The sequence below is a fragment of the Nitrospirota bacterium genome (genome assembly GCA_004296885.1).
In the GTDB taxonomy this organism is placed as follows: domain Bacteria; phylum Nitrospirota; class Nitrospiria; order Nitrospirales; family Nitrospiraceae; genus SYGV01.
The window spans coordinates 1-50,203 of the sequence record SCVN01000021.1 but is presented as its reverse complement, the minus strand read 5'-3'; the positions used below and the strand labels follow the sequence as shown (position 1 = coordinate 50,203).

The window sequence follows — 50,203 nt, the reverse complement described above, 5'->3', positions numbered from 1 at the left end:
ATGGTCCAGCTCCAACGTCCCAATGACATGACGCAGAAAGGCCGTCTTCTTCTGACTTGGCTCGAGAAGGGTCATGTCCAGTTCCGGATGCATCAGCTTGAGGGGAAGACCTGGGAACCCGGCCCCACTGCCTACATCCATGACTCTAGCCTGTTCGGGATGGTCAAGCGCCTTGCTGCAAACTAGGGAGTCCAGGAAATGCTTAACGGCTATTTCCCGTTCATCGGTGATCGCCGTCAAGTTCGTCTTGTCGTTCCAGGCTTGCAATTCGCGGAAGTAGACCGAACACTGGTCGGCCAATGCCCGAGAGAGAGGAACGCCCAACCAGGTCGCCCCATCAACGAGAGCCTTTAAAAATTTGCCGTCCGGTCCTGTGCGATGTTCCACGTGGAACATCTACGCCAGGCGAAGAAAGAGGTCAAGTATGATGGGACAAATTCCATGGCAAGAGCACCGCCCACGGTGAGCGCAATAAAGCGATAATTAGACTGGAACAGGGCTCTGCCCCTGGCGGCGATGCCGCTCGAGAGCCACAAGGAGCAGGGAGATGGCAGCCGGCGTGACCCCCGAAATGCGAGAAGCCTGGCCGATCGAGGCAGGCCTGACCTGTTTCAATTTTTCGAGGACTTCACGCGAGAAACCAGTGATACTGTCGTAATTGAAGCCCAGAGGAATACGACGCTCCTCCAATTTCCTAAATGAAGTGATTTGATTCAGCTGCCGCTTGACATATCCTTCATATTTAACTGTGATTTCAATAGCTTCAGTTATTTCGTCGCCTCCTGAATGGGACCATCCATAGAGCTCTAGGAGTCCCGCATAACTGACCTCTGGCCGTTTGAGCAGGGTAGCCAGACTAGCATCGGGGGCCACTGCCTCTACATTCCACTCTTCCAGTTTCCGGCGAACCTCCGGCGTCCACTTGAGCCTGGTTTCTCGGAGCCGCCGGACCTCCCAATCGATCGCTTCACGCTTCTTCTCAAACCTGGCATAGACCGGCTCGGACACAAGACCGAGTCGACGCCCGATCTCCGTCAGCCGCAGGTCCGCGTTGTCCTGTCGGAGCAGCAGCCGATACTCGGCCCGCGAGGTAAACATGCGATAGGGTTCCCGGGCATCCTTCGTAATCAGGTCGTCGATCAACACACCGATGTAGGCTTGGGACCGGTCGAGCACCAGCGGCGGTGCACCGCGCAACTTCAGCACCGCATTGATCCCGGCCATGATTCCCTGCGCCGCCGCCTCTTCGTAGCCGGAGGTCCCGTTGATCTGGCCGGCATGGTACAGCCCCTCAACCAGCTTGGCCTCCAGCGTCTGGTGCAACTGCCGCGGAGGAAAGTAATCGTATTCGATGGCATAGCCCGGCTTAAGCATCGTCGCCCGTTCCAACCCGGGGATGGTCCTGAGGATGGCCGCCTGCACGTCCACCGGCAGGCTGGTGGAGATGCCGTTGGGATAGTAGGAGTTGGTTTCCAGTCCCTCCGGCTCGATGAAGATTTGATGCCGCTCCTTGTCGGCAAAGCGGACGACTTTGTCCTCGATCGACGGACAGTAGCGGGGCCCGATCCCCTCGATGACTCCGGTGAACATCGGCGAACGATCCAGGTTCGCGCGGATGATCGCATGGGTCTCCTGGTTCGTGTAGGTCAGGTGACACGGCACTTGGGGCGTCGTGATCCGTTCGGTGCGGCAGGAGAAGGGCGGCGGGGGATCATCCCCCGGCTGAGGAATCGTCGCCGAGAAATCGATCGTGTCGCGATCCAGGCGCGGCGGCGTACCTGTCTTGAGTCGTCCCACCTCGAAGCCCAGGTCACGCATGCAATCCGAGAGGTGCTCGGCCGACGCCTCACCGGCACGCCCGGCCGGAAAATGGTTCAGTCCGATGTGAATAAGTCCCTTCAGGAAAGTCCCCGACGTGAGGATGACCGCTTTCGCGTCGAGCCGCTCTCCCGATTCCGTGATCAGGCCGACGACCCGTCCCACCCGGGTCAGCACACGATCCACAGTCCCGCGGGCGATCGTCAGCCCGGCCTGGGCACGCAAGGTTTCCTGCATGGCCTGCCGGTAGAGACGCTTGTCGCACTGGGCCCTCAGCGCGCGAACCGCCGGGCCCTTGCTGGTATTGATCATCCGGAACTGGATGCCGGCCCGGTCCGTGTTGCGGCCCATCTCGCCGCCCAGCGCGTCGATCTCTTTGACCAGATGCCCCTTGGCGATGCCGCCCACAGCGGGATTGCAGGACATCTGGGCGATCGTGCCCTCATCCATCGTAAGCAGCAGAGTCTGGGCCCCCATGCGCGCCGCGGCCAGCGCCGCCTCGCAGCCCGCATGGCCTCCGCCCACCACGATGATGTCGAATTGAAGAGCCATAATTCCAGGAGCTATCAGCTCTCAGCATTCAGCCTTAGAATCCGGTCCATTTTTCAAGCTGAGGGCTGACGGCTGTGTGCTTCTTTTACTTCCCGATACAAAAATCGCGGAATATCCGGTCCAGGATATCGTCGGTGGTCACGGCGCCGGTAATCTCCCCGAGCGCATCGATCCCCGCGCGCAGATCCATGGCCACAAACTCGCCGGACATGCCGCCTCGTACCGATTCGAGAGCTTTCTCCAATGCCTCCCCGGCCTGCTGTAAAGAGGCCTGGTGCCTGAGCCTGGTCACCACAGCCGAGTCGCCCGGCTCAAAATTCTCGCGCAGGACCGTCTTTCTGATGGCATCACGCAAGCCGTCCATCCCGGCCCCGGTCAAGGCCGAAATGCGGACGACGGGCAGCGGCTCAGCTGGCCGAGACTGCAATAGAGCGGTCACGACCGCCTCGTTCACCTGACAGGGGAGGTCGTGCTTGTTGACCACCAGGAGACGCTTCTTGTCCGGATGCAGCGCCACGAGTTCCCGATCCTCGTCGCTGAGCGGCAACGATCCATCCACGAGAATCAGCAGCAGCTCAGCCTGCTCCATGGCGGCTCGGCTGCGCCGCACCCCCTCTTGCTCGACCGGATCGTCCGTCTGTCTCACGCCGGCCATATCCAGAAGCCGAACCGGCACCCCCCTGATGTTCAGCACTTCCTCCAGGACGTCCCTGGTTGTACCCGGAACCGGCGTGACGATCGCGCGGTCGCTGTGAAGCAACGAATTCAACAGGCTGGACTTGCCGACGTTCGGCCGTCCGACGATGGCGACGGTCATGCCTTCCCGCAAGATACGGCCGTCGCGGCCCCTGTCGACCAGACGGACAATGGCACCCGTAATCTCACTCAGCCGGTCGACGAGCTCTTCCGGCTGGATGAAGGTAATGTCCTCTTCCGTGAAATCGATGGCCGCTTCCACCTGCGCCAGAATGTGAATGAGACTGTCGCGCAGCCGATTGATCTCCTGCGAGAGCCTGCCGCGCAACTGCTCCTGAGCCAGGCGCAGGCTGGCATCCGTTTTTGCCTGGATCGTGTCCAGGACTGCTTCCGCTTGGGCGAGGTCCAGCCGTCCGTTCAGGAATGCGCGCTTCGTGAATTCACCGGGCTCGGCCAGCCTGGCTCCGCCTCGCCGTAACGATTCACACAGGGCTTGAAGGACGTAGAGACCGCCATGACAGTGGATCTCGACGACGTCTTCGGCTGTATAGGAGTGGGGCGCCCGCATGACTGCCACCAGCACTTCATCGATCGGGCGCGAGGAGTCCGCCTGGCCGTTCGGCGCAGCGGCCGCCTCAAGGACGTCGGCGTGATAGAGATGATGGCTGCGGGCGGAAATAAGGGCAAGGCCGGATCGGAGCCGGACAATCCCGGCGACCACATCCAGGGCCTTTTCCCCGCTCAGGCGCAGGATGCCGATCCCGCCCTCTCCCACGGGGGTCGCAATGGCATAGATCGTATCCAGCAGTGCTCTGGCCATGGGCCCAGCTCACGTCTCGATCTGACCGCCGTCTTCGACTTTCTCGGAACCCTTGTCTTTTTTACGTTTGCCCGTCGGCTTCTGGCTCTCGCCGTCGGCGCCGCCGGAGGCCGGCTCGAAGGAGGTCGAGAAGGTGGGTTGCTTGTAGACGTACCGGTCCGTGACGAATTGCTGGGTGATGGTGAGCACGTTGTTGGTCAACCAGTACAGCACCAGACCGGCCGGAAAGGTGACGAACAAAATGGTCATGAAGGCCGGCATCAGCAGCATGATCTTGGCCTGGGTGGGGTCCATCGTGGTCGGCATGATCTTCTGCTGCACCACCATCGAGACGCCCATGATGATCGGGAGCACGTAGTAGGGGTCCTGCACCGAGAGATCGGTGATCCAGAGCAGGAAGGGGGCCTGGCGCAAGTCGATCGTCATATAGAGAATGTTGAACAGCGCCACGAACACCGGCATCTGCAGGACCATGGGCAGGCAGCCGCCTACCGGGTTGACCTTGTGATCGCGGTACAGCTTGATCAGTTCCTGGTTGAGCCGCTCCCGGTCGTCCTTGTACTTGCTTTGGATGGCCACCACCTTGGGCTGGATGAGCTGCATCTCCTTCATGGACTTGTAGCTCTTGTATTGGAGCGGGACGAACAGCAGCTTGATGCCCACGGTCAGGAGAATGATCGTGATCCCATAGTTGTGCGTGATTTCGTTGATCGTGCGCAGGACATAAAAGATCGGTTTGGCCACGGCCTTGACGATGCTCCAACTCCCGAAGATGAACCAACCGAAGTCGATCGTGTCTTCCAAGCCCAGGTTCATGACCTTGAGCGTATCGTATTCCTTGGGCCCCGCATACAGTCGCGCGGACAACTCGGCGACACCCGCCGGCGCAGGAGCGAACCGGACGCCGGCCGAGACCAGCTTGTCCCCCTCCTTCTTGACCAGGGCCGCGGCGGCGCCGGACGGGATCAGGACGCTCAAGAAATACTTATCCTGCAAAGCCACCCAGCGGACGACGCCCTTGCGCTCCACCTCCGTCTCCGGGGTGTCTTTCTCCAACTTGTCGTCCACCCAGGTGGCGGGGCCGATCAACCCGATGAACCCCTCGCCCCATTCGGTCACGCCGAAGTTGGTGCCCAGGCCCAGATCAATGGGGCCCGACAGTCCCTCGGCCTTCACCGCAATGTCCACCAGATAGCTGTTGTGGCGAAAGGTCAACGACTTGGTCACGCGCGCGACCTGGTCGGGCGTCTGGTACGTAAAGGTGAGATGGCCGGTCGGGTGCGCTTCGTCCAGCGTGGTGAAGTCCCGCTCCACCTGATAGAGCCCTTCGCGCAGCTTGGCGTTCAGCCCTGCGTCTCCCGACTGCAGAGTGAGAGGGCCTCGGAACTTGCCCTCCTGGTGGACGAGTTCAACCGGCTTGGCGTTCTTCGGATCGGCCGTCAAATACCGCGTCAGCTCCCAGCTCGTGATCTCGGCGCCACGACTGGTGAACCGGACGTGGAACAGATTCGTCGCAACGTCGACCACTTGCTCGCTGGACTGAGAAGATACGGCAGGAGAACCGGATGGTTCACCGAGCGTGCCTGGAGCGCCCGGTGCAGCAGACGTGGCGGCCGGTGCGGGCCTGGGTCCCGGGTCGACAGGCGAGGAGGCTTGCGTCTTGGCCGGGGCCGAGCGATCTTCGTCGACAGTTTGTTGAGGCGGGGGCGCGAGCCCCAACTCTTTCAACAGAAACTCATAGCCGACGATGATGACCAGCGACACGATCAGGAACAGAATAACCCGCTTTTCCATCAGTATCAGAACTCCTGCAGGGGGATCATCGACATGAACGGTTGAAGGCGGAGCGCCGTGTCCCGGTGACGTCTTTGAGCCTACTTAACCGGGTCATACCCGCCGGGGTGAAACGGATGGCACTTCAGGAGCCGCCAGAGGGCCCACGCAAGGCCGCGCACCAAGCCATGCCGCCGGATCGCATCCTGGGCGTAGTGGGAACAGGTCGGCTCGAACCGGCAGGCCGGCGGCAGCCATGGAGACACCCACTGCCGATACAGCCCGATCAATCCAATCGAGAATCGTTGCACGACTTGTCCTCGGTAGGGGCCAACAGTCCTTCCCGCCGGAGAGCCGACAGCCACGCATTGCGCAACTGTGCGTGCGGAACGGCCAGAGCCTCTCGTCTGGGGAAGACCAGGAGATCGCGGGCCGGCACCAGCCGAGGCCGGACCAACCGAGCCAACTCCCGAAAGATCCGCTTTGCCCGATTCCTCGCCACCGCCTGCCCCAGGCGCTTGCCCACAACGATCCCGATCCGGCTATGCCGGCGGTCTTCCTCATGCGGTCCCGATTGGGTCGTGGCGACAGGGCAGGCAAGCAAGTTGAACAGCGGGGTCTGGAGCCGGCGCCCTTCCTTTTTGACGCGCTCGATCTCAGCGCTGTTCCGCAGGAAGAACCGACGATCTCCCAGCGGACGGACCATGAGCAGCGTCTCGGTCACACAGCAAGCCGGGCGCGTCCCTTGGCCCGCCGACGGGCCAGCACCTTCCGGCCATTCTTGGTGCTCATCCGTTTGCGGAATCCGTGATCCCTTTTTCGCTTCAGATTCGACGGTTGTCTCGACGTGGCGGACATGGTCTGCTCCTTCCAGCAAATTCCTTGAGAAAGCAGGTCATTATAGGGACCACAACTTACCCTGTCAATCACGCAACCGAAGACCTGCCCCAAAGCGGGGGCACCGCTTGATCCGTGGCGACGGAAATCTGTTCCGAAGATCATCGATGTGAGGCGGTTCTGTCGGCAGGCAACCATTTCGCCACAGCACAGAGGAGGACACCAGGGTTGAGAGTAGCTGGGAGACGGCCATAAGCCATTGACGGCTAACGTGATCGGCATTTCCGGCCAGTCTGGCACTGAGCTTGCTCATTTCTTTAAACCCGTCAGTATTGTATCCCTCATGTGCCGGTTCGCCCCTTCCAGGCGGCGAACTTAACCCCTAAGGAGGTCAGTCACTATGAAGACAGCAATGGCGATGTTGGCGCTCATCCTGGGCTTGAGCTTCAGCTCGGCGACCTTTGTGCAGGCCGACGAGATGAAGAAGGACGCCGCTCCTGCGGCTGCCGCTCCCGCTACTCCCACCGCTCCGGCCGGTGAGGTGAAGAAGGAGGAAGGGAAGAAGAAGGGAAAGAAACACGGAAAGAAGAAGGGCGAAGCCAAGAAGGAAGAGGCTGCCAAGCAATAAGGTTGCTTCGTTTTCCGTTCACCGCCTCTTGAGAGGCGAGACTACAAGGGAAAGGAGGTGATTCAAGATGAAGACATTGATGACGATGTTGGCGCTGGCCATCGGGTTGACCTTCGGCATGGGCACGCTCGTCCAGGCTGCTGACGCCCCGAAGGCCGCGGAGAAGAAGGCCGAGAAGAAGGACGAGGGCAAGAAGGCCGAGAAGAAAGACGAGAAGAAGGCCGAGAAGAAGTAACCCGGCCTCTCCGAAGACAAGCGACCGGCTCCCTCCGGCTTGCCGTCAGGCAGCCGGAGGGGCGCCGGTCCTTTTCTACATTGAGTCATCCATGTTCGGAAAACCTCTGTGGCTCGTCGCCTCGCACCGGGTGATGGACAGGCGGCTCCACCGATGGTTAAGGAGGATCGTTCGATGAAGCACTGGATCATGTTCGGACTGGCGCCCCTATTCCTGCTGGCGGTGGCCTGCGCCAAGGCGCCGACGGACAAATTGACGGCCGCGGAACAAGCGGTCAACGATGCGCGGACGGCCGGCGCCCCTGCGTACATGGCCGAAGATTTTGCGAAACTCGAAAGCCTGGTGGCCAACGCCAAAAAGGAGATCGCGGAAGAAGAGGGCAAGTTCGCCTTCCTACGCGACTATGAGAAGGCCGAGCAGCTCCTGGCGTCCGCAAAGGCCGATGCGGCCAAGGTCGTGATCGAGGCGGCCAAGAAAAAGGAAGAAGCCAAGGTGGCGGCCGTGCAGGCGCAGCAAGAGGCGCAGGCTTCGGTCAAGACGACTCAGGCGCTCGTCGCCAAGGCGCCGGTCGGCAAGGATCGGGCGGCGGTGGAAGCGATCAAGGCGGATGCCGAGGGCTTGGCCGCGTCGCTGGCGGAGGTGCAGGCGGCCATGGACGCGGGCGACTATCTGGCGGCGCAGACGAAAGCCAAGGCCATTCAGGACAAGAGCCAGGCCGTGGCCAAGGAAATCCAGGATGCGCTGGCGAAAGTGGGCGGCGCCAAAAGCAAGAAAGGCAAGACCGGCAAGTAGGGTTCCTGCGAATAGCTTATAATATCTCGCATAATCGCAGATTGCCCGATCGAACCATGAGCCACTCACGCCCCATGCCCCGGATCATCAGTCTGGCAGCCCTGGTCCTCGCCCTGGGCATGGCGGCCTGCGTGCAGAAAGCGCCGCCGGAGCTGGTCCAGGCGGTCGAGAGCCTGGATCGCGAACTGACCGCCGCGCAAGGGGCGGAGTTCGCGCCGGAAGAATATGCCAAATTCGTCGAGCACTGGACCGCCGTGCGGGGGCGGATGCTCGCAGAGCCGGACGTGATTCGGTTGCCCTGGGAGCCGAACCGGTTGGTCGCCGATCTGCTCAAGGTGCAGGAGCAGGGCGTTCTGGCCGTCTCGACCGCCACACAGCGCCGGGAGGCCGAGCATCAGCATGCCGAATCGCGGCTGACCCAGTTGGAAGAACGGCTCCAGACGTTCACCGGCAACCTGGATACGATGGGCGGGCGGGTCGTGCTCGGCCGGCGGCCGGTGGAAACGGAACTGCTGGCCAAACAAGCCCGGTCGTTTTTCGAGCAGGGACAATTTGCCCGTTCCCAGCAGGCTTCCCAGCAGGCCGCCAAGCTGTTGGACCATCAGATCGAGCGGCTGGGGACCGAGCTGGGCCGCTATGCCGACGAGCGGCGAGTGACCGCCTGGCGGCATATGGTGGCGCAAACCGTCACCTGGTCCCGTCACCACCATAGTGCCGCCATCGTAGTCAGCAAGGCGGACCGCCGCCTCTTCGTCTACCGCAACGGCAAGGCCGTGGCTTCCTATCCGGTCAGTTTGGGGTACAATGGCATTCTTGAAAAGCGCTATCAGGGCGACGGGGCGACGCCGGAAGGGCAATACCGAATCGTCAGAAAACGGGACCGAGGCGATACCAAGTTCTATCGAGCTCTGCTGTTGGACTACCCGAACAGTCAGGATCGCCGCCGCTTCCAGCAGGCTCGCGCCGTCGGCGCCTTACCGCCGAAGGCTTCGATCGGCGGGCAGATCGAGATTCACGGGGGCGAGTCGCGCGCGCTAAGCGAGACGCTCGGGTGCGTCCAACTGGAGAATCGCCAGATTGACGCTCTGTTCGATCTGATCGAGGAAGGCGCCCCGGTGACGATCGTCGGAGCCCTCGGTTTGAGCAATGCGGTCTCGCTCGCCCTGGCCGAGTTGGAACAGACCGAAGAAGGATAACCACGAGACTGAGGATGGCGCATCTCGCAAGAACCATGGCGGCGGCCATCGCATGCGCCGGCAGTCTGGTGCTGGCGGCCAGCCAAGGCGGAGCGTTGCCGGAGGCGGGGCCCACGCCGGCAAGCCAGGACCTGCCGGTCCGGAGGTCCGGAGAAAGTCTCGACATCCTACGCGCCAGACAAGCCGCCCTCAAGCGGCAACTCGCCCAGCTTGCGCCGGAGGGCCACTACATCGTCGTGGACACGGCGCGCAACAAACTCCAGGTGAAGCGTCGCGACGACACCGTCCTGGACGCCGTGGCCTCGACCGGCAGCGGCACAATCCTGGACGCTCCGGGCAAACCCGGCACCCGATGGGTGTTCGATACCCCGAGGGGGGAATTCAAGGTGCAGTCGAGGCTGACCAATCCGGTGTGGGTCAAACCGGACTGGGCTTTTCTCGAAGAAGGCCTGGGTGTTCCGACCGATCCGGCGCAGCGTCTCGAGCCGGGCACGTTGGGCGACTATGCCCTGGGATTCGGCAAGGGCTATTTCATTCACGGCACGCTCTACCGCCGGTTGTTGGGCAAGAACGTCACCCACGGCTGCATTCGACTCAGCGACGAGGACCTGCGCACCGTCTATCGGCTCTCCAAAATCGGCACGTCCGTCATGATCTTCTGAAAGGAGCCAGGCTGTTTCCACTCGATCCAGAAGCAGGCTCCAACGACCGACGGAGTCGATGATTCGCAGGGCACCGCTCTCCGGTCTGATCTTGTCGGCCTTCCTTACCGTCAGCCTCTTGCTCGGCTTTCCGCTGCAGGCCGCGGAGCCGGCGTCCCAGCCGGCCGGGAACGATGAGCGCTCGCTCGTTCGAGAGGCCAATCGGGTTCTGGAAGAAGAGATCAAGCTGGCGGCAGCCCCCCAGATTTATCTGCTGCTGGACTTGTCCGCCCGCTCCCTCCGGATCAAGGGGCGGGGCATCGAGCTGCACCGCATCGAGCTCTTATCCTGGGACGCGGCCGGCAACGAAGAGAGCTGGGGCGGTGTCTATCGGCTCAGGGCCAGGCCCATCGTCGAGCGCCCGAAAGTCCAACCGGCCTCGGACAAGGACCAGAACCAGGAGCCGGCAGAGCCGATCAACCTGAACGACATGCCGGCCGAATATCTCCTGCAGTTCGATCCAGGCCTCCTCGTGAACGTAGGGCCACCGGCCGCCGAGCATCCCTGGCTCTGGGCCAAGAACCGGCTGCGCGAAGGATGGCGGCGCCTTTCAGCCTGGACCGACCGATCCGGCGACAGGCAGGTTCCTAGCCGCGTGCTCCGCCTCACCCTCTCGCAAGACCAGGCCCGCTCGCTGGCCTGGTCCGTCACCGACGGGATGCCGCTCCTGATCGGCTCCGTCACCGCCCCGTAGGTCGTCGAGACACGGCCCCGCCGGTCATTGCCTTTTCCCCTTCACAGTCCTAAGATGTCCTGCGCATTGCGCAACTTGCACGCAGCTGCCAAGCCGCCGGTTGCGCGCGAACCCACGAGCAAAGAGGTGCCCATGGACGACGGCAGAATCAGCGTCAAGCTCGGAGCGTTGCAGACGGCCGTGGATAAGGCCCTGGAGGACATGGCATCGGCCCACGTCATTCCCAGACTCTGGGCGAAAGACCATCGGCTCTGGAAGGACGACCCGCGGGAAATTTCCAACCGCCTCGGCTGGCTCACCGTGATCGAGGAGATGAAAACCCAGGTCCCCCGCTTGAGCGGCTTCGCCCGGGAGATTCATGCGGAGGGCGTCACCGACGTCGTGCTGCTCGGCATGGGCGGCAGCAGCCTGGGACCGGAGGTGCTCCGCTGCACCTTTGGATCCGCCCGCGGTTTTCCCCGCCTCTATGTATTGGACTCGACGGTGCCCGGCCTCGTCCGGCAAGTCACCCAGGCCATCCGACCGGCGAAGACTCTCTTCATCCTGGCCAGCAAGTCCGGCGGCACGATCGAGGTCATGTCCCTCTATGCCCATTTCCGATCCCTGGTCGCCAAGACCAAAGGCAACCGCGGCGGCGCACAGTTCATCGCGGTGACGGACCCGGGCACAGGGCTGGCTCAGCTGGCGCAGACAGAACAGTTCCGGACCACGTTCATCAATCCTCCGGACATCGGAGGCCGTTATTCCGTGCTCTCGCTCTTCGGCTTGGTGCCGGCCGCCCTGATCGGTCTCGACCTCACCACCTTGTTGGGGCGCGGCGAAGACATGGCCACCGCCTGCGGCATGACCGTCGCCCCGCCGTTCAATCCCGGCGCCATGCTCGGCGCGGTGATGGGCACCCTCGGCCGATCGGGACGGGACAAGGTCACGCTGATCGCGTCGCCGAAGATCAAATCCTTCGGCCTCTGGGCGGAGCAATTGTTGGCCGAGAGCACGGGGAAAGAAGGCAAGGGCCTGATCCCGATCGCGGAAGAACCGCTGGCTTCGCCGGCCGCATACGGCCACGACCGGCTCTTCGTCTACCTCCGGCTTAACGGCGATGCCAACACCCTCACGGACCGTCATGTGAGGGCCTTGGAGAGAGCCGGCCAGCCGGTGGTGCGGCTCACGCTGCGCGATCGCTACGATCTGGCCGCCGAATTTTTCCGCTGGGAGTTCGCCACCGCCGTGGCCGGCAGACTCCTCGGCATCCATCCTTTCGACCAACCCAACGTGCAGGAGAGCAAGGAGAACACGAGCCGGATTCTGGACGAAGTCAAACTCCGTGGTTCTCTGCCGGACGTTCCGGCCGGAGCGACTGTGACGGACTTGCTGGCCAAGGCCGCACCGGGCAAATACTTGGCGATCCTGGCCTATCTCCGATTCTCTTCGAAAGCCGACCAGGCGATCAAAGCGCTCCGTAAGACCCTGCTGGTTCGCCACCACTTGGCCACCACCGCCGGCTACGGTCCCCGTTATCTCCATTCCACCGGCCAGTTGCACAAGGGCGGACCGAACGCGGGCCTCTTCCTGCAACTGGTGGAGTCCATGGTCCCGGACGTCCCGGTGCCCGAGAAACCCTATACGTTCGGGACGCTGGCCCAGGCACAGGCCATCGGCGATTTCCAGTCGCTTCAGGCGCACCAGCGCCCGGTCGTGCAGGTGGCGCTCGGCAAACAGGGCTTGGCCACGATCGGTTCGTTATTGCGCAAGCCGGGCTCCCGCAAACCGGCGCGCACAAAACGGACGGCGAAGAAGCCCGTGAAGCGAACCGTCAAACGATGACCACATCCATACGATGATGAACGCAGGACCGGAGCTGCGTATCCTCGAGAACGGCCGGGAGTTGGCCGCCGAAGCGGCGGATTTGTTCGTCTGGCTGGGCAATCAAGCCATTCCGAACAAGGGACGCTTCCGTGTCGCCCTGTCCGGCGGGTCCACGCCAACAATATTACACAGGGCACTCGCCACGCCAGATCTGGCGAAACAAGTGGATTGGACGAAAGTGGAGTTTTTTTTCGGCGACGAACGTGGCGTGCCGCCGGACCATCCGGAGAGCAACTTCGGCATGGCCGACGCAACGCTCTTTCGCCCGCTCGGAGTGAAGCCAGACCGGATCTTTCGCATGCACGGCGAGGCAAAGGACCAGGAGCAGGCGGCGCGCGAGTACGAGGCGGTGCTGCACAGACAGTTCGGGACGAAGCCGCCGGCCTGGCCACATTTCGACCTGATCCTGTTGGGCTTGGGAGAAGACGGCCATACCGCCTCGCTGTTCCCCGGCTCAGAGGCGCTGCACGAACGGACCCGTCTGGTCGTGCCCAGCCGGTCGCCGAAGAGAGTCCCCCAACGGTTGACCCTCACCGTCCCCATAGTCAACCAGGCCCAGACCGTGGTATTTCTGGTGAGCGGGGCCGGCAAGGCGGCCGTCGTCAGGCAAGTTCTGGAAGGGCGGGAGACGGACCGCGCCCAGCTTCCGGCCCAACTGATCCGGCCCGAGCAAGGACGGTTGATCTGGTTTCTGGATCAGGCCGCCGCATCGGAGTTGGCCTTGTCGAAGCAAGGGCTCGTGTCACATGAGGAGTAAATGATACTTGCAGGGGATATTGGTGGAACAAAAACCATCCTCGCGATCTTCGATTGGAAGAGCGAGCGGGTCGAGTCGGTGCGGGAACGCACCTTCGCCAGCGCCGACTTCAAGTCGCTCGAAGAGGTGATTGCCGAGTTTCTGAAGCCGCCGGCCAAGAGCGAGGCGCCCGCGGAAGAGGAGGCTGAGGCCGACGCACCGGAGCCGGTTGCTGAAGCCCCGGAAGAACCGCCCGTCATCGAAGCCGCCTGTTTCGGCGTCGCGGGCCCGATCATCGAGAACCGCTGCAAGACCACGAATCTCCCCTGGGTCGTGGATGGGACGGCCCTGGCCACACACCTCAAGGTCGGACAAGTCCGGCTCCTGAACGACCTGGAAGCCACGGCCTACGGACTGCTGGTGCTGCGACCGGACGAGTTCGTGGTGTTGAATGCAGGCGCGGCTCGCCCGGTTCAGCCCACAACCGCCATGGCCTTGATCGCCGCAGGCACGGGCCTCGGGGAAGCCATTCTGTATGGCGACGGGACCCGCTACCATCCCATGCCGTCCGAGGGAGGGCATGCGTCCTTCGCGCCAACGAGCGACCTGGAGATCGATTTGCTCCGCCATCTGCGCAGCAGTTACTTGCACGTGAGCTACGAGCGGGTGTTGTCGGGGGCCGGGCTGCATGCGATCTATGAATTTCTGCGCGACACCAAACGCAACGAACCGACGTGGCTCGCGGAGCGGATCAAGGTCGGTGACCCAGCGGCCGTGATCGCCGAGGTGGGGCTGGCCGGGCAGTCGGAAATCTGCCAGCAGGCGCTGGACATGTTCGCCTCCATCTATGGGGCGGAGGCGGGGAACCTGGCCTTGAAGGCGCTGGCCTTGAACGGTCTCTATGTCGGCGGGGGGATTGCGCCCAAACTAATTCCCAAGCTGAAGGACGGGACCTTCATGCGCGCGTTCAGCGCCAAGGGCCGGTACAAGGCGCTGCTCAACTCGATTCCCGTGCGCGTAATCATGAATCCCAAGACCGCGCTGCTGGGCGCCGCCTCGGTGGCGAGCCGGCTGCAACCGATACAAGCCACATGACGACTCCCCAACAGGCAGATCAACTCAAGCGCCAGGCCGCCGAGGCGGCCGTCGGGTATGTCCGCCATGGACAGATCGTCGGGCTGGGCACCGGCTCCACCGCCCGTCATGTCGTCCTGGCCTTGGGCGAAAAAGTCCGGGCCGGTCTGGCCATCAAGGGCGTCCCGACCTCGACCGAGACGGCCGAGCTGGCCAAGAGCCAGGGGATCGCGTTGCTCAACCATGACGAGGCCTGGCAGATCGACGTGGCCATCGACGGAGCGGACCAGGTGGACCCCCAGCTCAACTTGATCAAGGGCGGCGGGGGCGCCTTGCTGCGGGAAAAGATCGTCGCGGCCGCCGCCCGGCAATTTATCGTCGTGGTGGACGCGTCCAAATGCGTGCCGGCCCTGGGCGGCACCTTTCCCCTGCCCATCGAGGTCGCGGTCTTCGGCTGGCGCAGCACCGAACGTCAAATCCAAGCCGTCAGCGATGCGTTCGGGTACGGGGGCACAGTCCTCCTCCGCGAGAAGGGCGGGCAGCCGTTCAAGACCGAAGCGGGCCACTACATCCTGGACTTGCACGTGGCGCGCATCGACGATCCGGCCGGATTCGAGACCAAGCTCAACGAAATCCCCGGCGTGGTCGAGACCGGGCTCTTCGTGGGCCGGACCGACATCTTGATTGCGGGAACCCAACAAGGAATCGAGGTCCGACAAGCCGAGAGACGGTAATCCCGGCCGCCGGAATGTGGGATGCTTGAGCGGATCGCCGGCTTTCTCGGCAAGCTTTCCCTCCTGCACACAGCCGTCACGCGCCGCCATACGCTCGCCTCGATCTCCTCGCTAGCCGGGTCGCTCATCCGGCTGTGGGGCCTCGGCCTGTTGGTGAATCCGTCCGGAGCGGATGCCCGCGCCTGGCTCGTCGGACGGCCCCAGGGAGAGGACGCCGAACTTCTCTATCCACCCATGCCGACAGAAGAGAGGAACCGAGTGGACCAATATCGCTTGCCGCGCCACGTCATACCGACCCGCTACGACCTCCGCCTGGAACCGGACCTTGCGGCCTTCACCTTTGCCGGCAACGAAACGGTGACGGTCACGGTCAAAGAGCCGACGGCCGAACTCCTGCTCAATGCCGTCGAGCTGGAGATCACGGAGGCGCAGATCGCGCAGGACGCAGGCCCGGCACTGGCCGGACGCATCGAGCCGGACGAACGGGCGGAACGGTGCCGGCTCACATTTCCCCAAGCCATTTCCCCGGGCGTCTGGAAGCTGCGCCTCGCGTTCAAGGGCACCCTGAACGACAAGCTGCGCGGGTTCTACCGCAGCACCTACCAGGACCAGGCCGGCCGGACCAAGTCCCTGGCGGCCACGCAGTTCGAGGCCACCGACGCCAGGCGCGCTTTTCCCTGCTGGGACGAACCGGACTTCAAGGCCGTCTTCTCCGCGACCCTCATGATCGATCCGGCTCTGACCGCCGTCTCGAACGCCGGCGTCCTGTCCGAAACGCACGAGGGCGGGAAAAAGGTGCTGCGCTTCGCCGATACGATTTCCATGTCCACCTACCTGGTCGCGTTTGTCGTGGGCGAGCTGGAGGCCTCGGAACCGGTGGCCATCGGCGCCACCCAGCTGCGCGTCTGGTCCGTGCCGGGCAAGCAACACCTCGCGCCCTTCGGCCGTGAAATCGGCTCCTTCTCACTCGGTTTCTTCGAGGACTACTACGGCCTCCCCTATCCGGGCGACAAGCTGGACCTCCTGGCCATCCCGGACTTCGCCTCCGGCGCGATGGAAAACCTGGGGGCCATTACCTTCCGCGAGACGGCCCTGCTGGTCAACGAACAGGCCGCCACGCATACGGAGCTGGAACGGATCGCCGATGTCGTGGCGCACGAGAACGCCCACATGTGGTTCGGCGATCTGGTCACCATGGCCTGGTGGAACGGCCTCTGGCTCAACGAAGCCTTCGCCACCTTCATGGAAGTGCTGGCCGTGGATGCCTGGAAGCCGGAGTGGCAACGGTGGACGACCTTCAGCGTCTCGCGCGCCGCGGCCTTTGCCGTGGACGGGCTGCGCAGTTCGCGGCCCATCGAATATCCGGTCCATGCGCCGAAGGACGCGGACGCCATGTTCGACGTGCTGACCTATGAAAAGGGCGCGTCGGTCCTGCGCATGCTGGAACAGCACATCGGCCCCGACGTCTTCCGCGAGGGCGTCCGCCGGTACCTGCGCGCCCATGCCTACCAAAACGCCGACACGGGCGATCTCTGGATTGCGCTGGGGCAGGCAGCCCAACGACCGATTCCCGACCTCATGGACGGGTGGATCTTCCAGCCGGGCTATCCCTTGATCAGCGTCACGCTCGACGGAACCCGCCTGCGCTTGTCGCAACGGCACTTTACCTATCTCTCCGACCCGGAGCCGGGCGCCGCATCCGCCCCCAGGAGATGGCAGGTACCGCTCCAAGTGCGCCTCGTCGCAAACGGGCAGAGGCGCACGCACCGTCTGTTGTTGACGGACGCGGACACGCACCTCGACCTCCCGCCCGGCTTCGAGTCGGTCCTGGTCAACGAAGGGGGGCACGGATTCTACCGGGTGCGCTACGCGCCGGATCTGCTCGCGCGCCTGCTCCAGGCGCCGGAGACGCTGGCGGCGATCGAACGGTTCAATCTGGTCAACGACGCCTGGGCCGCGACCGTCGCCGGGCTCATGCCCCTCCCCGACTACCTGGACCTGACCGCCCGGTTCCGAGGCGAACGGGACAAAAACGTCTGGGCGGTGCTCATCGACTCGTTTAACTTGTTGAAGCGGATCATCCAACCGGCCGACCGGCCGAAGCTGGAGGCGCTCGTGCGGGACCGGGTCGGCCCGGCGGTGGCCGAACTAGGCTGGACGCCTCAGTCCGGCGAAAGTGAGCTGACCAAGCAACTGCGCGCCGACCTGCTGCGGGCGGTCGGCACCATCGGCAACGATCCGGCGGTGCAGAGCCGGGCCTCGGAACTCTATGCCGCGTCACTCACGCAGCCGACGGTGGTGGACCAAAACCTGCTGCCCAGCCTCATCGCCATCCTGGCTCATGTCGGCGATGCGGCCCGATACGAGGACTTCCTCTCGCGCTTCCACAAGGCCGCCACGCCGCAAGAAGAGCGCCGGTACCTCTACGCCCTGGCTGCGTTCAAACCGGTGCCGTTGTTGGAACAGACTTTGGCCCGCGCGCTCAGCGGCGAAATTCGCACGCAGGACGCGCCCTTCATCATTCGGCTGGTGTTGACGAACGTCTATGGCCGCGAGTTGGCCTGGGACTTCGTCAAAGCGAATTGGGAGCGGATGGATCAGCTCTTCCCGAAACAGGGACTCCGCCGGATGCTGGAAGGGATCGTCGGACTGGCCACACCGGAACTGGAGCAGGACGTCCACCGCTTCATCGCCGACCGAAAAATCGACCTGGGTGGAAAGACACTGGAACAGTACCTCGAACAACTCCGCATCGCGGTGACGCTACATCAGCGAGCGGGAACAGCCCTCTCGCAGCATCTCTAAATCCTCTCACATCAGTAGCCCTATTCATGTCTTAATACAGTGAGCGGCCGCTGGCCGAGGAGCCGGAACGTGCTCAAGAAGCCGACGGCCAACGTCAGCAAGAGGGTCAGGACGAAGCCGGCTGCGAGAATATCCGGCTGGAGGTGCCAGGGCAGGTCGAAGATGAAATAGAGCAGAGCCCAGGAGAGCCCGATGGAGAGGAGCAAGCCGATGGCCCCGGCCACGGAACCGAGCAGGACATATTCGATCGCAAACGCCTGCGCGATCAGCCCGCGGGTCGCTCCCAAGGCTTTCAGGATCACCGACTCGTACAGCCTCCGGTAGCGCGTCGCCGCCAGAGCGGCGCCCATCACAATCCCTCCGGTCAGCACGCAGAACAGCGCCACCGCCCGCATCGCCACCGCCAGCCGTTCGAGGATGCGCGCCAGACTGTCCAACACATCGCCGATGTTGATGGCCGTCACGTTCGGGAAGGCCGACACGACCGCCTGCTGGAGCGGGACTTCCTCCTGCGGCGGGACTTTGATCGTGGCCACGTAGGTCATCGGCGCCGCGTCCAACGAGCCCGGTGAGAGAATCATGTAGAAGTTCGTCGAGAAGTTGCCCCATTCGACCCGCCGGATGCTGCTGACGGTGGCTTCCACCGTCACGCCTTGGATATCGAGCGTCACCGTACCGCCAAGGTCCAGCCCCAGGTGCTTCGCCGCATCCTCTTCCATCGAGACCAACGGTTTGGCCGGACGTTCGCCTGGTTGCCACCAGGTGCCTTTGATCAACCGGTTGTCCTTCGGCAACGCGTCCCCTTGCGTGAGCACATATTCTCGCGTGAAGTACCAGGTCTTCCGCGCCTGTTTTTCTTTTTCGCGCCGGGCCTCGTCCGAGTCGGCGGGCAACCGTTGCTCCATCGCCTCTTCGGTTTCAACCAACCGGCCGTTCACGGCATAGAGCCGGGAACGGACGAGCGGCGTGGCCTCGACTTTCGCCTCCGGCATCCGCTCCTGCATCAGGGCCAGGAACGAGGCTCTCTGGTCCGGCTGGATGTCGATAAAAAAGAAGGAAGGCGATTCCTTGGGCCGCTGCTCACCCACCTGGTCCACCAGGGCCCGCTCCAATAACGAGACCGTCACGATGACCATGACGCCGATCCCGATGGACACCATGACCCCGGCCGCTTGATTGCCCGGGCGGTGCAAATTGCCGACGGCGTAGCGAAGCGTCAACGACTGCACCCGGGCAATCGACCGGAGGCTGCGCACCAGGAGGAATGCCGCCAGTCGCAGAAAACAGATGGCGGCGACCAGGGCGCCGATGAACAACAGCCCCACGTTCCGATTGCCGGCCTGCCAGACGGAGAGGCCGGCGAGACAGAGAAGAATCCCCGCAGCCATCGCGAGACGCAAGGGATCGAGCCGGCTGCGCCACGTAGCGGAGCGCCACAAGGACAGCACGTCGCGGCTCGCCTGACCAGCTACGGAAATTCCGGCCGGCTGTGTCACGTCGCGGCGAAAGATCAGGGCCGGACGGATGTCGCGGATGCCCAGCAACGGCCAGAGCGCGAAGAGCAGCGTGGTCAAGAGCCCCATGGCCAGACCTTTGACCAGGGCCGGAACTGATGCGCCGGACAGGCCGGCGGGCACCGCCATCTCATCGATGGGCAAAAAATTGGACAGGATGGCGGGCAAGGCGCTTTGCGCCGCGACGCCCATGGCCAGGCCAGCCAGGCTTCCGACCAGACTGAGCAGGAAGGCCTGCAGCAGATAGGTTTGCAGAATCGTCCCCGACTCGGCTCCGACTGTCTTCAAAATGGCGATCGTCTGGAGCTTCTCGCGCAAGAAAGCCTGCATCGTGCTGGCGACGCCGATCCCTCCCACAAAGAGCGCGGTCAAGCCGACCAGGCCCAGGTACCGGGTCAGTTGATCGAGAAACCCACGGAGCTGCGGCTGCGCATCTTGAAAGGGGATGACACGGGCCGATTCCGAGGCCAACCGCCCGCGCAGTTCGTGCAGCAGCGGCGTAACCGGCATCGAGGCGGGGACGCGCAGGAGGTACCGTTCGCGGACGCGGCTGCCCAGCTTGATGAGGTCGGTCCCGGCCAAGCCCTCGCGCGAGATGAACACCCTCGGCCCCAAACTGAACGCCCCGGCTGTCCGATCCGGCTCCTTGCGCACCAGTCCGGTGATCGTAAACCGGCCCTCCCCGACCTTGAGCTGATCGCCCACTTTCAGCCCCATGCGGATCAGCAGGCTGTCCTGAACGACCATCCCATGACAGGGAGCCGGCGCAGGCGGCTGGGGCGCGACGGCCTCCGCCGCCTTCTTGCGCGGCCGCTTTTTCTTGGCCGGCGTGGGTTGCGGCGTCGGAGACGGGACGATGGGTTGGACAGAGGGACAGACGCCGGCCGGCGGGTGCAGCAATTCTTGGAGGGGCCGGTCCGGCTCTACCTTGAGCGTCCCATAGAAGGGGTAGCCAGCCCCGATGGCTTTGAGTTCGACGATCTGCGACACGTGCGTGACCGCGCGCATCCCCGGAACGACAGGTAGCGGGGCATGGGGCACAGACGCCATGCCCACCAGCTCGCTGACATGCGTCGTCTCGATGCCGCGCAGGCTCAGCGACTGCAGCAGATCCTCACCGGCCTGGCTCATCTGTCGTGAGACCCGCACTTCGAGATCGCCCGCCATCAAGGCACGGGCTTCCTTGGACACGGCCCGCTCGACGTTCACGCCGAACAGGGCCACGCCGACCAACGCCCCGACGCCCACGGCGATGCAGGCGAAGAAGTAGAGGAAGTGCCGCCAGGCCGCCCGCGTCTCCCGCCAAGCCATGCGCAGGGGAAAGGCGATCACCCTTGCACTCCGGAAGACGGCGAGAAGAGATGTGCGCAACTGTCCGATTCGATGCGGCCGTCGCGAAGGGTGATGATGCGTTCGGCGTGGGAGGCGAGCGTCTGGTCGTGGGTGACGAGAATGAGCGTGCTGCCCTGGTCGCGGTTGAGCGCCAGCAGCAACTCGATGACCTGGCGGCCCGTGGCGCTGTCCAAATTGCCGGTCGGTTCGTCCGCCAGCAGGATGGGCGGGCGGCAGGCGAAGGCGCGGGCCACGGCCACCCGTTGCTGTTCGCCGCCCGAGAGCTGCACCGGATAATGGTCCTGCCGGTCCCGCAAGCCCACGGCGGCCAACAACTCAGCCGCGCGCCCGTTGGCCTGCGGACTGCCGGCCAATTCCAGCGGGATCGCCACGTTCTCCCGCGCGGTCAAGGTGGGAATCAAATGGAAGGACTGAAAGATGTAGCCGATCTTCTGCCGCCGATACCGGGCCATCTCGCTTTCGGCCAAGGCCGTGATGTCGACGCCGTCCAAGAAGATGGAGCCGGAGGTGGGCTTATCCAGGCCGGCCAGCAGTCCAAGCAGCGTGGACTTGCCGCTGCCGGACGGCCCGACGATGGCGACCATCTGCTTGTCGGGAATCTCCAGCGAAATGTTGTTGAGGATGGTGACCGGATGCCCGCCGGCGCTGAGACACATAAACAGATGCGTGATCGCAATCATGCCCGACCCTCGATTCGATGATGCACCAGCGGCCTAAAGGCATTATTATACCCCATGCGGTTTTTCACAACGTTCTTCTTCCAACCAGACGCACGTTCGCTTCAGCACGCTGTCCTCACGCTGGCGATGAGCGTGGCTTGGACGTTCCTTGTCGGCTGCGAACAGCCGTCCGATTCCCGCACAGCCTCAAGCCTTTCGAATACTCCCAGCGAAGGGATCGGCCAACGGCTGGGCACCGACGTCACCGGTCAGCCGGGACGAAGCCGCGCCATCCCGCGCGCCGAGCGTCCGAAGATCGTGGCCTTCGGCGACAGTCTGACGGCCGGGTTCGGAGTATCGGCCGAAGATTCCTATCCCGCTCAACTCCAGCGGAGACTCGATCAAGCCGGGTATCGCTACGAGGTGATCAATGCGGGGGTCAGCGGGGATACGACGGCAGGCGGGGTGCGACGGATCGATTGGGTGCTGAAAAGCCGGCCCCGCATCGTCATCGTGGAACTCGGCGCGAACGACGGGCTGCGCGGCCTGAACCTCGAGGAAACGAGCGCCAACCTTGCGCAGATGCTCCAACGGCTCCAGGAAGCCGGCGTGACGGTGGTCCTGGCCGGAATGAAACTCCCGCCCAACTATGGCGTCGACTATGCGGGACGGTTTACAACGCTCTATGGAAACCTGGCGAAAAAATATCGCGCGACCTATCTGCCGTTTTTCCTGGAAGGGGTGGCGGCCCATCCGGCGCTCAACCAAGCCGACGGCATTCACCCGACGAGAGAGGGCTACCGACTGGTCGTGGATCACCTGATGTCGGTCTTGGAGCCGCTGCTGGAGAAGCCGATGCCAGCCCGTTCGTAGCGGAGTATATAAGGTGACGGGATAAGCACAGCACAGCGCATGGCCGGACGGGTGCCCAACCATGCGCCAACTGCCTGGAGATCGAAAGAGACCTGAATGAATCAGGACTTCTTCAAGAAAGTATCGTAGACGCCGTAGGCGAGGATCAAGCCGATGATCGTGTAATAGAGGCCCGTCACGCCGCTATAATCGGGCGGATGGTCGCCGGACGGCGCATTGGCCATCGCCAGGGACGCACTCAACAGCACCGACCCGCACGCACTCAGAACACCTGCTAATTTTTTGCTCATGGGACCCCTCCTGTGTGACCTACCCCTCCCGCCAGACGGAAGGCGGTAAACGGGGCGAATTCTACAGAATTGTCAGGGGTGGACGCAAGGGGGATGTGCGGACCTGGTTGTAACCCCACAAACCGGCTCTCTTACGCGGCAAATATATACTCCAGCAATCGCTCCTGATCGTGGCTCCCGATGGCCGTGAACTGCATAGAGATCGAAGAGCCTATCTCCGCCTGTCCCTGGACGCGGACAACCTTCGCCCGCGCCGGCACGATTCCGTTCGGCAACCCGATCCGGATCGAAACCGTGTCGCCCACCGCCATGGAACGTTCCGCGACAAACCGCATCCCGCTCCCGGAGATATTCACGGGCATCAGATCGAGCCGAGTCTGGACATGGTCGGTCTCGCGCCAGTATGCCACCGGCAAGGCCATGTTAATCCTGAAATAATCACGTCGCTCCACATCAACTTTGCATGTAGCCATGGTCTCCCCCCTCGTTGACACTGGCTATTCCGCGATCTATCGCCCTCCTGCCTCCATCGCGAGGAGGCCAGCACAAGAAACCCCTCACCTCTCTTCTCTCTTATCGTCCGATTTCCTCGAAACTTTACCTATCCGAAGTTGGTCGTCGGACATGGGCTTCAAGGCCGCTTCTCGAGAACTTCTCCACCTCAAACACGGAACTTATCAGCCTCTCTGCAAGACAAGTCCGGAACCAACTGGAATTCTTGTGGAAATCTCCACATCCACTGCGTACAATCGCCGCTTTGTCGAGCTGAAAGGGGTTTATCCATGTCGCAGTGGGTTGGTATCTGGTTTCAATGGGTCCATGACTGGGGCTACCCGGGTATCATCCTGCTGATGGCCATGGAGAGCTCGATCTTCCCCATTCCCAGCGAAGTGGTGATCCCGCCCGCCGCCTACTGGGCCACACAAGGCCGCTACAGTTTTGTCGGCGTCGTGCTCGCCGGAACCCTGGGAAGTTACCTCGGTGCTACCGCGACCTACTGGGCGGCTCGCTGGCTGGGACGCCCATTATTGGTTCGCTACGGGAAGTATCTGTTCTGCCCGGAAGACAAGCTGCTGCGGGCGGAGCGTTGGCTGGCTCGATATGAAGCAGGCGGAGTGTTCTTTGCCCGTCTCGTACCGGTGGTCCGGCACTTGATCGGCATTCCGGCCGGTCTGGTGCGCATGCCGTTCGGCCTCTACAGTGCAATGACGATCATCGGTGCCGGGCTCTGGTGTTGGGTCCTGGCCTGGTTCGGCGGCGACCTGCTGGGCAGCCAGCCGGACTTGGTGCAGAATCCTTCGCAGCTAGTCGGGGTGCTCCAGCAAAAATCGCGTTTGGTGGGAGGGTTTGCGCTCCTGCTGTGCGTCCTCTATGTCCTGGTGATGCGGCTCACTGCCAAACCCGCCTCCGCTGGTTCGTGACAGGCCCGTCAATCCATCCGCAAGCTCCGCCAGAGATACCAGGAAGCAACCGTCTCGTAGGGATGCCAGGGACGGCCAATCCTCCGGATCGTCCTTGCGGCCGGCAAGGTCTTGAAGCCGTACCAACGCTGAATCGCCTTTCTGATTCCCAAATCATCCACGGGCAACACGTCTAACCGGTTCAGCGAAAAGATCAGGAACATCTCCGCGGTCCAGCGCCCGATGCCATGGACCGATACCAGTGCGTCGACGATCTCTTCGTTCGATTGGCGCGCCAGACGGCCTGGCTGCACGCGCCCATCCTGAAATCCTGCGGCCAGATCCTTGAGATAGCCGGCTTTCTGGCGTGACAGCCCGATCGCCCTGAGGCGCGGGAGCGGCGTTTTCGCCACGGCCGCCGGCGTCGGACGCTGCTTTGGGTAGAGCGCGACGAATCGCGCGAAGATGACCTCGGCCACGCGGGTGGAGAGTTGCTGGGAGATGATGGAATCGCAGAGCGTCGCAAAGTAGGCGCGGCGCGGCCTGAGCGTGCAGGGGCCGATGCGGGCGATGATCCGGCCGAGGCCCGGGTCGGCCCGGCTCAGATGCCGCACGACCGCCCGGTGACGATCGGCCCGGCCGACGCGGCGCCGAGACGGGCGGGGGTTCAGCAGCGCCACGGCTTATCCACCTGATCGGGTTTGAGAAGAGCGGGGGTTACAGGCGGGAATGCGTGCCGTCGCAGAACGGCGGCTTCTTCGTGTGCTTGCATCCGCAGAAGGCGACCCGCTTCTTTTCGGTAAATTCCACTTCCATCGGCGTGAATGACGTGCCCGTATGGGAGCCGTCGCAAAAGGGTTGGTTCTTCGAACGACCGCACCGGCACCAGTAAACCTTGCCCGGGCCAACCTCCATCACATATGGAGTCCGCTGCGCAATGACGACTTCATCGGCCATGTTCTTCTCCTTAACAATGCACGTGAGGTGCGAACGGAGGCATTGTACTCGATAGTTGAAAGAGAAGGGAACGGCAAAATTACCGGCAGCGCTTGGGCGCGCCCTGGGCCCCGATCGGCGTGAGCCACAGATAATCGGCCACGGATTCCTGCATGAGGCTGCGCAGCTCCTCCGCACGGCTGGGCTCGAAAGAAGTAAGATAGATGGTCGCTTGCTTGACCGCTCCCTCGCGCCGCCTGCGGACCCGGTTGGGCACAGGCAACTGATACTGGATATGTCCCCCGCCTGTGTAGCTGACGATCGGGCCGGACTTCGAGTTTGCCTCCGCAACAATGCTCGTGTGCTCCCGGCGCAAGGCTTCCGCGATGACTTTGGCCATCCCCTCGTCGCGGAACATGGAGGCTTCGTACATCCGTTGATAGGCGTCATCGGACAGGCCGCCATGACATTGCCGCAGCGGCTTCACGATCATGTCGTGATAGGCCGGCTCGTCCACCAGGACTTCGCCCTGCATCCCCCAGCGTGTCATCTCCGGATCGGTCAAGGTTTGCGCCAATCCCTGCTTGGCCACCAGCCTCACAAGCGGCTTGGGCGGATTCAGCGCCAGCACCGGAAGCCCTTGCGCGCGGGCAAGGGCCACCAGCGGTTCATAGTCCCCGAAGGAACCACCCCAGCTCTGCGCCCAATGCGACTCCTTGAGGAACGAGTCCTTCCCCCATTCCTTGTCCGTCAGGTACCGGTCCAGTGCCGCCTGCCCGTCCCACCCGAACATTTCCAGCGCCAGGATCGGATGCAGCCCTTGAAGCAATAGCGCCTGGAGAATCTGGCGCGCAGCCTCGACATGCCATTGATTATGGTGCTCCTCGCCGAGATAGATGACGTCGAGTGGGCCCAGGGCCCCGATCAGTTCCTCAAAAGACAGGACCAGGCCGGTTTTGACCTCCCAGATCTGCCATTCCTGAAAGACCGGCGCCGCGACTGCACCGGCTGACGGACCATCGGCAGAGAAGGCACTCGGGCAGACGAGTGCAACGACGAGGACCGGCGCAACAAGGAACGTCCATCTCATGGTCAGCTGCTTACCACAGCAAGCCACCAACAGCAAGCCACGGCCTTGACGGACCGGAAGGGCAAGGCTATGCTGCTCGTGGCTCTCCCCGCAGCACAACGTTAAAGGTTGTTCCCTGCCAGATGACACCCGATCCGCAGCTTGACGCCGCTCTGCTCACCGAGTTCAAAGCCCAGCTCACCCGGTCGCGCATTGAACGACCCGAGGCCTGGGCATCCTCCAGTCGCCTGGTCGGGCAGGCCCATCTGTGCGCCACCTTGCCCCGGCTTGTCTCCGCCATCCAGGCCTCCTCCGCCCCTCCGCCATTGCGGCAGGCATTGCTTGCCGCGCTACAGGGCGGATCGGTCGAGCGGGTTCAGGACCTCTCGGCCGACCGGCTGACACACCTGACCGGGCTGCCAGCCACCAAGGCGGTGCGCTCTCTCTGCGTCCTGTTCAAGATCGCCGACTCGCCATCGGCCGCCATGCCTGTCACTTCGATGACCGAACAGGAGATCGAAGCCTTCGTCCGCGCCAACCGCAATCCCTATGATCTGCTGCTCCAGGCGGAGGCGGCTTCGCTGCTCGATCTGGGAGCCGGCGATCTGACCTTTGCCGACGAAGTCGTGGCCCGTTATCTCCCACCGCTTCAGTCGCAAGGCAACCCGCTGGCGCTGCATTGCGTGGACCGGATTGATCCGAGTTCGAAACTGGCCGGTCCGCTACAGGCCGATCCGGAACGATTGGCCCGGCTGCGTGGCTATGCGCCGGGGACACTCGACTTTCGGTACTGGGGCAACCAGGACTGCTTCGATCTGCGCCAACTCAAGAAACTCCTGCCTTACTATACGATCGTCACCTGCAATGCCCCGCCAACGCCGGCGGTGGCCTATGAGCCTTCGCGCCTCTCTGCCTCGGTCATCGAGGCCCACCTTCGAAAGACCAAGGGCCATTTTCGAAAAATCCGCGTCCAGGGCGAAGAAGCCTTGGAGGTGCTCGACGGGGACAAGGCCCTGTTGTTTCCGCCCTGGAAGTTCGACATCAAGGGCCCGCTGGCCTTGTTGGAATTGATGGCCGGCAAGGGTCAACTCTGTGTCCTGGGGGCGGTGGACAATGAGGTGTTTTGGGAAATCCTGGCGCAACTTCCGGCGGATGAACGGTGCCGGCCGGCAGACGTGATCTTCACCCAGGCCAACTTGCCGAAGGTATTCGGCTCTCTCTATGCGCGGCTCTCGGCCTTGCCGGTCGGCCAATCCCTGGACTTGGCCAGCCTGACGAATCTACGGCAGGACTTTCCCCGTAGAGTGGATCAGCGCGGCGGATCGCGAGCCCCCTACCGATTCCGGCATGTCGAGATTCGCCGTGGCGCAACCTTCGAAGGGCTGCCGGCCGGTCGCACCGCCCGGCTCTTCAAGGACATGAAAGACGAAGCATCGCCTTGGTTCCTGCTGCTTGTGCCGGAGCATGGCGCCAGCTCACAATAACCAGCTCACAATAAACAGTGAGAATCGGCGAGAAAATTGACGGCCCGGGGGGCCTCTGTTAGACTTTTTACCATTCCCACCCACAATCCATCCGACAGTCATTTATGGATACCAGCAAGACCATCCGCTCGCTCCAGGCCAATATCGAGCAAGTCATCCGGGGTAAGTCCCTGGTGGTGGAACGGGCGGTGATCTGCCTGCTGGCCCGCGGCCATCTGCTGATCGAAGATGTGCCGGGCGTCGGCAAGACCACGTTGGCCCATAGTCTGGCCCGTTCGCTGGACTGTTCGTTCAAACGCATCCAGTTCACCAGCGATTTGCTGCCCTCCGATATCCTGGGCGTCTCGATCTTCAACCAGTCGTCGCAGCGCTTCGAGTTCAAACCAGGGCCGATCTTCGCCCATATCGTGCTGGCGGACGAGATCAATCGCACGACCCCCAAGACCCAAAGCAGTTTGCTGGAGGCCATGAACGATACGCAGATCACCGTGGAGGGGCAAACCCATTCCCTGCCCCAGCCGTTCATGGTCATCGCCACCCAGAACCCGATGGAGCACCACGGCACCTTTCCCCTGCCCGAATCGCAACTGGACCGATTCCTGATGCGGATCCAAATCGGCTATCCGGACCTGGCGGAGGAAAAAAAGATTCTGGATCGGCAACAGGCCCGTCATCCGGCCGAGGAATTGCGCGCCGTGCTGTCCGCAGAGGATGTGCTGGAGCTGCAGCATCGGGCGGAGAAGGTCCGCCTGGACGAGAGCCTGGCCGATTACCTGCTGGCAATCGTGGCGGCCACGCGCCGGAGCTCCTTCCTTGGTTTGGGGGTCAGCACCCGCGGGGCCATGGCCTTGCACAAAGCGGCCAAAGCGCGCGCCCTCTTCAAGGACCGGGATTACTGCCTGCCCGACGACATCAAAGACTTGGCGCCGGTGGTGCTCTCGCACCGGGTGATGGTGAGCGCCGGCCAGAGCGCGGGACGGGCGGGCGGCCACCGCTTCGAAGAGGCGGAACGCATCATCCGCGAGATCGTGGAATCCGTGCCGGTGCCGCTCTGAAATGGCCGTCAGCTATCAGCCATCAGCACAGAAAACAAGAGGCTGATCCTGCTGAAAGCTGATAGCTGAAAGCCGATAGCTTCGATGCGCTTCGAAAAAATCCGCGAGTTCTTTCGCTGGCTCTATCGCTACCGGTCCATCCGCCTGACCCAAGACGGCACCAGGTTTGTCCTGCTGACGCTCGCCATCGGGGTCGCGGCCATCAACACCGGGAACAACCTGCTATACCTTCTGCTGGCGATGATGCTCAGCCTCATCGTCATGTCGGGGATCCTGTCGGAGCAATGTCTCCGGCAGTTGGAGATTCAGCGGCTCTTGCCCCGGGAGGTCTTCGCCAACCGGCCGGCCACCGGCGGGTTCTCGATCGCAAATCGGAAACCACGTCTGCCGACGTTCTCCCTGCGGGTGATGGACGTGGTCGGCTCGACCGCCATCGACCGGGGCATCCACCTACTCCACCTGCCGCCGCAAGCCGTGACCATCCAGTCCTATCCGCTCCTGATCTCCCAGCGGGGCCTCTACCGCCTCGATGGGGTCAAATTGCTCACCAAGTTTCCCTTCGGACTCTTTTTGAAAGCCGCGAATCTGCCCCTGAAAGATGAGCTAGTGGTGTACCCGGAAATCAGGCCGCTTCCGGAGAGCCTGGTCCATGACCTGACGGCATTGGGGCATGAACAGTCCATCCCTCGCCGCGGACCGGGTGTGGCCCTCTATAACCTCAGGGGATACCAGGCCGGGGACGAATCGCGCGCGATCCACTGGAAAACCTCGGCCCGTCAGGCCCGGCTGATGGTCAAGGAAACGGAAGCGGAGGATCAACGGCATGTCACGTTGGCCCTCCCCACCGCTGTGCCGGAAACGGAGCCTGCACGATTCGAAAAGGCGGTGGCGCTGACGGCGTCGCTCATGGCTTTTTTCCACGAACAGGGCTATGCGATCAGCCTCATCCTCGAAGCGATTGCGATCCCTCACGATTCCGGACAGGCGCATCTGCACCGGCTTTTCCACGCCCTGGCCCTCTGCCAGCCAAGCCCGACCCTGACGTCCACTGCGTTGCCGGACCCATGGCTGACGTTGGGCGAGCGGACCGGGCAAGGGGACCTGACCCTGCTGGTGCTGCCCTGGGACGATCCCCGATTGGCTCGCGTAAAGGGGCAGGTGAACCGCGTCGTAACGGTCTCCGAGGCGCTATGAAACCGGACCAAGCCTTGCGACTGAGTTCCGCCATCCTTGCCGCCTCCGGTTTCACCGCGCTGGCCTTGACCGGCGAACTCCCTATCGCCCTACTGGTGGCCGGCGCCGCAGCCCTCCTCGCCAGCCTGACGCCCATCGCTCCGTGGAAGGACCCCGAGGGGTCGGCCTCGGCCGGGGCCCTGCTCCGACTATCACGTCCAACCTGGAACGCTCTGTTGCTCACGGCCTTCGCCGGGTTTCTGGCGGACTGGCTGTGGATCTCCATGGACTTGCTGCCGGCCGGGATTCACTTCCTGGTCCTCCTGATGATCAGCAAGCTCTTGACGCTGCAGGAACGGAAAGACTTCCTCCATCTCTATGCGATCAGCCTGCTCGAGCTACTCTCGGCCGCCGCGCTCACGACGGAACTCTGGTATGCAGCCGTCTTTGTGGTCTTTCTCCTAGCCACCATCTGGACCCTGCTCTTATACCACCTGCGTAACGAAGCCGAGGAGCTGGCCTCCGCGCCGTCGGCGTCAGGAACGCCGGTCGACCCGGTCCATAGACCCGGGCCGCTCACCAGCCGTTTCTTCTGGACCACCAACCGGATTGCCATCGGCGCGTTCTGCCTCACACTGGCGATTTTTTTCCTGACCCCGCGTATCGGGGCCGGTTTTTTTAACAAGCATCGGGGAGAACAAATCCGGACCACCGGTTTTTCCGAACAGGTGGACCTAGGCGCGATGGGCGCGATCAAGCTGGACCAGACCGTCGTCATGCGGGTGGAGTTCCCCGAACGGTCGGAACCGCTCTCGGCGGCCGAGCGGATCTATTTCCGCGGCGCCGCCTTCGACGTCTACAATGGGCGCTCCTGGTCCAAACGCTCGGCCTCTCGACGCTTGGTCTGGCGCACCGCGGACGGCCTGTTCAAGGTTGCCCCCGACCAGACTCCTCATGAGGGGCAGACCGGCCTTAGGCAGGACATTCTCATTGAAGCCTTGGACACGACGACATTGTTCGCGGCCTCGTTCGTCTCGTCCGTGAAGAGTTCCTTCGATCTCCTCCGGGCCGACGAGATGGACGCCCTGTCCCTGCCCTATACGCCGATGACCCGGTTCCAGTACAGCGCCTGGTCGTTCCCCGACCACGTACAGGACGAGGAGCGAATCGCCCGGAACGCCTCGTATCCGCAAGAGATCGCCGACCAGTACCTCCAGATGCCCGAGCTGAGCCCCAGGGTCAGCACATTGGCCCGACAGGTCACCGCACAGGCACGCACGCCCTATGACCGGATCGTCGCGATCGAAGGGCACCTGCGCAGCGCCTACCAATACAGCCTGGACGTCGGCCCAACGGTGCCCGTGCATCCCGTTGAGGAGTTTCTCTTTGCCCGCAAGACCGGCTACTGCGAACACTATGCCACGGCCATGGTGATGATGCTGCGCACGCTGGGCATTCCCGCGCGCCTGGTCACCGGATTCCTGCCCGGCGAGTGGAACGGGTTCGGACGCTACTACACGATCCGCCAGCGCGACGCCCACGCGTGGGTGGAGGTCTATTTCCCCCGCTCCGGCTGGGTAACCTTCGACCCCACCCCCAGCGTGCCTGCCGCCGCCTCGAACCAACTGTGGGCGGGAGCGGGCCGGGTCATCGACTCCATCCGGCTAAAGTGGGACCGGTTCATCATCCAGTACAGCCTCCGCGACCAGATCAAGGTGGCGCAAGGCATCCGGGAACAGAGCGAGAAGGTGCGGGGCCAGGCTCTGGGCCTCGTCGCGACCGTTCACCGATGGACTGCGAATCTGCAGGACTGGATCAGGCAACTCGCGCTCTCGCCGGAGAACCTGTTGACGGCCGTTTGGGGAGGCGGCCTGCTGCTCCTCCTGCTCATCACCACATGGGTCTGGAGACAACACCGACGCAACAGCCGCCCTTCCGAGTTTCCCACCGTTCGGCAAGCCACAGTGGTCCGCCTCTACGGCCGGATGTTGCAGCTGTTGGCGGCGCGCGGGATCGTCAAGGCACCGGGCACGACGGCGGTCGAATTCGCCGGCATGGTCATCAGGGACTGGTCGGATGCCGGCCTGTATGTCGCGCCGCTGACCGAGCTCTACTGTCGAGTTCGGTTCGGGCAGGCCCCCCTCTCGCCGCAGGAGTTGCAGCAGGCGGAAGCCCTGTTGAACGGGTTACGCAACGCCGCGCAACAGGGAAACTCATGAGAGGTGTCTCGATGCTCTTGCACAACTCTTTTTCGTCCGCTCGGCTGGCGGGATGGCTCGTGGTGATGCTGGTTATGCCCGCCTGCACCCATTTCAACCAAGGGCTGACCGCCTACAAACATGGGGACTTTCAGACGGCTCTCGTGGAGTTTCGCCAGGCTGCCGAGGGAGGCGACGCAGAGGCCCAGCACAATCTGGGGCTCATGTACGTCCAGGGCCAAGGGACCGAACGGAACGAGAAGGAAGCGAGACATTGGTTTCAAAAATCGGCCGAGCAAGGGGCCGCTGCCGCTCAGTATAATCTCGGATTGATGTGCGCCAACGGACAAGGCGGCCCGAAAGATACAACCGAAGCGGCCCGCTGGTACCGTAAGGCAGCAGACCAAGGGGATACGAAAGCCCAGTTGAATCTCGGGGTTCTGTATGACGAAGGCGACGGGGTCCCCAAGAATCAGGAAGAGGCGGTCCGCTGGTACCGCAAAGCAGCGGACAAGGGACTCGCCAAGGCCCAATTCAACCTGGCCGTGGCTTACGACAAGGGCGAAGGCGTCTCTCAAGACGACAAGGAAGCGGTCCGCTGGTACAAGAAAGCCGCAGAACAGGGAGATCCCCATGCCCAGTACAACCTGGGCCTGATGTACGACGAGGGAGAAGGGGTGCCTCAGGACGACAAGGAGGCTGTGCGCTGGTACCGTAGGGCCGCGGAGCAAGGCGATCCCCATGCCCAGCACAACCTGGGCCTGATGTATGCCAAGGGCGAGGGGGTCGCGCAAGACAACGTGTCGGCTTACCTGTGGCTCACGCTGGCCCGACTCGGAGGATATGCAGATCCACTGGGGTCACAGGAGACGTTCGCCAAAAAGCTGACCGCTCAACAGCTGGCCGACGGCCAGAAGCTCGCCAAGGAATGGCAGGTTAGATTCTCGCCGGCTTCCTTGAAGCACTGATTCGCTGAAGAAACCCCTGGTCCCGGTTCAAGCCGCGGCAGGAAGAAAAACCAAACTGAGGGGAAAACCTCTCCTGGCGCATATGATCGAAGCGCCGGGACCAAACGAATGGCAGATTCGAATGAACTTAAGGGTTTTCTCCGCTGGCCACCGATCGCGATCAAACGATAAAAAGTCCAGCGGTTCACGCCAAGCGCGGAAAATCTACTGAAGGATGAGGTACTACTCCGCCTGCATTTGATCAAAGCAGGCGGATCAAACGAAGTTTGGTATGGAGCGGGAAACGGGATTTGAACCCGCGACCCTCGCCTTGGCAACTCGAAAAGACGGTATAAGACAATAGCCTGATAGAACGCCTGGTTTCCCCATTTTTTATAAACTTGTTAGGCATTTGTAAGTTTCAATGGTCTCCATTTGACTACCATTGGTTCAGGTGGTTTATGAGGACTTCCGTCACAATTTAGTCACAATTTTGTCTACAGTGGATTGAGGATTTGAAACCCGTCACTCACCCCAAACTTCCAAGTCTCAAACTCCGCAATTGGCGGTCTGGTCTCCCATAAATCGAGCCAATTGCGGAGGTAGGCGTTTCCTAGCCTTCCATTTGCTCCACTCTGTTTAGACCCTTTTCGGTCCAGAAAAGCACAAAATTAGCACAGTCGCGGTATATTCCCAGGAGCAAGGAGGTTATGCTTTCTGAGGCGTCTGCTCTTAGGTGGTGAACCAGCCACTATGGGGCTTTTAAGCGTTACGAGACTATGAGTTGCCAAGAAAAAGGTAAGCGAGAAGTGTTAGTTCGCGAAATTGACTCTATAGAACTTAGGCGTTTTATGAATGAAGTTGCTCTTCCATCATTGGATCAAATTTCATTTGAGCGACTTTCAACACATGCATTCTCAGATGAGCTAAAGTCAGGTGATAGGCGATTTTCCCCTTTAGATGGCCACACCTATTTCCTAATAGAACATCATAGTATTGCGGAATGTTTAATTGGGATTAAGTTTGAAAGTCGGATAAAGTCCGGCCAGCAAATGATCATAGCCGGGCTTTCTTTAGGACGTATTGTTCCTGAAGTTGAAGGAAGAGATAAAAAAACTCATTCAAGTAGAATGTCTGGCAGGGAGTATCTGGAGGAGTTCATTGCCCAGGTGCTACAGGCTGAAGCTATCTATTTAATCGTGGCGCGCCTAAAAGAAAAGGGGTCGCTTGCTGCTTTTAAGGCACTTGGTGATATTTGCAGAAATGAGAACCGATCTTATCAGGTGGGATTTAGGGGGTTGACTGCGTACGTTTCAAATTCTATCGCTCTTCTTAGGGAGACTTGCCCTTTTTAGATGCTTGGCGCAGTGCCTAAGAACGGCTCTTGAGACAAGCTTGTCGATAGCGTTGGATTCTCTTGTATTCTGGTTCACCGTAGATCTGTTCTTCCAATTTCTTCCAACGTACTCCAGAGAGAGACCCTGCCTGAGCATATCCGAGGCGTTCAGCTCTTTTGCCAAGGCCTGTGTAGCTAAGCGTTGTTCTTGTTTCGCGTTTCATTTTGATCAAGATATCTGGTGTGCAGTTACTCTTGGCAACATGGGCTTCCAGTAGCCAGGCTTCGAAGTCGTTTTCCGGGAATATTAGTTCGGCCGCAAAAACCTCAGCTCCAATTTCAACTGGATCACTTTCATTTGAGGGATCACAGTACGATGGGATGGTTTTACCTGAATCTGCCAAGTGATGTTTTAACTCGTGCGCCATTGTGAAAATGTAGGGATCAAGGGGCAGATCTCGGGCAATCATCACGGTGGGTCCTAGATCATCGTTAAAGTACGCTCCTCGCAGGTTCTTCAGGCTGTACGGCCATAGGTCGATTCGAATACCATACCCTCGATAAATTGTCCGTATATCGGACTTGCTAACACGAGGCGTCGTCAAGCCGTGATGTTTTCGGACTTCGCGGGCAAGCGATTTCATCTGTTCATAATAGGCAGACCTGCTCACTTCACCTCTGTCCTTTTGCGTCCTGCTTGAGGTCGCGATCCGCTCGGATAAAGACTACGAGCACGACGGAATTCGGCATATCTTCTGAGCTCATCAAGATCTTCAGGTTTTAATTGCTTGGCTGTTCTTAGCAATGCGGCAATACCTTCGTCAGGAACCGCTTGTTCGGGGGGAAAGAATTCTAAAATAGATACACCAAAAAATCGAGCTAGTTGGTTCAGGTCTTCGAGCGAAGGACGATACGTGCCTGTTTCCCACCGAGAGATCGTGTTTGGTGTTACCTTTATTTCCTTGGCTAAAACCTCCTGGGATATTCCGGGTGCTTCCCCGTAAGACGCCCTAAGCTCTCGGAGCCGCTTGGCGACGTATTCGAATAAATCCATTACTGTCTCCCTTCTCTGAATATCCTTCAACGGGAATTAAATATCCTAATTTTGTTGACAGTCGAGGCTGGTTTGTCTATTATACCGTTCCGGGAAGTAATTACAACATAAAAGGTGGTGAGGGCGAGCTCCAGGGATGTGTAGAGGTGAGAGCGTAGTCGCGGTTAACCTATTATTTAGAAGGGAGAACGATAATGGCGAAACACAATCAGCATGTGGTTCCCCATCCAGACGGGTGGGCAGTGAAGCCGGCTGGCGGTGACCGTGCATCTTCAGTCCATGACACCCAGCGGGAAGCAATTGAGCGTGCTCGTGAGATTGCCCAGAACCAGGGGACAGAGCTTTTCATTCATGACAGGGGTGGGCAAATCAGAGAAAGGGATTCCCACGGTAAGGACCCATTTCCTCCGCGGGGCTAGTTGAAAACAGGTTCGCCGTGAGGGATGTGTATAGACAACAAGGAGGTTTCGTATGAATGAGATACTTATGGAAGAAGAAGTTGATATCGAAGAATTGTCGAAGGCGGGAAAGCCGATTCCAGTAGCACGGAGGTATCGTATCCGGATCGACAAGGAATACCGAGTGACGGAGAAACCACAGCTGACCGGACGGGAGATTCTGAGCTTGGTCGATAAAAAGCCAGAGGGATTTATCCTCTCGCAGAAGCTTCGCGGTGGCCAAGTCAAAGTGATTGGTCCCAACGAAGTTGTCGACCTGAGGCAGCCCGGTGTCGAGCGCTTTATGACGACGCCGCGCGATACCACGGAAGGTGGGAGCCATGAGGCGTGAGTTTCGTCTCCCTGAAGGTGACGAGGAGCATCTGAACGGTTGCCAACTGTCGTGGGAGACCATAATAGAGGCGGGTACTCGTTGGCTTATCATTCACGATTACCCAATTCCCACAGGGTACAATCTCCGGGCGGCGAGTGCGGCCCTTAGAGTCACCCCATCGTATCCTGATGGGGGGCTCGATATGGTGTACTTTCACCCACACTTAGCGCTCGTCAGCGGCCTGACAATCAAAGCGCTTACCCCGCATCCTCTTGAGGGTAGACAGTGGCAACAATGGTCTCGCCATCGAACACCCCAGAATCCTTGGCGCTCGGGCGTGGACGACATCTCGACGCATCTGCTACTCGTTGACGACTGGCTCTCTCGGGAGCTTAACCGTTCATGAGCCGTGTAAAGCTCAGAATCACGGGTCGTCAATATGCGACGATCAAACGCCACCTATTTCCCGGCGACGGCTGTGAAGCCGTCGCCGTTGGGTTGTGCGGCCGACACAACGGCTCCGACGAACATATTCTTACCCTCCGCACCGTAGTACCTATTTCTCATGCAGACTGTGAGAGAGACCCATGCCATGTGAAATGGCCAACGGGCCAATTACTGCCGCTGCTCGAAGAAGCAGCAAAACGAAACATGGCGATCGTGAAGATACACTCGCACCCAACCGGCACCAACCAATTTTCTTCGACGGACGATAAATCCGACGATGCTATTTTTTCATCCGTTTATGCGTGGACTGACACTGACGACCCACATGTAAGTCTGGTAATGGTCCCCAACGGTGACCTTTGGGGCCGCGTAATCCTTGAATCTGGAGCCTTCGCTCCACTATCCAGCGTTGCAGTTGCTGGTGATGACCTACTCTTCTGGTATCCAGGTGCCCCCGCCCATAAGGTACCGGAATTTGCTCGTCGGCATGCTCAGCTGTTTGGAGCGGGAACAACGACTAGACTGAGGAATCTCACCATTGGGATAGTGGGATGTTCGGGGACGGGAAGTATAGTTGTCGAACTTTTGGCCCGACTTGGAGTTGGAAGGCTAATACTTGTTGATCCCGATCGCGTAGAGGAGAAGAATCTAAACCGGATTATAAATGCCACCAAAGAAGACGCCTTTCTTGGCCGCTTCAAAGTTGAGGTCGCGGCAAGAGTTATTGCTCAAATGGGACTTGGGACCGAAGTTCAGCTGATTCGAGATAACTTAATTACACCAGATAGTGTGAAAGCTCTGGCAGCCAGCGACGTTGTGTTTGGGTGTATGGATGGAGCAGAGGGGCGTTATGTCTTGAATCGTCTGGCGACGTTCTATCTCATTCCATATTTCGATGTTGGTATTCGTCTAGATGCAGACGGTGAGGGAGGAATAGCCCAGGTGTGTGGTACGGTTCATGCGCTTCAACCAGACGGGTCAAGCCTTCTGAGCCGAGGTGTATACACAATGGATCGGGTGGAAGCGGAAGGTGTCATGCGAACGAATCGCGCATTGTATGAAAAGCAAGTACGGCAAGGCTATCTTAGGGGCGTTGATGAGGAACGGCCGGCGGTGGTTAGCGTTAACATGCAGTTGGCAAGCATGGCTGTGAACGAATTTTTGGCTAGGTTGCATCCATACCGATACGATAAGAACAGTGGGTTTGCGGTCGTACGCTCGAGCTTGATCCAGGGACACACTTATTGCGAGCCTGAGGGTACTCCCTGCCAAGTGCTCTCGCGACACGTAGGAAGAGGTGATGTTACACCGTTGCTAGATATGCCTGAGCTAAGCGTTTAGGCAATGTCATGAATTGGCGCAAACTCTGGCAGTCAGCGTCGCAGTGGTTCAAAGGTAGGCAGGTTCTTGTCTCTGAGCAAGTTGATGAGATCCCTGACTGTCTGGCGAAGGGAAAGCTGTACTTATTGGGTGAGGGAAGGCATCTCTGGGCCGTTGCAATGCAGTGCCCCTGTAGTTGTGGGGGCATCATTCATCTGAATCTCCTCCCCGATGCACGGCCATGTTGGCGATTGATCCATCATCGTGATGGAACTATGAGCTTGACCCCTTCAATTTGGCGTCAGGGAGGCTGCCGGAGTCATTTTTTTATTAGAAATAACCGTGTGGAATGGTTTAGGCCCGCCGGTCTGGCATCGGGAGGTATCTGAACAGCTTTGTATTTGAGAACAAATCTTGTAGTATTGAAAATTAGGAGCGGGTGAACTGATGTCCTCCGATGACCTGACGGGTAAGCGAGTAATTATCCTAGCTGGGTCCCATACTGGGCAAGAGGGTACCTGCATGGGCAGGTCTGTTGATGGTGTCCACTGGGCCGTTTCTCCAGATGATAGCAATGAGATATTGCAGTTATGCTTTGAGGAAGAGTTCGGGATCTTAATAACTTTTCAGCCGCCACACCGTAGGCAGGAGTCATAATAATGCTTCTTAGGCACAACCAACAGAACTCTCGATTTTTGGTCTTTACTTACTTTTTGGCGAAGGCTTAGACGCTGGTGGTTTCTCTTTGGAACCAGGTTCGGCTACCTGCTCAACGATTGAGGGAAAGATAACTTCTCCATCCTTCAAGGTCATGAGTAGGACCCCATTCTGTTTTATCCAACCGAATGAGATACTTTTTCTATATCGTTGCGGGTATGGCTCAGGATATTGCTTGAGCCAGCTTTCGAAGAACTGTTCTTTCAGCCAACTCCCGTGAGCGTATCGAAGATCAACGTTTTTCAAATTGTTGCGATGATCAAAGAATAAGTGTCCGACCTCCATGTCTTTCCGCAGTTTGTCCTTTCCGGTGTTCTTGTGATATTGGTACTCATAACTTCCGCCATCCTCTGCAGACTTGACTTCATACCCAGACAAATCAATACCCGATCCGAGTTTAGTTCCAAGATCTCTCACGAGCATTGATGCAAAGACTTCCCAGTCTGATGACATGGCGACTCCACCAGGTCTGACGCCGCGAGCAGAATAAAGTCTAAGCTTCCCCTGGACTGGGCCATACATGTAAGCGTGGAAAAACATCAACGCTTTTTCAAAGTCGAGATTTGTGGGGGGGCCACCTGTTTTGTATGCCTTGGGTTGAGGAATGTCTTTCATAATTGATCGCGGGTTAGGATTAAAAGGAAGGTAGAAGAGGATTTACGCAGTAGTTAATTACCCACTCAACCGCTGGAACGCACACCGCATCTCCAAAGCCAAAGAGAGCATCGTTGTATGGGACGTCGATTTTGAAAGTATCAGGTACGCCTTGGAGGCGAGCATACTCTCGAGCAGTCATGTTTCGAGCTCTCCATGTGCCATAACCCGCTTGTATCACAAACTGTTTACTGCTTCCCCCTCGAGGAGTTCTTAGACACCCTGCCACTCCGTCAGCTCTTACCTCGGCTCGGCACCCTGCCGGCCGCACTCGTTTATAAACCGTCGCGAATTTCGTTCGCTTTGACCCAATAAGATCGCTTAATAGTTTCTTATGTAGGGGACTCATTTGGTGAAACAGACGAGCTTGCCGGTTTTTATCCCACCAGATAGGTGATGTGCTCTGAAATCGTTCCATTAGATCATCAAGATCGTGTTTTCTTTGCGGCAAGGGAGGTAAGATTAGATGGTTCCACTTGAGAGCTGGATGGTTTCCTATAAACTCAAGGATCTGTCGAGGACGTGTTGTGTGCGATTGAAGACCCGAAAATCGCTTAGGCCGAGGGCATAGGGACCCGATCACAAATAGGCGGGGACGACTTTGGGGGACGAAGTGCGCTGCGTTCACCACAACAATGTCATAAGAATACCCTAGCGTGCCTAGGGAACTGAGGATTGCTCGAAGATCCTCTCCGCCGTTGGATGAGAGAAGCCCAAGAACATTTTCGAGCATAACCGCAAAAGGTCTCCGAGTGCCCATCTCCTTAATGATCCGGTAGAACTCCCAATATGCGGAAGAATGTTGGCCATTTAAGCCGCTTCTGTTTCCTGCTAGTGAGAGATCAATACACGGAAATGATACTGTGGCGAGGGCAATACTCGGCATCATCTTGGCGCGTATATTTCGTATATCCCCTAAAACAAAGTCATGATCACCAAAGTTAGCTCGGTATAGGGAAAATTTTGACGGATCAATATCATTGGCAAAATTGACTTGCCACCCAGCACGTTCGAGTGACATCCTCACGAGACCGATCCCTGCAAAAAACTCTGCCGCGCGATTCCTGGTCACGATACACTCTCGATTGTTCGACGAATCCGACGCAAACATTGATCGGGCTTCGCTTTGATGTCACTTTCCCACAAACGTATTACATGCCAGCCGAGACGACGGAGTTGACGCGTTATCTTCCGATCACGCTCAATGTTTCGATTGATCTTTTTAATCCAATAGGCGCGATTTCTCGATTGGTCGAACTGGTGAGCGAGTGATGGTAGCCCCCTAAGTCGCCATTGATGGCCGTGCCAAAAATCTCCATCCACGAAGACCGCGACCTTTTCTTGGGAAAAAGTTAAATCTGGGCGACCAGGAACATTTGTAGGATGATAGCGAAGACGCCTCCCTAGGGACCGTACGGCCTTGCGCAGCCGCATCTCTGGCTCAGTTCCTTGAGAGCGCACTGAGGACATTATCTTGGATATAACAGCAGGATCTCGCTTCGTTGCTGGTAACTTCCGCTTTGTGCTCTTCATTGTCGCACAGCGGCAGTTTACTAACTCTCAGGGTTTTTAGAAACGCTTCTCGAAGGGGAATTTTCAGAGCCCTTATATGTCCTCATGGAGCAGCTGTCAACAAAAATCTATATGCAGGGTGTATGGCTATCGTCCCATACCCCATATTGGGTATATTTATTGCTTGTCCGTGTCCAGGACGAGCCCTCGTTAGTTCTTCCTAAGATTCGGTCGCCACTCATGGTTTTTCGATGAGCACTCTAGAAATCTCTCTGGCAACCTCACAGTGATGCGATCTGTAAGGGTCAGCGAGACTCTGCAGCCTTGCCGTGTTTCCGGATAAGGGATGTTGATATATCCGAGGGAAGAGGGGCAAAGGGCTTTCTCCCAGAAGATCGCACGCTAGGACTCATGCGCTGCTATCTTCAGGAACCGCACATATCGGGGCAGTCCGGCTCATGGCAAAATAGGCACTGCAGCAATCCCTCTGACTGGGCGCATCAGTCGCACCTTGCGTTCCTAGTTCTGGATTCTAGAAATGATACACGCACTTATGTTGTCGTATCTGTTTGTCCTCACTACGGCTCCCCTCTCTTCTGTTGTGGCATCGCTAAAAACGGAAAATACGGCTAGTTGTTCGCTCCTATAGAGCTGGGGACAAGTACGACGGCAGTAGTTCTCCGCCCACTTCATATAGCGGCTCACAGTTCTTAGTAGCCCATCCGATGGCTTCTGCTTCCTGACGCATCTCGCGTCTCACGGTTTCTCATCGGTTAACCAGTCGCTCCCGACGCACAGCGGTTGCAGATCCCCGCGTTCGTTAATGGCTCGGCATCGAAGTTGCCATGCGTCAGATGCATGCCCCGCTCTGCTCACATAACGCTCGATCTGCTCGCTTATGCGTAATTGCCTGTACTCACCCCTCCTCGTATAGTCACCGTCACACGCAGTCATCATTCTTGGACATGAGGATGTCATGAGTTTGTTGTCAGCGAAGGAACTTGCGGTGCACTTGAGCGTCAGCGAATGGACGGTCAAGCGCGCCTATCGGCTGGGCACGATTCCGGGTGAGCGCCTAGGCAAACTCCTGCGGTTCGATCTGACGGAAGTCCGGGAAGCCATGCGCCAACTGGGCCGGGCCGGTCAAGGAGCGGTGGCCGATGACCCGGCGCGGATCGGCGGCAGCCGACCGCGCGGTGTCACGGAGCCGGCCAGGATTCGTCGGACGGGTACATCAACGGTCCGGCATGCACGGAGGCAGACATGACCGGGCAACGTCCAGACAATCGACCGGAGATCGTTTTCGATCCCCCTTGTGCTCAGATTCTTAAGACTACAACTAATTCGGTCCCGGAGTGGATGTAATGGCCTTGCAAGACAATACCCACGAATCCTGGCGGACGGCCGTCTATGGGGCGTTGCTGAACGCCGGCAAGGCGTTGGCGGCCGAACGCTTTAACCGGTGCGGGACCTCCTGCAAGCTTTCCTGCGGACACTGTGGGACCGGACGGACGATCGCGCAATGGTGCGAAACACGGGTCTGCCCCGACTGTTCGGCTCGACGGGCCAAGCGCATTCGGTACCGCGTGATCAACCTGATGAAGGGGCATCCGGCCACCGGAGGCCATCGGGCCAAGGAAATCACCCTGACCGTGCAGACGAGCGGACGGTTTCAGGAGGCCGTGGAACGGATTACCAAGGCCCTCCCCCGTTTGTGGAAAAGCTACCTCTGGCGGGATGCGGCGGGACGGCGGTGGCACGAGGCGAAGCGGGAACCGGGCAAGAAGGAGTGCGTGACCGGGGCGGTCTGCGGGTTGGAGTTCGGCCCCCGCAACGGCAACGTGCACGTCCACATGCTCTACCTCGGGCCCTATCTGGTGTTCGCCGAATTGCGGGCGATCTGGCGCAAGCTCGTGGGCGAAGGCTCCGTGTTCGTCTGCGCGGCCGGCGGAGCTCGGGCGGCGGTGGCCGAAGTCATCAAGTACATGTCGGATCTCAAGAAGCTGCCGGGGTCGCGCGTCGTGGAACTGTACGAGTACCTGGAAGGCAAACGGCGTATCCGCTCCTACGGCATCCTCCGGGGCGTGGAAGGGGAAGCGGGGGACGATCAGGAACAGCCGGTGTGCACCACCTGCGGCGGGACCACGTGGCTGACGGAAGCCGGGCTGGAATGGGTCCTCCGGCACGGCCGGCCTGGGCCGGAGCCGGGAGGGTAGCCATGCGAACCAGATGTGTTGTGCCCCTGCCCTGGCCCGACGGCTTCACCGGGGGCTGTGTGCGCTGCGGAGCAGAAGAAGCCGTCTTAGTGGTCTGTTTGCAATGTTTGGCGTCGGTCTGGACCTGTTCCGACCATGTCGTTGTGGTCGCCCGCGACATGTGCGGCTCACAAGTGGCGACCATGTGCGCGCTCACCGAGGAGGTGTTCCGTGAAGCTGTATGGGGAAGGGCTGTTGTTGGGGACGAGCGAACGGAAGGGCAAGGAGAAGCTCTACCGAAGCGTGGAGGTCTACCTGGAAGGCCAGGAGCCGGGGGCGATGAAGTTGAACATCCCGGAAGGCTCGGCCGGCTTGCTCCAGACCTGCCAGGCGCTCAAGCAGAAGCCGGTCAAGGTCACGGTGGAAGTCCGGCCGGTGCCGAAGCTGGGGATGACCTTCTTTGACCTCATGGCGGTTGAACCGGTGCGGTAAGGCGTGCGGGCGGCGGGGCCCCGATGGTGGGGCCTCGCCAGTGGGGAAGATCAGAAGGAGGGCCAGATGGACCCAGCATTCGTCGTGACCGTGGTACTCCTCCTGGCTTTTTTGTCCGGTTTGTTGGCAGGGAAACTATGATTCGTGCCGCACTCGCATTGACCTCCTACCTCGGCCTGACCTGGCTCCTGCTGGTCATGTTCTGTATCTGGCCGAAGGAGGCCTTGTCCCTCGTCTCCCCTGCCGCCTATGCCCGCGTCGTGGCCCAGGCCGAATGGATCGCCTATCAAGCCGCCACGAAACCGGCGGTGGTCAGCGCCGTGGCGGAAGCGGCCTCGGCCGCGTCGCCGGCCTCCATCGCCATCCGCGCCGTGGCCGGCCCGGTGGGCTGGGCTGCCCTGGGCGTCATGGCCGGGGTCGCGCTCTACCAGACCTTCTACTCGGATGCCAAGATGCAATCTCTTGCCCAGACCATCACGCCGCACCTGGGTCAAGCCTTGTGGTCCATCACATCCGGGAGTGGCAGCCCTGTTACCGTCGGGCCTGGGTTGTCGAATGCCAATATGAACCATTGGGCCACGGTGCAGACCAGCGGCAGTTTTTTCGATGGTCTCTGCGGGTACGGCTACGCATATGTGGTCGGACCGTTTCCGGCCAACGCGGTCCCGAATCTGAACCCGGCGTCGTCACGCTCGGGGCCGGTGGTGGCGCAACTGCCCGATGGGACGCCGGTCAACGTGTATGTCTGTGTGCCGTCCGGTGGGGTCACGCCTTCGACGCAGACCAGCTCGGCGCCGACGAAACAGGACGCCACAAACTATCTCAATAGCTTGCCGGCCAGCAGTCCCGACTCGATCCCGAGCAACAGCAAGCCGCTGGGTTTAGGCGCTACGCCGGATACAGCCGCGCAAGTGCAGACGGTCGCGGTGGCGCCGGGACCCTCCGGAGCCACCCAGATGCAGACCTCGGTCAAGCCCGCCTCGCAAGTGGCGCCGACCGATATCGTGGTGGCTCAGAACGTCCCGTCTCCGTCCGGCACCCAGACGACCTCCCCCACGACGCAGCAGAGCCAGACCACGACGACGACGGTCACGAACCCGGACGGGTCCAAGACCGAGACCAAGACCACGACGGCGACCAGCTCCTGCGCAGCAGCCGCCGGCCATGAACAGCGCACGATGGGGACGGTCCTGGCTCAGCATCAGGCCCTCTGGAATTCGTCAGGTCTGATCGGAGCCGTGAATCTCTTGAAGAACCTGACTTGGCCCACGACGTTGCCCGTGATCGACCTCCCCAGTTCGATGTTCGGCACCCAGCATGTGGACTTCAACCAATGGGCCTGGGCCTTCACGGCGCTGCGGACGCTCGTGATCGCCGTGGCGTCTCTCGCGGCCTATCGCATCATCTTTGTCGGGAGGTAACACCGATGGACGCAGCGGCAGGCATTCTCAATCTCATCTATTGCTGGCTCCAGGATTTCTTCTTCTCGCTCCAGGACCTGTACCTCTGGGCCTGGGATTCGTTGCTCAGTGTCGCCGATAGCACGATCGCGGGCTTGGGGAGCGCCGGCCTCACGGTGCCGGTGATCCCGGACCAATATGCCTGGGTCCTGGGGGCCACGGGCATGTCGCAGGCCCTGGCCATCATCGCCGGAGCGATGGTGACGCGGTTCACCCTTCAAACCATTCCGTTTGTGAGGTGGGGATCATGAGGAATCCACGCATCTGGGCCATGTGGGCGGCGCATCACGAACAGCAGGGGCTCGACCCGCACGACGCCTTGGAAGTCGTCATGCTCTGGGAATTAGGACGGGACGGCCATGATGAGGCTCTGCGTGAGTTAGTCAGGCGCTTCCAGGTCATGGTGGCCCCGCGCCTCCGGGTTGTGGTGGATCAGATCGAGCGGATGCTGCAGGACACGGGGATCTAAATGCTGCTGCCTCGGTTTCTTCAATCATTGTTCATCCTGGGCTGTCTCCTCCTGATGCTGGAGCTGTGGGATCACACCAGGAGACCGAAATGATCGAACTCTATGAGGGCGTTCCAGGCTCCGGCAAGAGCTACTACGCCGTGGCCGAGAAACTGCTCCCCGCTGTCCGCAAAGGCCGGCGCATCTACCTCTACGTGGACGGCATCTATCTGGACCGGCTGGCCCTCTTTACCGGCATCCCCCTGGCCGACCTGCAGCAACAAATCACGGTCTGGGGCGATCCGATGGATGTCCTGGCGATGCACCGGAGCGTGGAACCGCAGTCCCTCGTCATGATCGACGAGGCCCAGACCGTCTTTCGGGCCTTGGAACGGGTGGACAAGTCCCTCCTGCGCTGGTTGGAGACCCACAGACACTATGGCGTGGATGTGCTGGTCTGCTGCCAGGACTACAAGCAAATGAGTTGCGGTGTGACGCGGCTGGTCGAGGCCACGGTCAAGTTCCGCAAGCTGGCCCTGGTCGGCCTGCAGCGCCATTCGCAAGCCAAGGTGCGGGGGAACCCGGAAGATCAGGAGATCATCCGCACCTTCACCTTCAAATACTCGCCGGAGGTCTACGCCTACTATTCCAGCTATGCGGCGGCGGCGATCCGGGAAGAGAAGCGGGCGCATACGGTCTGGAAGAGCGCCAAGGTCGCCGCGGGACTCGTGGCCGGCCTCTTCGCGGTCGCGCTGGTCTTGTGGAAACCCTGGACCAGCCTGGAGACGACCGCGAATGCGCACGCACCCACCGTTGCCACCTCCAAGCCGAAGCCCCTGCCCGGCAACCCGGCTCCCCTACCCCTTTCGCCCCCTCCAGTCGTTGAGAGCCCTGGAGAGCCCGAGCCCGCTGCGCCGGGGATTCGGATTCAAGGGGTCCTGGTCGTCGAGGAGGGATCGGCCGAAGAACGAATGCCGCGCTATCTGTTGGAGGACGGATCGATCCTGACCGCCTCGCAGATCACCGGCCGGTACGGGATCTTCGTCAAGGAATTCCGGGACGGGCCGCTGGCGCGGCTCGTGGGAGAGGGCATCCACTATGAATCAAACGGCCATTAACGCCCTGGCGTACTACACCGCCATCTTCTGGCTCCTCGGCTACGCCGTGGGCCTGATTACGAAACTGATCGCCCCTCATTCCTGAGGGGTCTCTCCCCTGGGAGCATCCAGGGGCGCGGGTGGGCGGGTCCACCATCACAAGGAGGTGCCGTATGAGACGGCTTGTTCACTCCGTCCGGGCGGTCGTGCTGAGCCTCGCGGTGGCGCTGGTGGTGCCGGCGTTGACCTGGGCGCAGGCGACGCCGATCTTTCCGGTGTCGTCCGACGTGGCCACGGTCAAGTCGGACATCCTGCTCTGGGCTACGGCCTTGATCGGCGTGGCCCTGGCCATCTACGCCTTTAGGCGCGTCAGAGGGCTGGTGCGCTAAGGGCGGAGGGGATGGGCGGGGGAGCGCGCCCCTCGTCCGTCCTTTCGCCAACCAAGGAGACCACACCATGACCGCCACCGCCATTCATACGATTGGGCAAACCTTGCAAGCCGACTTGATTGCCTGGGGCGCCGCGGCCATCGGCCTGGCCATCGTCGCCGCCGGGGTCAAGTGGATCATGCGGCTGTTGAACTGAGAAGGAGAGCCGGAGAGGGTGGCCCCTCCCCGGCTTTGAGAGGCCGCTAGTCGCAGCAACCCTGATGGAAGCGTTGGCGATGGGCAAAGGCCATCATGCAAGACGGGCACAGAGCCAGCTCGGCCCTGGTGCTGGGATCGAAGACGGGAGTCAGCGAACCGGCCGGTTGGCCGCAGTCGCTGCAGGTGTGGGGCGTGGGAGCGGAATGATGAACAGTCGTCAGAGACATACTCGAACTCCTTTCGGTGGTTATGAGTGTCTTGGCCGTCATCGGTTACACCGGCCAGCCTTGATCGGCGAAGCTGTAGACCTGCTCCTCGCCGAGGATCAGATGGTCCAAGAGCGTGATCCCGAGCAGCTCACCGGCATCCCGGAAGCGTTTGGTCAGGACACGATCCTCGGGGCTCGGGGTGGGATCGCCGGAGGGGTGGTTGTGAACGCAGATGAAAGCACAGGCGTTCATCAAAATGGCCGCTTTGAAAGCTTCACGAGGGTGAACCACGGTGATGGTGAGCGAGCCGGTGGAGACGATGTTGACGCCGATAATGGCGTGCTTGGCATCCAGGCAACAGACGGCGAATTGTTCCCGGTCCAAGCCGTCGAACAAGGGGCGCAGAGCGGTGGCGGCACTGCGGGAGTCGGAGAGCACACGGGAGGGGGCGGAATAGCCTGGTTCACGGACTAGGCTGATCCGGTACTTGGGCACACGGTAGGGCGTGGCAACAGGTAACGATTGGCTCACCGACACCGGCTTAGACATGACACCCTCCCCTCACAAAAAAACATTTTTCGCCCCACCCCGCACAAACTCAGGGGGTGTGGGCGTGAAGGGTCAATCGGGCGAGGCTCTCGCAGCGCCCAGGACTGAACGGGAGGGGCCTGGAGGGAGGGAACCGGGAAGGCGTGGGCCGCTGCTCTTCAGCCTCGTCCCGCAACCGCTGGGACTTCAGCTCCAACGCCGGCGGACACGCGGGCGCATTGTAGGGGGGAGCGGGGGGATGGCGAAGACTTCCCCCCCGTTTTGTCAGAGGGAAACGGTTCTCATGCTTCTGACAATTAAGGACCTTTCAAAGCAGTTGCAGGTGACTCCGTCAACGCTTTACGCCTGGGTGGCACAGAGGAAAATCCCCTTCGTCAAGTTGCACAGGCTGATTCGATTTCGGAGCGAGGACATCGAGCAGTGGCTTGGGTCGCTGAACAAACCTCTGCCTCCATTTGGACAGATGCAGTTTGAGAAAAAAGACCTTGCGGACATCGACGTTCTCATTGCGAGGGCGAAGCGCCAAGTCTATACTGGTCCTGGGGAAACCAGGCCGATATCAGGCTCCATCGGAAAGGAGGTCCGAGATGGGGCTGTATAGACGAGGAAAGGTCTGGTGGATGACGATTATCTATGACGGTGGGCGCGTCAGACGCTCCACAGGGACGGCAGATCGACGGTTGGCGCAAGCCATCCTAGCGAAACTGCAAGTCCAGATTATCGAGGGGCGGTTCTTCGAGACCAGGGAAGAAAAGCAGCGGACCTTCGGCGAAATGGTTCAGCGGTATTTGCAGGAGGTCTCAGTGACAAAGGCGCCGGGAAGCACTCTCAGAGACCGGCAATGCGCCGATCACTTGCTGCCATGCTTCGGAGACAAACTGGTCTATCAGGTCGGTTCCAAACTGCTGGGTGAGTACAAGGTGAAACGACGGGCGGACGGTGCAGCACCGGCCACGATCAACAAAGAACTGGGGATGGTGCGCCATCTGTTCAATGTGGCCATTCGGGAATGGGAATGGTGCCGGGAAAATCCGATGCACCGAGTCTCCCTGGAGCCGGTCCATAATGCGCGCGATCGGTGGCTCACTGCCGACGAAGAGGGGCGCCTGCTCAGTGCCTCGCCCTCCTGGTTGCAGGAGCTGATCACCTTCGCGCTCAATACCGGGATGCGGCGGGGAGAAATCCTCGGGCTCAAATGGCAGGACGTGGATCTCGCTCGCGGGGTCCTCGTGGTCATGAAGAGCAAGAACAAGGAGCACCGGACCATTCCACTGAACGGGCGGGTCTTTGAATTGTTGGTGGAGAAACAGAGCCGAAGGGTCAAATCTCAGGACTTGGTATTCACGACCTCCAGCGACACGATGAGAGACGAGCGGAATCTGACGCGCGGCTTCTACGTGGCGTTAGAAAAGTCCGGGGTTGAGAATCTGACCTTTCATGACCTGCGGCACACCTTCGCAACTCGCCTGGTCCATGCCGGCGTGGATTTGTACAAAGTCCAGCGGCTCCTCGGCCATAAATCTCCGGTGATGACGCAACGCTACGCGCATCATTCGCCGGAGAGTTTGCGGGATGGAGTGGCGGTGTTGGACCGACTGACGACCGAGCGTCAGTCACAATTTAGTCACAATCGGGCACCGATCGAAAGGGGCCTGATTGTAAGTAGTGGAAAAGTTGGAGCGGGAAACGGGATTTGAACCCGCGACCCTCGCCTTGGCAAGGCGATGCTCTACCACTGAGCTATTCCCGCTCTCACGACCCGCAGAAGGAACCGATTCTACTCATCGGTTGTCCCACTGTCAAGCCGAACTCGGTATACCAGGCTGAGCTTCCCCCGACATAAATAAGTACTTCACCCTGATCGGCAAAGCCGGTTTCGGCTGAGGTCCGCACCCCAAAGAGCATGTAACATTGCACCGTTTCGTTACCAAACGGTATCGCCAAGAAATATAAATATAAGATGTTGAATTATTTAATATTATTATCACAATTTCATCTTATTATCCTTCCGGCGCTACTATTGCTACTCAACTACGCCAGTTTTTCGCAAAGTCGCCTGAAAAGCAAACATTAAATTCATTTAACTATCAATTGTTTATGTTTTTTTATGCGTATGAAATTTTATGGCATTTTGGTGCCAATATTGCTTCTCTTTGTGGGCCATGTGGTCATCATCAATGCGTCCAACGGCCATTTATGCATGAAAGTCGGGGAAGTTTCCAGGACTCTGGTCGGGCCGATGGCGCAAATCCAACGAGGAGGGGGGTGATCGAAAGCAGTGGTTCTGTAGTCCGGTCTTTTGTGCTGGGTTACCAGCGTTCAACTTAGGAGGTGTTTTCGATGTTTTTATCACGCAGACAGTTCTTGAAGGTCTCGGCCGGGACGGTCGCGGCGGTGGCGGTGGCCGATAAGGCCCTCGCGCTGACGGCGCTCCAGCCGGTCATCGA

Annotated in this window: 55 protein-coding genes, 1 tRNA gene and 1 pseudogene; 35 read left to right on the top strand and 22 right to left on the bottom strand. The window is 60.4% G+C overall.

Annotation, left to right across the window (positions count from 1 at the left end; genetic code table 11):
- From rsmG to EPO61_12820, 7 genes are all read right to left on the bottom strand, one after another.
- A partial coding sequence (gene rsmG, locus EPO61_12850; protein TAJ07613.1) for a 16S rRNA (guanine(527)-N(7))-methyltransferase RsmG occupies nucleotides 1–396 on the bottom strand: 396 nt, incomplete at its 3' end.
- Nucleotides 397–483: 87 nt separating this feature from the next.
- On the bottom strand, nucleotides 484–2,370 hold the full coding sequence (mnmG, locus tag EPO61_12845; GenBank protein TAJ07612.1) for a tRNA uridine-5-carboxymethylaminomethyl(34) synthesis enzyme MnmG: 1,887 nt from the start codon (nucleotides 2,368–2,370) through the stop codon (nucleotides 484–486).
- Between the two features lie 85 nt (nucleotides 2,371–2,455).
- Nucleotides 2,456–3,886 (bottom strand): tRNA uridine-5-carboxymethylaminomethyl(34) synthesis GTPase MnmE, encoded by a 1,431-nt coding sequence (gene mnmE / locus EPO61_12840; protein ID TAJ07611.1) that lies wholly within the window; start codon nucleotides 3,884–3,886, stop codon nucleotides 2,456–2,458.
- 9 nt (nucleotides 3,887–3,895) lie between these two features.
- Nucleotides 3,896–5,680, bottom strand: a complete 1,785-nt coding sequence (locus EPO61_12835) for a membrane protein insertase YidC (protein ID TAJ07610.1) — start codon at nucleotides 5,678–5,680, stop codon at nucleotides 3,896–3,898.
- An 80-nt stretch (nucleotides 5,681–5,760) separates the two neighbouring features.
- Nucleotides 5,761–6,024 carry a membrane protein insertion efficiency factor YidD gene (yidD, locus tag EPO61_12830; GenBank protein ID TAJ07609.1) on the bottom strand — a complete coding sequence of 88 codons (264 nt, stop codon included), beginning with the start codon at nucleotides 6,022–6,024 and terminating at the stop codon, nucleotides 5,761–5,763.
- Entirely contained in the window at nucleotides 5,946–6,383 is a 438-nt protein-coding gene (gene rnpA / locus EPO61_12825) for a ribonuclease P protein component (GenBank protein TAJ07608.1), read from the bottom strand. Before rnpA ends, yidD begins: the two co-directional genes overlap by 79 nt.
- On the bottom strand, nucleotides 6,380–6,517 hold the full coding sequence (locus EPO61_12820; GenBank protein TAJ07607.1) for a 50S ribosomal protein L34: 138 nt from the start codon (nucleotides 6,515–6,517) through the stop codon (nucleotides 6,380–6,382). Before EPO61_12820 ends, rnpA begins: the two co-directional genes overlap by 4 nt.
- Nucleotides 6,518–6,896: 379 nt before the next feature.
- Between EPO61_12820 and EPO61_12815 the strand changes: the two genes are divergently transcribed.
- The 11 genes and pseudogenes from EPO61_12815 to EPO61_12765 all read left to right on the top strand — a co-directional run bounded on the left by EPO61_12815 (nucleotide 6,897) and on the right by EPO61_12765 (nucleotide 17,957).
- Nucleotides 6,897–7,124 (top strand): hypothetical protein, encoded by a 228-nt coding sequence (locus tag EPO61_12815; protein ID TAJ07606.1) that lies wholly within the window; start codon nucleotides 6,897–6,899, stop codon nucleotides 7,122–7,124.
- 151 nt (nucleotides 7,125–7,275) lie between these two features.
- A pseudogene (locus EPO61_12810) lies at nucleotides 7,276–7,359 on the top strand (SET domain-containing protein-lysine N-methyltransferase).
- A 174-nt stretch (nucleotides 7,360–7,533) separates the two neighbouring features.
- Nucleotides 7,534–8,151, top strand: coding sequence for a hypothetical protein (locus tag EPO61_12805; GenBank protein TAJ07605.1), 618 nt, complete (start codon nucleotides 7,534–7,536; stop codon nucleotides 8,149–8,151).
- 56 nt (nucleotides 8,152–8,207) lie between these two features.
- Nucleotides 8,208–9,347: a hypothetical protein gene (locus EPO61_12800; protein ID TAJ07604.1), complete on the top strand. Its 1,140-nt coding sequence runs from the start codon at nucleotides 8,208–8,210 to the stop codon at nucleotides 9,345–9,347.
- Between the two features lie 14 nt (nucleotides 9,348–9,361).
- Entirely contained in the window at nucleotides 9,362–10,009 is a 648-nt protein-coding gene (locus tag EPO61_12795) for a L,D-transpeptidase (GenBank protein TAJ07603.1), read from the top strand.
- A 58-nt stretch (nucleotides 10,010–10,067) separates the two neighbouring features.
- Complete coding sequence (locus tag EPO61_12790) at nucleotides 10,068–10,742, top strand: hypothetical protein (protein ID TAJ07602.1); 675 nt, start codon at nucleotides 10,068–10,070, stop codon at nucleotides 10,740–10,742.
- Between the two features lie 132 nt (nucleotides 10,743–10,874).
- A complete protein-coding gene (locus tag EPO61_12785; GenBank protein ID TAJ07617.1) occupies nucleotides 10,875–12,566 on the top strand; it encodes a glucose-6-phosphate isomerase in 1,692 nt (563 codons plus the stop codon).
- 16 nt (nucleotides 12,567–12,582) lie between these two features.
- Nucleotides 12,583–13,365 (top strand): 6-phosphogluconolactonase, encoded by a 783-nt coding sequence (gene pgl, locus EPO61_12780; protein TAJ07616.1) that lies wholly within the window; start codon nucleotides 12,583–12,585, stop codon nucleotides 13,363–13,365.
- Nucleotides 13,366–14,439 (top strand): glucokinase, encoded by a 1,074-nt coding sequence (gene glk, locus EPO61_12775; protein TAJ07601.1) that lies wholly within the window; start codon nucleotides 13,366–13,368, stop codon nucleotides 14,437–14,439.
- Complete coding sequence (gene rpiA / locus EPO61_12770) at nucleotides 14,436–15,152, top strand: ribose-5-phosphate isomerase RpiA (GenBank protein ID TAJ07600.1); 717 nt, start codon at nucleotides 14,436–14,438, stop codon at nucleotides 15,150–15,152. The genes glk and rpiA overlap by 4 nt, the downstream gene beginning before the upstream one ends.
- A gap of 21 nt (nucleotides 15,153–15,173) precedes the next feature.
- Entirely contained in the window at nucleotides 15,174–17,957 is a 2,784-nt protein-coding gene (locus tag EPO61_12765; GenBank protein ID TAJ07599.1) for a M1 family peptidase, read from the top strand.
- Nucleotides 17,958–17,977: 20 nt separating this feature from the next.
- Here EPO61_12765 and EPO61_12760 read toward each other — a convergent pair whose 3' ends face one another.
- Nucleotides 17,978–20,803, bottom strand: a complete 2,826-nt coding sequence (locus EPO61_12760) for an FtsX-like permease family protein (protein ID TAJ07598.1) — start codon at nucleotides 20,801–20,803, stop codon at nucleotides 17,978–17,980.
- Nucleotides 20,800–21,504 carry an ABC transporter ATP-binding protein gene (locus tag EPO61_12755; GenBank protein TAJ07597.1) on the bottom strand — a complete coding sequence of 235 codons (705 nt, stop codon included), beginning with the start codon at nucleotides 21,502–21,504 and terminating at the stop codon, nucleotides 20,800–20,802. The genes EPO61_12760 and EPO61_12755 overlap by 4 nt, the downstream gene beginning before the upstream one ends.
- A gap of 126 nt (nucleotides 21,505–21,630) precedes the next feature.
- Between EPO61_12755 and EPO61_12750 the strand changes: the two genes are divergently transcribed.
- Nucleotides 21,631–22,356, top strand: coding sequence for an arylesterase (locus EPO61_12750; GenBank protein ID TAJ07596.1), 726 nt, complete (start codon nucleotides 21,631–21,633; stop codon nucleotides 22,354–22,356).
- A gap of 101 nt (nucleotides 22,357–22,457) precedes the next feature.
- On the opposite strand, the gene EPO61_12745 is transcribed toward EPO61_12750, so the two are convergent.
- Together EPO61_12745 and EPO61_12740 are read right to left on the bottom strand one after the other, a co-directional pair.
- Nucleotides 22,458–22,646: a hypothetical protein gene (locus EPO61_12745; protein TAJ07595.1), complete on the bottom strand. Its 189-nt coding sequence runs from the start codon at nucleotides 22,644–22,646 to the stop codon at nucleotides 22,458–22,460.
- Nucleotides 22,647–22,777: 131 nt separating this feature from the next.
- Nucleotides 22,778–23,119, bottom strand: a complete 342-nt coding sequence (locus EPO61_12740) for a PilZ domain-containing protein (GenBank protein ID TAJ07594.1) — start codon at nucleotides 23,117–23,119, stop codon at nucleotides 22,778–22,780.
- Between the two features lie 309 nt (nucleotides 23,120–23,428).
- On the opposite strand from EPO61_12740, the gene EPO61_12735 reads away from it, so the two are divergent.
- A complete protein-coding gene (locus EPO61_12735; GenBank protein TAJ07593.1) occupies nucleotides 23,429–24,067 on the top strand; it encodes a DedA family protein in 639 nt (212 codons plus the stop codon).
- 8 nt (nucleotides 24,068–24,075) lie between these two features.
- Here the strand turns inward: EPO61_12735 and EPO61_12730 are convergent, their stop codons facing one another.
- The 3 genes from EPO61_12730 to EPO61_12720 all read right to left on the bottom strand — a co-directional run bounded on the left by EPO61_12730 (nucleotide 24,076) and on the right by EPO61_12720 (nucleotide 26,072).
- Complete coding sequence (locus EPO61_12730) at nucleotides 24,076–24,717, bottom strand: DNA-3-methyladenine glycosylase 2 family protein (protein TAJ07615.1); 642 nt, start codon at nucleotides 24,715–24,717, stop codon at nucleotides 24,076–24,078.
- A 46-nt stretch (nucleotides 24,718–24,763) separates the two neighbouring features.
- Entirely contained in the window at nucleotides 24,764–25,003 is a 240-nt protein-coding gene (locus tag EPO61_12725) for a CDGSH iron-sulfur domain-containing protein (GenBank protein ID TAJ07592.1), read from the bottom strand.
- A 79-nt stretch (nucleotides 25,004–25,082) separates the two neighbouring features.
- The gene (locus EPO61_12720) at nucleotides 25,083–26,072 is read right to left on the bottom strand and encodes a hypothetical protein (GenBank protein TAJ07591.1); all 990 of its coding nucleotides are present in this window, start codon (nucleotides 26,070–26,072) and stop codon (nucleotides 25,083–25,085) included.
- 122 nt (nucleotides 26,073–26,194) lie between these two features.
- Here EPO61_12720 and EPO61_12715 point away from each other — a divergent pair, with 122 nt between their 5' ends.
- From EPO61_12715 to EPO61_12690, 6 genes are all read left to right on the top strand, one after another.
- Complete coding sequence (locus EPO61_12715) at nucleotides 26,195–27,535, top strand: hypothetical protein (GenBank protein TAJ07590.1); 1,341 nt, start codon at nucleotides 26,195–26,197, stop codon at nucleotides 27,533–27,535.
- 104 nt (nucleotides 27,536–27,639) lie between these two features.
- The gene (locus EPO61_12710; GenBank protein ID TAJ07589.1) at nucleotides 27,640–28,590 is read left to right on the top strand and encodes a MoxR family ATPase; all 951 of its coding nucleotides are present in this window, start codon (nucleotides 27,640–27,642) and stop codon (nucleotides 28,588–28,590) included.
- Nucleotides 28,591–28,674: 84 nt separating this feature from the next.
- Nucleotides 28,675–29,784: a DUF58 domain-containing protein gene (locus EPO61_12705; protein ID TAJ07588.1), complete on the top strand. Its 1,110-nt coding sequence runs from the start codon at nucleotides 28,675–28,677 to the stop codon at nucleotides 29,782–29,784.
- Nucleotides 29,655–31,982, top strand: coding sequence for a DUF3488 domain-containing protein (locus tag EPO61_12700; GenBank protein TAJ07587.1), 2,328 nt, complete (start codon nucleotides 29,655–29,657; stop codon nucleotides 31,980–31,982). The genes EPO61_12705 and EPO61_12700 overlap by 130 nt, the downstream gene beginning before the upstream one ends.
- Nucleotides 31,979–32,929: a sel1 repeat family protein gene (locus EPO61_12695; GenBank protein TAJ07586.1), complete on the top strand. Its 951-nt coding sequence runs from the start codon at nucleotides 31,979–31,981 to the stop codon at nucleotides 32,927–32,929. The genes EPO61_12700 and EPO61_12695 overlap by 4 nt, the downstream gene beginning before the upstream one ends.
- Nucleotides 32,930–33,687: 758 nt before the next feature.
- Complete coding sequence (locus EPO61_12690) at nucleotides 33,688–34,263, top strand: hypothetical protein (GenBank protein TAJ07585.1); 576 nt, start codon at nucleotides 33,688–33,690, stop codon at nucleotides 34,261–34,263.
- Nucleotides 34,264–34,279: 16 nt separating this feature from the next.
- On the opposite strand, the gene EPO61_12685 is transcribed toward EPO61_12690, so the two are convergent.
- On the bottom strand, nucleotides 34,280–34,915 hold the full coding sequence (locus tag EPO61_12685; GenBank protein ID TAJ07584.1) for an ImmA/IrrE family metallo-endopeptidase: 636 nt from the start codon (nucleotides 34,913–34,915) through the stop codon (nucleotides 34,280–34,282).
- The gene (locus EPO61_12680) at nucleotides 34,912–35,298 is read right to left on the bottom strand and encodes an XRE family transcriptional regulator (protein ID TAJ07583.1); all 387 of its coding nucleotides are present in this window, start codon (nucleotides 35,296–35,298) and stop codon (nucleotides 34,912–34,914) included. The genes EPO61_12685 and EPO61_12680 overlap by 4 nt, the downstream gene beginning before the upstream one ends.
- Nucleotides 35,299–35,492: 194 nt before the next feature.
- Between EPO61_12680 and EPO61_12675 the strand changes: the two genes are divergently transcribed.
- Genes EPO61_12675 through EPO61_12655 form a run of 5 tightly spaced genes read left to right on the top strand, consistent with a single transcriptional unit; the run spans nucleotide 35,493 to nucleotide 38,225 of the window.
- On the top strand, nucleotides 35,493–35,717 hold the full coding sequence (locus tag EPO61_12675) for a DUF2188 domain-containing protein (GenBank protein ID TAJ07582.1): 225 nt from the start codon (nucleotides 35,493–35,495) through the stop codon (nucleotides 35,715–35,717).
- A gap of 52 nt (nucleotides 35,718–35,769) precedes the next feature.
- Nucleotides 35,770–36,087 carry a hypothetical protein gene (locus EPO61_12670; GenBank protein TAJ07581.1) on the top strand — a complete coding sequence of 106 codons (318 nt, stop codon included), beginning with the start codon at nucleotides 35,770–35,772 and terminating at the stop codon, nucleotides 36,085–36,087.
- Complete coding sequence (locus tag EPO61_12665; protein TAJ07580.1) at nucleotides 36,077–36,475, top strand: hypothetical protein; 399 nt, start codon at nucleotides 36,077–36,079, stop codon at nucleotides 36,473–36,475. The genes EPO61_12670 and EPO61_12665 overlap by 11 nt, the downstream gene beginning before the upstream one ends.
- Entirely contained in the window at nucleotides 36,472–37,857 is a 1,386-nt protein-coding gene (locus EPO61_12660) for a ThiF family adenylyltransferase (GenBank protein ID TAJ07579.1), read from the top strand. The genes EPO61_12665 and EPO61_12660 overlap by 4 nt, the downstream gene beginning before the upstream one ends.
- Before the next feature lie 8 nt (nucleotides 37,858–37,865).
- Nucleotides 37,866–38,225 carry a hypothetical protein gene (locus EPO61_12655; GenBank protein TAJ07578.1) on the top strand — a complete coding sequence of 120 codons (360 nt, stop codon included), beginning with the start codon at nucleotides 37,866–37,868 and terminating at the stop codon, nucleotides 38,223–38,225.
- A gap of 313 nt (nucleotides 38,226–38,538) precedes the next feature.
- Here EPO61_12655 and EPO61_12650 read toward each other — a convergent pair whose 3' ends face one another.
- From EPO61_12650 to EPO61_12640, 3 genes are read right to left on the bottom strand one after another with little or no spacing between them, the layout of a single operon-like run.
- Nucleotides 38,539–39,168 (bottom strand): hypothetical protein, encoded by a 630-nt coding sequence (locus tag EPO61_12650; GenBank protein TAJ07577.1) that lies wholly within the window; start codon nucleotides 39,166–39,168, stop codon nucleotides 38,539–38,541.
- Nucleotides 39,169–39,187: 19 nt separating this feature from the next.
- Entirely contained in the window at nucleotides 39,188–40,318 is a 1,131-nt protein-coding gene (dcm, locus tag EPO61_12645; protein TAJ07576.1) for a DNA (cytosine-5-)-methyltransferase, read from the bottom strand.
- Nucleotides 40,276–40,740 carry a very short patch repair endonuclease gene (locus EPO61_12640; GenBank protein TAJ07575.1) on the bottom strand — a complete coding sequence of 155 codons (465 nt, stop codon included), beginning with the start codon at nucleotides 40,738–40,740 and terminating at the stop codon, nucleotides 40,276–40,278. Before EPO61_12640 ends, dcm begins: the two co-directional genes overlap by 43 nt.
- A 955-nt stretch (nucleotides 40,741–41,695) precedes the next feature.
- On the opposite strand from EPO61_12640, the gene EPO61_12635 reads away from it, so the two are divergent.
- The 8 genes from EPO61_12635 to EPO61_12600 all read left to right on the top strand — a co-directional run bounded on the left by EPO61_12635 (nucleotide 41,696) and on the right by EPO61_12600 (nucleotide 46,800).
- The gene (locus EPO61_12635) at nucleotides 41,696–41,986 is read left to right on the top strand and encodes a hypothetical protein (protein TAJ07574.1); all 291 of its coding nucleotides are present in this window, start codon (nucleotides 41,696–41,698) and stop codon (nucleotides 41,984–41,986) included.
- Between the two features lie 97 nt (nucleotides 41,987–42,083).
- Nucleotides 42,084–42,935 carry a hypothetical protein gene (locus EPO61_12630; protein ID TAJ07573.1) on the top strand — a complete coding sequence of 284 codons (852 nt, stop codon included), beginning with the start codon at nucleotides 42,084–42,086 and terminating at the stop codon, nucleotides 42,933–42,935.
- A 210-nt stretch (nucleotides 42,936–43,145) separates the two neighbouring features.
- Nucleotides 43,146–43,406: a hypothetical protein gene (locus EPO61_12625; GenBank protein ID TAJ07572.1), complete on the top strand. Its 261-nt coding sequence runs from the start codon at nucleotides 43,146–43,148 to the stop codon at nucleotides 43,404–43,406.
- A 137-nt stretch (nucleotides 43,407–43,543) separates the two neighbouring features.
- Nucleotides 43,544–44,827, top strand: coding sequence for a hypothetical protein (locus EPO61_12620; protein TAJ07571.1), 1,284 nt, complete (start codon nucleotides 43,544–43,546; stop codon nucleotides 44,825–44,827).
- The gene (locus tag EPO61_12615; protein TAJ07570.1) at nucleotides 44,740–45,117 is read left to right on the top strand and encodes a DUF2523 domain-containing protein; all 378 of its coding nucleotides are present in this window, start codon (nucleotides 44,740–44,742) and stop codon (nucleotides 45,115–45,117) included. Before EPO61_12620 ends, EPO61_12615 begins: the two co-directional genes overlap by 88 nt.
- The gene (locus EPO61_12610) at nucleotides 45,114–45,335 is read left to right on the top strand and encodes a hypothetical protein (protein ID TAJ07569.1); all 222 of its coding nucleotides are present in this window, start codon (nucleotides 45,114–45,116) and stop codon (nucleotides 45,333–45,335) included. The genes EPO61_12615 and EPO61_12610 overlap by 4 nt, the downstream gene beginning before the upstream one ends.
- 89 nt (nucleotides 45,336–45,424) lie before the next feature.
- The gene (locus EPO61_12605) at nucleotides 45,425–46,432 is read left to right on the top strand and encodes a hypothetical protein (GenBank protein ID TAJ07568.1); all 1,008 of its coding nucleotides are present in this window, start codon (nucleotides 45,425–45,427) and stop codon (nucleotides 46,430–46,432) included.
- A 152-nt stretch (nucleotides 46,433–46,584) separates the two neighbouring features.
- Entirely contained in the window at nucleotides 46,585–46,800 is a 216-nt protein-coding gene (locus EPO61_12600) for a hypothetical protein (GenBank protein TAJ07567.1), read from the top strand.
- A gap of 242 nt (nucleotides 46,801–47,042) precedes the next feature.
- Here EPO61_12600 and EPO61_12595 read toward each other — a convergent pair whose 3' ends face one another.
- Together EPO61_12595 and EPO61_12590 are read right to left on the bottom strand one after the other, a co-directional pair.
- Complete coding sequence (locus tag EPO61_12595; protein ID TAJ07566.1) at nucleotides 47,043–47,225, bottom strand: hypothetical protein; 183 nt, start codon at nucleotides 47,223–47,225, stop codon at nucleotides 47,043–47,045.
- Nucleotides 47,226–47,270: 45 nt separating this feature from the next.
- Nucleotides 47,271–47,756 (bottom strand): DNA repair protein RadC, encoded by a 486-nt coding sequence (locus tag EPO61_12590; GenBank protein ID TAJ07565.1) that lies wholly within the window; start codon nucleotides 47,754–47,756, stop codon nucleotides 47,271–47,273.
- Between EPO61_12590 and EPO61_12585 the strand changes: the two genes are divergently transcribed.
- Together EPO61_12585 and EPO61_12580 are read left to right on the top strand one after the other, a co-directional pair.
- Nucleotides 47,755–48,357, top strand: a complete 603-nt coding sequence (locus tag EPO61_12585) for a DNA-binding protein (GenBank protein TAJ07564.1) — start codon at nucleotides 47,755–47,757, stop codon at nucleotides 48,355–48,357. The two genes, EPO61_12590 and EPO61_12585, sit on opposite strands and share 2 nt — an antisense overlap.
- 19 nt (nucleotides 48,358–48,376) lie before the next feature.
- Nucleotides 48,377–49,453: a site-specific integrase gene (locus EPO61_12580; GenBank protein ID TAJ07614.1), complete on the top strand. Its 1,077-nt coding sequence runs from the start codon at nucleotides 48,377–48,379 to the stop codon at nucleotides 49,451–49,453.
- Here the strand turns inward: EPO61_12580 and EPO61_12575 are convergent.
- A tRNA-Gly gene (locus tag EPO61_12575) sits at nucleotides 49,432–49,506 on the bottom strand. The two genes, EPO61_12580 and EPO61_12575, sit on opposite strands and share 22 nt — an antisense overlap.
- A gap of 590 nt (nucleotides 49,507–50,096) precedes the next feature.
- On the opposite strand from EPO61_12575, the gene EPO61_12570 reads away from it, so the two are divergent.
- On the top strand, nucleotides 50,097–50,203 hold a 107-nt coding region (locus EPO61_12570), incomplete at its 3' end, for a twin-arginine translocation signal domain-containing protein (GenBank protein ID TAJ07563.1).

What these genes read in the sequence shown, in the direction of transcription:
- mnmG (TAJ07612.1), bottom strand. Translation starts at nt 2,370, where the DNA reads ATGGCTCTTCAATTCGACATCATCGTGGTGGGCGGAGGCCATGCGGGC.
- mnmE (TAJ07611.1), bottom strand. Translation starts at nt 3,886, where the DNA reads ATGGCCAGAGCACTGCTGGATACGATCTATGCCATTGCGACCCCCGTG.
- EPO61_12835 (TAJ07610.1), bottom strand. Translation starts at nt 5,680, where the DNA reads ATGGAAAAGCGGGTTATTCTGTTCCTGATCGTGTCGCTGGTCATCATC.
- EPO61_12820 (TAJ07607.1), bottom strand. Translation starts at nt 6,517, where the DNA reads ATGTCCGCCACGTCGAGACAACCGTCGAATCTGAAGCGAAAAAGGGAT.
- EPO61_12815 (TAJ07606.1), top strand. Translation starts at nt 6,897, where the DNA reads ATGAAGACAGCAATGGCGATGTTGGCGCTCATCCTGGGCTTGAGCTTC.
- EPO61_12805 (TAJ07605.1), top strand. Translation starts at nt 7,534, where the DNA reads ATGAAGCACTGGATCATGTTCGGACTGGCGCCCCTATTCCTGCTGGCG.
- EPO61_12800 (TAJ07604.1), top strand. Translation starts at nt 8,208, where the DNA reads ATGAGCCACTCACGCCCCATGCCCCGGATCATCAGTCTGGCAGCCCTG.
- EPO61_12795 (TAJ07603.1), top strand. Translation starts at nt 9,362, where the DNA reads ATGGCGCATCTCGCAAGAACCATGGCGGCGGCCATCGCATGCGCCGGC.
- EPO61_12790 (TAJ07602.1), top strand. Translation starts at nt 10,068, where the DNA reads ATGATTCGCAGGGCACCGCTCTCCGGTCTGATCTTGTCGGCCTTCCTT.
- EPO61_12785 (TAJ07617.1), top strand. Translation starts at nt 10,875, where the DNA reads ATGGACGACGGCAGAATCAGCGTCAAGCTCGGAGCGTTGCAGACGGCC.
- pgl (TAJ07616.1), top strand. Translation starts at nt 12,583, where the DNA reads ATGAACGCAGGACCGGAGCTGCGTATCCTCGAGAACGGCCGGGAGTTG.
- glk (TAJ07601.1), top strand. Translation starts at nt 13,366, where the DNA reads ATGATACTTGCAGGGGATATTGGTGGAACAAAAACCATCCTCGCGATC.
- rpiA (TAJ07600.1), top strand. Translation starts at nt 14,436, where the DNA reads ATGACGACTCCCCAACAGGCAGATCAACTCAAGCGCCAGGCCGCCGAG.
- EPO61_12765 (TAJ07599.1), top strand. Translation starts at nt 15,174, where the DNA reads ATGCTTGAGCGGATCGCCGGCTTTCTCGGCAAGCTTTCCCTCCTGCAC.
- EPO61_12755 (TAJ07597.1), bottom strand. Translation starts at nt 21,504, where the DNA reads ATGATTGCGATCACGCATCTGTTTATGTGTCTCAGCGCCGGCGGGCAT.
- EPO61_12750 (TAJ07596.1), top strand. Translation starts at nt 21,631, where the DNA reads ATGAGCGTGGCTTGGACGTTCCTTGTCGGCTGCGAACAGCCGTCCGAT.
- EPO61_12745 (TAJ07595.1), bottom strand. Translation starts at nt 22,646, where the DNA reads ATGAGCAAAAAATTAGCAGGTGTTCTGAGTGCGTGCGGGTCGGTGCTG.
- EPO61_12740 (TAJ07594.1), bottom strand. Translation starts at nt 23,119, where the DNA reads ATGGCTACATGCAAAGTTGATGTGGAGCGACGTGATTATTTCAGGATT.
- EPO61_12735 (TAJ07593.1), top strand. Translation starts at nt 23,429, where the DNA reads ATGTCGCAGTGGGTTGGTATCTGGTTTCAATGGGTCCATGACTGGGGC.
- EPO61_12725 (TAJ07592.1), bottom strand. Translation starts at nt 25,003, where the DNA reads ATGGCCGATGAAGTCGTCATTGCGCAGCGGACTCCATATGTGATGGAG.
- EPO61_12720 (TAJ07591.1), bottom strand. Translation starts at nt 26,072, where the DNA reads ATGAGATGGACGTTCCTTGTTGCGCCGGTCCTCGTCGTTGCACTCGTC.
- EPO61_12715 (TAJ07590.1), top strand. Translation starts at nt 26,195, where the DNA reads ATGACACCCGATCCGCAGCTTGACGCCGCTCTGCTCACCGAGTTCAAA.
- EPO61_12710 (TAJ07589.1), top strand. Translation starts at nt 27,640, where the DNA reads ATGGATACCAGCAAGACCATCCGCTCGCTCCAGGCCAATATCGAGCAA.
- EPO61_12705 (TAJ07588.1), top strand. Translation starts at nt 28,675, where the DNA reads ATGCGCTTCGAAAAAATCCGCGAGTTCTTTCGCTGGCTCTATCGCTAC.
- EPO61_12700 (TAJ07587.1), top strand. Translation starts at nt 29,655, where the DNA reads ATGGCTGACGTTGGGCGAGCGGACCGGGCAAGGGGACCTGACCCTGCT.
- EPO61_12695 (TAJ07586.1), top strand. Translation starts at nt 31,979, where the DNA reads ATGAGAGGTGTCTCGATGCTCTTGCACAACTCTTTTTCGTCCGCTCGG.
- EPO61_12690 (TAJ07585.1), top strand. Translation starts at nt 33,688, where the DNA reads ATGAGTTGCCAAGAAAAAGGTAAGCGAGAAGTGTTAGTTCGCGAAATT.
- EPO61_12680 (TAJ07583.1), bottom strand. Translation starts at nt 35,298, where the DNA reads ATGGATTTATTCGAATACGTCGCCAAGCGGCTCCGAGAGCTTAGGGCG.
- EPO61_12675 (TAJ07582.1), top strand. Translation starts at nt 35,493, where the DNA reads ATGGCGAAACACAATCAGCATGTGGTTCCCCATCCAGACGGGTGGGCA.
- EPO61_12670 (TAJ07581.1), top strand. Translation starts at nt 35,770, where the DNA reads ATGAATGAGATACTTATGGAAGAAGAAGTTGATATCGAAGAATTGTCG.
- EPO61_12665 (TAJ07580.1), top strand. Translation starts at nt 36,077, where the DNA reads ATGAGGCGTGAGTTTCGTCTCCCTGAAGGTGACGAGGAGCATCTGAAC.
- EPO61_12660 (TAJ07579.1), top strand. Translation starts at nt 36,472, where the DNA reads ATGAGCCGTGTAAAGCTCAGAATCACGGGTCGTCAATATGCGACGATC.
- EPO61_12655 (TAJ07578.1), top strand. Translation starts at nt 37,866, where the DNA reads ATGAATTGGCGCAAACTCTGGCAGTCAGCGTCGCAGTGGTTCAAAGGT.
- EPO61_12650 (TAJ07577.1), bottom strand. Translation starts at nt 39,168, where the DNA reads ATGAAAGACATTCCTCAACCCAAGGCATACAAAACAGGTGGCCCCCCC.
- dcm (TAJ07576.1), bottom strand. Translation starts at nt 40,318, where the DNA reads ATGTTTGCGTCGGATTCGTCGAACAATCGAGAGTGTATCGTGACCAGG.
- EPO61_12640 (TAJ07575.1), bottom strand. Translation starts at nt 40,740, where the DNA reads ATGAAGAGCACAAAGCGGAAGTTACCAGCAACGAAGCGAGATCCTGCT.
- EPO61_12635 (TAJ07574.1), top strand. Translation starts at nt 41,696, where the DNA reads ATGAGTTTGTTGTCAGCGAAGGAACTTGCGGTGCACTTGAGCGTCAGC.
- EPO61_12630 (TAJ07573.1), top strand. Translation starts at nt 42,084, where the DNA reads ATGGCCTTGCAAGACAATACCCACGAATCCTGGCGGACGGCCGTCTAT.
- EPO61_12620 (TAJ07571.1), top strand. Translation starts at nt 43,544, where the DNA reads ATGATTCGTGCCGCACTCGCATTGACCTCCTACCTCGGCCTGACCTGG.
- EPO61_12615 (TAJ07570.1), top strand. Translation starts at nt 44,740, where the DNA reads ATGGGCCTGGGCCTTCACGGCGCTGCGGACGCTCGTGATCGCCGTGGC.
- EPO61_12610 (TAJ07569.1), top strand. Translation starts at nt 45,114, where the DNA reads ATGAGGAATCCACGCATCTGGGCCATGTGGGCGGCGCATCACGAACAG.
- EPO61_12605 (TAJ07568.1), top strand. Translation starts at nt 45,425, where the DNA reads ATGATCGAACTCTATGAGGGCGTTCCAGGCTCCGGCAAGAGCTACTAC.
- EPO61_12600 (TAJ07567.1), top strand. Translation starts at nt 46,585, where the DNA reads ATGAGACGGCTTGTTCACTCCGTCCGGGCGGTCGTGCTGAGCCTCGCG.
- EPO61_12595 (TAJ07566.1), bottom strand. Translation starts at nt 47,225, where the DNA reads ATGTCTCTGACGACTGTTCATCATTCCGCTCCCACGCCCCACACCTGC.
- EPO61_12585 (TAJ07564.1), top strand. Translation starts at nt 47,755, where the DNA reads ATGACACCCTCCCCTCACAAAAAAACATTTTTCGCCCCACCCCGCACA.
- EPO61_12590 (TAJ07565.1), bottom strand. Translation starts at nt 47,756, where the DNA reads ATGTCTAAGCCGGTGTCGGTGAGCCAATCGTTACCTGTTGCCACGCCC.
- EPO61_12580 (TAJ07614.1), top strand. Translation starts at nt 48,377, where the DNA reads ATGACGATTATCTATGACGGTGGGCGCGTCAGACGCTCCACAGGGACG.